The sequence below is a fragment of the Clostridium sp. C2-6-12 genome (genome assembly GCF_009928485.1).
Classification (GTDB): domain Bacteria; phylum Bacillota; class Clostridia; order Clostridiales; family Clostridiaceae; genus Clostridium.
On sequence record NZ_JAABNP010000006.1, the window covers coordinates 115344 to 173014 of the forward strand.

Here is a 57671-nt window from a genome sequence, read left to right on the forward strand (position 1 = left end):
CATATATAGGGATACAAGCAGCAGAAAAAACTCCAGAATTATTTTATGCATACATTGGAATTGGACAAATAACAAATCAAATTGAATCGGAAAAAGCTGCATATGACTATATGATTAATTACTATAAGGATGCAGGTAATGAAAAAGTTGTAAATAAACTTCAAGGATTATCATTTAAAAACATGGATTATATGCCTAAAGAGTATGATAAGATTAGAGACGATGTAATGCATAAGGCAGGTATTGGGACAATGAATGAAATGAAGTCTGTAATTAGTGGCATATTTATGACTGTCATGGAGAATACAGAATATACTTTAGGGGAAAAGATAAATATATGGAAAGGCAAAGCATTTTCAAAGTCTACTAATTTGAATGAGGAACTTTACAATTCTGATTTGAGAAATAAGATAACAAAACTAAAAGTTCCTGTGTATTTCTTTTCTGGAATTTATGATTATACTGTGAATCATTCTATGACAGAAGATTATTTGAAAAAAATTGATGCACCAATAAAAGGTTTTTATCTTTTTAAAGAATCAGCTCACAGTCCAATATTTGAAGAACCTAAAAAAATGATGCAAATTATGCAGGAAGATGTTATAAATAGAAAGAATAATCTAGTTGACACATATTAATGCAAAAGGAGGTATTTATTATTGGAAAAAGAAGAAATTGAATTATTGCCGTCTGGACTTGTAACTTGTCTATTAGATGGCAGAGAAGTACGCATATTAAAGATATCTCCTAAAAAGTTAACTGTTCGTGTCGCTGAAGAGATAAACGAGATAAAGAGTGTAAGAGTAGCATTTTATATATTTGAGGAAAATAGATATGAAGAAGTGTTCATAAAAGATTATGAGATTGTTGATAAAAATAAAAATGATTTTTATTTTGTTTATGCTTTTTCTATTGATTCCCAAGAATATCTTCATAGTGTAAGAAGGATTTTTAAAGATTATTCAAAATATGTTACGTTAAAAGCTTTTGGAGAGGACAATGAATTTTCAAAGGAAATGGTAGGTTACCCAGCAGAAGCAGATTATGAGTTTTATAATTATTATTTAGAGCAGAAAAAAGACTGGATGGAAGAGTTAGATTATTCAGAAGAGAAGGTTAATGCTTTAGAAGCAGTAGAATTAGCTATTACTTTAGATAATGACATTTTATATAAAAAGTATATAGAGAAAGACATTAATGCTTTTAAAAAGGAGTATTTAAAAGCAAATTTTGCAGAGAACCATAACTTGTTTCAAAAAGATATTAACAGGCTTTACATCGGAAATGAATTTTGCCATAATTTATTTCCAGAAGTGAAATTATTAATGAGTATGCTAGAAAAAGCAAAAAGAGAAAAACTTCAAATAACGCTCGCGTTTACATATATGAGAGATTTATACATAAAAAAGACAAAAGATATTATAGATAAAGTTTATAGTTGGTGTGAGAAAAATAATACTGTAATAGAGATTATAATAAATGATTTTGGAATGCTTAAATTAGTTGAAGATAAAAATGATTATTTTAATTTATCCTTAGGTGTATTATTAAATAAAAGAAAAAAGGATCCAAGATATATTTATAAAAAAGGGTACAACGAGAATAAGAAACTTATAGCAGAAAACAGTCTTAATAGTGCTATATTTAATAAGTTTTTAAAAGAGAATAAAATAACTCGATTTGAATATGAAAATTGCGGTTATAAAATGACTATTGCAGAAGGAAAACATAGCTTGCATATTCCCTTTTATCAAACTAACACATCACAATACTGTCCGTTATATGCAATGTGTACTAACTTAGATAGAGGGAAGCAGAAGCTTGTTAATGGCTGTCACAAGCATTGCGAAGAATATGTGTTTTTATATCCTAAGCATTTGAAAATGGTAGGAAAGTATAATTCTTTATTTGCATTTGATGATACTTTACTTAAAGATCAAAGAGAGTTAGGTGAGTATATAAGTAATGGGATAGATAGAATAGTTTTAAATTTTATATAGTGTGAGCTATATTTTATAGAAATTTAATCTATTTTGAATCATACTATGTGTGACAAGTCCTAAAAATTGTTTATGTGAGCATAACTGTACCTTTATATATTTAAATAATAATATGAATTTTAGATTTATTATTTACTGCACTTAGGAGGAAATATAATGAAGATAGTAGCAGGCTTAGGATGTATTGATGATTATATATCATTGGTAGAAGCAGGAGCAGATGAGGTGTTTTGCGGATATGTTCCTTATGAATGGAATAAAAAATATGGGAGTTTATTTCCCTTAAATAGAAGAGAAGTGCTTTATTATAATATTCAAATAAATTCTTTTGAAGATATGAAGATATTAAGTAAAATGGTTGAAGTACATAAGGTACCTGTAAATATAACCTTTAATTATTTATATTATGTTGAAGAACAATATGAAATGATAGATCATATGATAAAAGATTTAATTAGCATTGGCTTTAAGGATTTTATTATAGCAGACCTTGCATTATTGTTATATTTGAAAGAAAAAGATATAAATTGTTCTATACATTTAAGTGGAGAATGTGCTGAATTGAATCGTTTGTCTATTGAGTTTTTTAATAAATTTAATATTTCACGTTACATATTTCACAGAAAAAATACAATTGAAGATATGGAAGCTTGCATAAACAATAATAAAGTTAAAAATCTTGAATATGAAGCCTTTATTTTAAATGAGAAATGCCATTATACAGGTGCTTTTTGCAGTTCTCTTCATTGTGATGAAATGATACACTTGTGCAAAATGCCATATGAGATAGCAAAAATAAGTGAACAGGCAAATAGCTTTGAAGAAGTTAATAAGAGAATTGAACAATACTATAATCAATTTGATGAAGATGAAGAAACTTGTGAAGAAAACCAATATGATATACAAAATGAACGTGATAAAGAAAGTGAATGGGAAACAGGAAGTTCATATATTCTTGGTGAGACAGGCTGTGGATTATGTGCTTTAAAAAAGCTGAAAATGGCTGGGGTCACCCATTTAAAAGTAGTTGGAAGAGGAAATTCTGTTGATAATATGAAAAGAGATGTGGAAAATTTAAGAAAAGCTATAGGTATGTTAGAAGATATTGGAGATAGCAATACTTATGAGATAAGCGTAAAGAATAGATTGTTTAATGGGAAATGTAGTGGACAATGCTATTATTAAATATTGTTTTCATAGTAGTTTCGTTAAATATAAAATAAATGCCAATAAATTCACAATATAAAATGCTAATATCAACATTTAATATGAATAATGATATTAGCATTTAAATTTTTACTACTATTAAAATTTATAAAGAAACAAGCTTCAATAGGTTTAAAGTAAAGCGTTAACACCATTTACATTAGCTTGTTCGTTTTCTTCTAAAGGAATAACAATACATTTCTTTCCATCAATTATTTGTGATTTTATTTGAGGAACTTTTTGAGGTTTTACATGAAGAACAATATCATAGTTTGGTTTAGTATGTTCTTCAGCTTCAGCTTCTGCTTCAGTTTCAGAAGTAGTATCTAAATTAGCTTCTGATTCTGTTTCTGAATCAATATCAGTTTTAATTTCTAATATTGGATCTGCATTTGTTTCTAAAGCTACTTCTTTTTCGTGATCAAAAGTTGAAGCAGTTTCTGGTTCAAAAGCAGCTTCGGCTTCAGAATCTAATTCAGAATTTTGTTTAGTCCTTTCAAGCCTTTCTTCAAGTATTTGAACTTTTTTTTCAAGTCTTTCTTCCTTTTTTCTTTGTTCATTTGCCGCCAGGACTTTTTTATCTATTAAATTTTCTACTACAGGAGGAGTATCACCAAATTCTCTCTCATAGGATTTTTCAATCTTTGTAGTAATTTCTTCAGGAATCCCACTTTGAATTAAAACATCTTGAATATTATCATTAGATAAAATTATAGGATCAGCATTTTTACCATTAACAGTTGTATGCTCATCTACCATGTTATTAAGAGTTTCTTGAATTTCCATTAATAAATGCTCAGATTTTTCTTCATCATTTCCAACAGCTTTGCGTATAATAGTTTGGAATGCCTCCTTTTGTATAGTTGCAGTTGTTTTTGAACTACAGCCTAAAACTTCTTCCATAAATTCAGGATGAGGATCTTTTGCATCTTTTGTATAATAAATAATAGAATGAATATCAGTGCTACGGTCTATAAATGCTGGAAATACAAAGCCTAAATCAGGTTGACCAACAACCCAATCTCTTATACGAGCGCCAATTCTATTTTCATCTTCAATATATCCAAGACCTGGTTTTGAAAGTGATACTGGGCAGATTGCACATAATAGGTATTCATATACTTCTTCAGATTCATCTAATTTATTATTATCACTCGTTCTTGTCATAATATCATAAGCATCGTGAAAAAGGAGGATTAGAAAATTACCTGTGTAGTCATAACTATCTATAATCAGTTTATATAAGCCATCAAGCAAAGTATCGTTTTTTAACCTGCTCTTTTTTAGTTCCATCAAAGAAAGCTGCCTGCTTCCTATACCTTCTTCCTCAAGCGGAAAATTAAGTTCTAGAAGATTGTTTCCTACAGTTCCAGATAAGGTCTTTTTTGCAATTTCTAAATATTTAAAAAATTCTTCTTCTTTTAAATTTAAAAAAGTTTCATTAAGTTTTAATACAATATTTTTTTGACCATCTACATAACAGCCACACATTCTGGTGAATGTACAATCGTCCTTTTTTAAACGTCTTTTTAATTCCAATATATCTTTCTTTTTCATATATCGCCCTCTCATTCCATGAGTTTTACTCGGCACATGAATGATATTAACATGTCCTAATTTGCTATAAAAATATGATTGCAAACTGGATTTGTTATTTTAAATGTGCCTTAGTACATAATAAAGAATATGCTACTTAATATAGTATAAAGTTCATTTAAAAGCTCTGCAAGTGACAAAAAATAAATTTTATAAATACATTATTGAAGATGTGGGGTTACTCACAATTGACACAAGATGTTAATACAGTATAATATAGAATAAAAGGAAGTGAATTTATTATGTTTTTAGCAATAGTAATCAGCTCCATGCAAAGATTGTAATATATGAAAAACTTTTGCTTGGAGCATAAATCTAAATTTAGGTTTTTCATATTTTAATCAAACTTTGCATCTTCATTTATTAAATAAATGTTGATTGGAGCGAGAAAAAATGAAATATGAGAAAGCGGAAAATATATTACCTAATAGTATAATTGAAATTATTCAAAATTATACGGATGGTGGATATATCTATATTCCTAGAAAAAATGAAAATAAAAAATCTTGGGGAGAAAATACTGAAACTAAAGTATATCTTAGTAAAAGAGATAAAGAAATTTTTAATAAATATTCATCAGGAGTATCAGTTAAAATATTATCAGAACAGTATTTTTTAACAGAGGGAAGTATTAGAAGAATACTTAGAAATCAAAAAAATTATGATTAATTATAAAAGGCATATTTTTCACAGCTACTGCTATGAGAAATATGCCTTGAATTTTTTGAAATGGTGAATTGAAAATTTAAATTTAGTGGTAGTAACCATTTATTTATGAAATAATTTTTTTATTAAACAACAGTTTATTAATTTATACGTATGGTGATTATAAATATTACAGAATTATCTATGAACTTGGTCTTTACTATATAGGATGATATTATTTGTGGTGAAGGTACAAGGAGGTGGATATATTATGAGTATTTTATCTATTGAAAACATGAGTCATTCATTTGGTGATAGAATAATATTTAACAACGTATCTTTCAGATTATTAAAGGGAGAGCATATTGGGCTTATTGGAGCCAATGGTGAGGGAAAATCAACCTTTATGAAAATTATTACAAATAAGATATTACCTGATGCTGGTAATATTGAGTGGAATAGCAAGTTTACTATTGGATATATGGATCAATTAGTTGACTTACAAGAAGGAATTACTACACTGAATTTTTTAAAGGAAGCATTTTCGAATTTATTTAATATAGAAAATAAAATAAATGATTTATATATTAAACTGGGAAATATGAATGAGAAGGAAATGGATAAGGCATTAAAGAAGGTTGCAGTTATGCAGGAAACTTTAGAAAAAAATGATTTTTATAGTATCAATTCAAAGATACAAGCAGCTGCAGCAGGCCTTGGAATTAGTGACTTTTTAGATAAAGAGGTTTCAGCCTTAAGCGGAGGGCAAAGAACTAAAGTCTTACTAGCAAAGCTACTTTTAGAAAAGCCAGATATTTTATTGTTAGATGAACCAACGAATCATTTAGATGAAGAGCATATAGAATGGCTGAAAAATTATTTAATAAACTATGAAAATGCATTTATATTAATATCTCATGATAATAGTTTCTTAAATAGTGTAGTAAATGTGGTTTACCATCTTGAGCATAAAGAACTAGCTAGATATGATGGAAATTATGATTATTTTGTTAAGCTTTATGAAATACGCAAACAACAAAGATTGATTGAATATAAAGAACAGCAAAATGAAATCGCAAAGCTTGAAGATTATATTAGGAAAAACAAAGTGAGAACTGCAACCGCAAAGCAAGCTAAATCAAGAGAAAAAAAGCTTAATAAGATTGAAAAAATAGAAATAAAAAAAGACATAATAAAACCGTATTTTAATTTTAAAAGTGTAAAAATGATTGAAAATATAATTTTTAGTACAAGTAATTTAATAATTGGATACAACAAACCCTTAAGCAGGCCTTTGAATTTAAAAATGAAAAGAGGCCAGAAAATCGCATTAATTGGAGCTAACGGATTAGGTAAGACAACTCTTTTAAAAAGCTTGCTTGGGCAACTAAAACCCATAGATGGTGGAATAATTTTAAGTGATTATAGGAAAGTAGGATATTTTGAGCAGGAAGTTGCAGAAGATAATAAAGATTCAGTGTTGTATGATGTTTGGGGCTCTTTTCCAGATATGACTCAAACAGAAGTAAGAAGCTGTCTTGCTAAATGTGGATTAAAAAGGCAGCATATAGACAGTCCAATTAATATATTAAGTGGAGGTGAGCAAGCTAAGGTAAAGTTATGTAAGCTAATAAATAAACAAACAAATATATTAGTTTTGGATGAACCAACAAATCACTTAGATATATATGCTAAAGAGGAATTAAAGCGTGCTTTGATAGAATATGATGGCAGTATAATTTTAGTATGTCATGAACCAGAATTTTATTGTGATATTGCGACAGATATCTGGAATTGTGAAGAGTGGACGTGCTCCAACAGTTAAAAAATAATTTATTGGATATAAAACTTTATAAGTTATTTTTATTTTAATAAAATTAGTTTCTATAAAATGGATAAATAAAAAATTGATTATAATAGAAAACCATGAATATATAGGATAAAGATATTTCTATATGCTCATGGTTTTATTATTTATGTTTTATAAAATATTTAACGGTTAGATATAATATTTATATAAACTTAAACCAGCTAAGCTTAAAGTTTCCAGAGAATTTAAGGTAAATATCATGAATACCAGATAGAGAAACAATCGGTACTGTTTGAGAAATCCATTTTTGATTATCTCTAGTATTTGTAACAGAAAACTTAGCAAGGCGTGACTTATTCAAGTCATCAAGGAAAATTTCTATTTCGCTATTATCATTTACACAAGCAGTATTAAATTCAAAAGCTGTAGATTGTTTCAAGTTAACATCTCTAAAGCAAATCCAACTATTTTCAGCAGTAGGACAAACACAAGTACCTCCAGCCTTACATTCATGAAGTATTACATTATTGTAATCATCATAATCTTCAGCTCTTGTTATTTTAGTTAAATCTCTTGGAGGAATGACCTCTCCATCTATAAATAAAGTATCTTTTACCCTTATATCTTCTGATGAAGAACCAATCATAATATTATAACTACCTTTTTCTAAAGTAAATTTATTTTGAGTTACATCCCAAAAAGATAATTCATTTACATTTAGAGTTAAGGAGATTTCTTTAACTTCATTTGGATTTAAATTGATTCTTTTAAAGCCTTTTAATTCTTTAAGAGGTCTGATAACTCTAGAATTTTCACTGTGAACATATAGTTGTACTACTTCATCACTAACCATATTTCCTATATTTTTTACGGTAAAGGTTATTTCCACTTTATCATTAGGTGTGGCTGTTTTTGCACTTAATTTTAGATTATCATAATGAAAATTAGTGTAGGATAATCCATGTCCAAAAGGGTAAAGGGGTTCTTTATCAAAGTACATGTAAGTTCTTTTACCTTTGATAATATCGTAATCTTTAATTGGAGGAAGATCATTAACGGATTTATACCAAGTCATGCTTAACCTGCCTGCAGGGCTGTAATTACCAAATAATGCTGCAGAAATAGCTGAACCAATTTCTTGGCAGCCATGGGCAGAATAAAGTATAGCAGGGATATTTTCATCTTCCCAATTAACTGCAAAGGGATAACTTCCTATAATCACAACTACAGTATTAGGATTAACTTCATAAACCGCCTTTATAAGCTCTTGTTGTGAAGGTGGAAGAATTAAATCTTTTCTGTCTATTTCTTCTTTAGCATTTATTAAAGGATTATTGACAACAAAAACTATAGCAATGTCTGATTCTTGTGCAGCTTTAACTGCAGCTTCAATCCCTGAAGAGACAGTATTAACCACGAATTTAGAATTATCATTATCATCAGCTTTCTCAACTACCTCTAAAGAATTTGATCCATCTTCAGAAGGAATAACATGCTTTCCATTCCAAGTTTTTAAATTAATACTTCCATCAGAATAGGGATCTAAGTCAAATATTTCTCTAACAAACCAACCAAAGACTTCTGGAGAAGAGCAATATATCTTTTCGTCATCAGTTGTAAGATATTTGCCATTTTTCTTTGATCTTAAGGTATAGCTTCCAAACCCCCAGTCTGTAAGTTCAAATATATTATCTTTGTTAGAGCAGGAATCATTAATACTAACGATGTTTACAGCATCATTGCTTACTTGTAAGGTGTTGTTATTATCCTTTGAAGAAATGATAACCTCATCATAAGCAGGTATATGAATAACCTCTTTATCTTTTAGTATTTCAATAATACCATCTAAAGGAGTTATTTTGTATGGAGCATTACCAGTATACCAATCTTTATAAACGACGTCTGATAATGGTCCTATTACAGCAGCTTTCTTAATTTTATCTTTATTTAAAGGAAGAAAATTATTTTCATTTTTTAGAAGAACGAGGGCTTCTTTAGCAGCTTTAAGTGCAAGAGCGTTATGTTCCTTAGAGAATAGTTTAGCTTTGGGAATATTCGCATAAGGGTTTGATTCTTTTGGGTCAAATTGACCTAATCTAAAACGAACTTTAAATATGTTTCTTAAAGCGTTATCTATATCATTTTCTGTTAGAAGTCCTCTTCCAAGTGCTTCTATTGCAGAATTTATCACAAGTTTAGCATCGTCAGTAAAGCAGTCAACACCACTTTTCAATCCTTCAGCAATAGTTTCGACATGAGTTTTATAGTACTTATGGAATTCAACAGTTTGACTCATATCACCACCATCGCATACAACAAAGCCATCACAGCCCCATTGACCTTTTACAATATCATTAACTTCCTTATTCAATATACATGGAGTACCATTTATTTCATTATATGCAGTCATCATAGAATAGGCTTTTCCTTCTGTAAAAGCCGGTTTGAAAGCTTTTAAGTAATATTCATTTTTATTTCGCGGATCTACACTAGAGGAATCCATTACACGTCCATCTTCATGATTATTAGCATAAAAATGTTTTGGTGCAGGAACAAGTTTTAAATAAAAAGGATCATTTCCTTGCATTCCTTTTACTAAGTTAGAAGATAGTTTTCCAGTGAGATAAGGATCTTCTCCATAAGCTTCTTCTGTTCGTCCCCATCTAGGATCTCTTTCCATGTCAATGGTTGGCGCCCATAAAGTAAGACCGCCTTTCTCATTTGCAATTTCATAATATATTCTTGCTTCATCACCTATAACGTTTCCAATTTCTTTTAACAAATCTTCATTCCAAGTTGAAGAGAGACCAATAGGCTGTGGAAAGACTGTAGCATTGCCTAGTTTTGTTACTACTCCATGAGCAGCTTCACCGCCAACATTATATTCAGGAATATTAAGCCTAGGAACAGCTTCTTGATGAGTTGGTAAAAGCAATAGTTTTTCTTCAAGAGTCATTCTTGAAATTAAATCATTAATTCTTTCTTTAAGAGGAATATTAGTATTTAAGTATGGGTAAACTGAGTTTTGATATAAATTTGTCATATAGTTAAACTCCTTTAGCTTTAAAATTAAAATATATTCACATATGAAAATGAAAATTATAAGGATATTTTTATTAGATATTATTGAATAATTATAAAAAATCAATTATTTAATGCTTTTAGATGATTATATAAAAAAGTAACATTTTATAATACATAAAAATTTTTAGTATTTTTACATAAGTAATTAGGTAAAGTTATGAAGAATATAAGTATGACTAAATTTAAGAATGATGAGTATAAAATATATAATGTGTTAATTATATTTCAAATTCATATTGCTTTTTTGATACAAATGCTTTTGATAAGTATGATAAAAATAACTATAAATTATAGTAAAAATGAAAAAAATATTGCAACTTTATTGAAAATATATTACTATTAAACAGTAAAAATTAATATTCTATATATAAAATTAAAAAAAATTCAGAGGAAGATAGCGGGAGAGTAATGGCTATGCTGTTCACCGAAGAAGTAAATCTTTCAGGTACCTATTAAATTAGAGATGACCGCTATTGGATGAAGCCTTGGAGAGACTCGAAATGAGCACCGAAGGAGAAAGCCCCACAAGGCGAAACTCTCAGGTAAAAGGACAGGGAGCAGGTAACACATCTTACAAAAGTAATATATTTTTAATTACTTCATTTAGATCTTATCTATTCCCATTTGTATCTCCAGTCACAAATACTTATATGGAAAAAGACATTTTTAAATGTGTCTTTTAACTAAGATGGAGGGATAAAAATGGAAAAATCAACAGAAAAAAATCAAAATTTATCAAGAGGACTAAAGAATCGTCATGTTCAGCTCCTTGCAATTGGAGGAGCAATTGGTACTGGTTTATTCCTTGGATCAGGTAGATCAATTCACTTAGCTGGGCCGTCTATTTTATTTGCGTATATGATAACAGGAATAATTTGCTTTTTTATTATGCGTGCCCTAGGGGAATTACTGCTTTCTAATTTAAATTACCATTCATTTGTAGACTTTGTGTATGATTATTTAGGAGAAAGAGCAGCATTTATTACGGGTTGGACTTATTGGTTCTGCTGGATTTCACTTGCTATGGCAGATGTAACAGCTGCAGGACTTTATATTCAATATTGGTTCCCGAATGTGGCTCAATGGGTTCCAAGTCTTATAATTCTCGTTGTTTTATTAATTATGAATCTTACTGCAGTAAAACATTTTGGTGAAATGGAATTCTGGTTTGCATTAATCAAAGTTGTAGCAATTCTAGCTTTAATTGTAATTGGGACATTTATGATAATCAAAGGTTTTTCTACAGATGCAGGGGCATCTACATTTGCTAATCTGTGGAATCATGGTGGCTGGTTTCCAAATGGAATTAGTGGTTTTATTCTTTCATTCCAAATGGTTGTGTTTGCATTTACTGGAATTGAATTAGTTGGATTAACAGCTGGTGAAACTGAAGATCCTGAACGTGTTATTCCAAAAGCTATTAATAATATTCCAATAAGAATAATTATTTTCTATATTGGAGCACTTTTAGTTATAATGAGTATATATCCATGGACTTCAATCAGTCCAGATAAAAGCCCATTTGTACAAGTTTTTGCAGCAGTAGGTATTGCAGCAGCAGCAAGTATTGTAAATTTTGTTGTACTAACATCAGCAGCATCAGCATGTAACAGTGGTATTTTCAGTACAAGTCGTATGGTATTTTCTCTTGCTAAAGAAGATAATGCACCTGCATCAATGAAAAAATTAACTTCTAACCAGGTACCAGCTAATGCAAGTTTATTTTCAGCAGGAGTAATTTTGATTGCAGTAATTTTAAATTATGTTATGCCAGAAGGCGTATTCGTACTTATTACAAGTATATCAACATTTTGCTTTATTTTCATTTGGGCGATTATAGTAATCTGTCACTTAAAATATCGTAAAACAAATCCTAAACTTGCAGAAAAGAACAAATTTAAAATGCCGCTTTATCCAATTGCTAATTATATAATTTTAGCATTTATGGCTTTTGTTATAATTACATTAGCATTTAATAGTGAAACGCGTGTGGCACTATTTGTAACACCTGTTTGGTTTATAATGTTAGCAGTTATATATAAAATAGCTAAATCAAAAAGAAAAAGTGAAGAAGATAAAGAAATGAATATAGCTTAATTTTAAATAAAAGAGATTTATCAATAAAGAGTTAGAAAGTTTTTTCTAGCATTTGTTGGTGAATCTCTTTATATTTAATTTACGTAAATTTTATTATTAATGGAAAAACATGAAATGGACCCATCTACTAGAAATATAAATCTAATAACTGGATCCATTTAATTTTATGATTTAGGTCCATTTTTACAAAAATCAAGACATAATTTTAACCATTTTATTGATGATTCTTCACGTATAATAGCACCATTTAAAACAAGATAATCACCAAAAGCATCACTATCAACAGGTGGAATCCCATCATAAGGTTCAAGTTGAGAGTGCAAGAAAGTAAGTCTATCTTGATGTTGTTCTAGTTGTTGGTTTAATAAATGAATTCTAGTATCTAAATCTAAATTATTTGAAAAATACATTCTAAGTCTGAAAATATTCTTAGGGGTTTGCTCCATAGGTTCATCTTTTTTTAACCATTTCAAAAAATCTTTTTTACCTTTTTCAGTAATTTTATAAACTTTTTTTTCTAAAACATCTCCACTTATCTCAATATCAAATACAATAAGTTGTTCATCTACTAATTTTTTTAATTCTGGATATATCTGACTATGCTTTGCACTCCAAAATTCAGCTAATTGGAAATTGAATTCTTTTCCTATATCATAACCAGTCATAGGCCTTCTATTTAACAAGCCTAAAATTGCATATTTAAGTGTTCTCATGATCACACCTCTTTCTTAACTTTATTAATTATAACAGCTTTTATAAAAATTACAATTATAAGGAACACTAGAAATTCCATGGATTTAAGATAGATTAAACAATAATTCTGCTTATTAGAAATTAGGGCAACGAATTATATTAATAATTATATAGCAAAGAATATATTTTTTAAATTATATTTCGACAAACATATAAATATTTATATATTTATATTTACATGATTGTTTGGTTGTGATATTATTAACATGAAATTGTGATAATATTAACGAAATAAGGGGGATTTTTATGGAACTAACAAAAAAAAGATGGATTATTTTAATTGCAAGCTGCTTTATTAACTTATGTATTGGTTCAATGTATGCTTGGAGTGTTTTTGCAGCTCCTATGGCAAAGTACTTGAGCCAAGTTACAGGTGCAACGTTGACTGCTGGTACGCTAGCAATCGTTTTCACTGTTACTAATTCAGTTGGACCTATTACTATGATTACTGGTGGAAGAATAAATGATACTTTTGGGCCTAAAAAAGTAATCTTCGTTGGAGGAATACTTTTTGGTGGAGGGATGATTCTATCAGGATTTGCAAATGGCTTGGGTATGTTAGTACTTGCATATGGTATTGTAACTGGTCTTGGAATCGGAATGGTTTATGGATGTACAATAAGTAATTCAATTAAATTTTTCCCAGATAAACGTGGATTTGTTGGGGGGATTACAACTGCATGCTATGGTTTCAGTTCAGTAATAGTGCCACCAGTTGCCAATATACTAATTAGCAATTTGGGAGTAACCGCGGCGTTTAAGATAATAGGAGTTACTTTCTTAATTATTGTATGCGTATGCTCATTCTTTATTGATAAATGTCCAGTAGGATTTATTCCAGAAGGTTGGACACCACCAGCTTCTCAAGGAAATAAGTTAAATCAAAATGATAAAGATTGGAAGGGAATGTTATCAAGTCCTATTTTCTACCCAATGATTTTAGTCCTATTATGTGGAGCATTCTATGGATTAATGTGTTCTGCATTAGCATCACCTATAGCACAAGGTATGATTGGAATGTCAGTTGCTGCTGCAACTACTGTAGTATCTGTCTTAGCATTATTTAATACTGGTGGACGTATTATTGCAGGTTATGTTTCAGATAAAATTGGTAGAAATAATACTCTTTCTGGCGCGTTTGTTATTGCCATTTTTGGTCTTATGTGTTTATATTTTTCAGGCCAAGGAGATGTTACTAAATTTTATGTTGGAATTATAAGTGTTGGTGTATCTTTTGGAGCATTCATGGGCGTTTTCCCAGGGTTTACTGCTGATCAATTTGGTACTACAAATAACAGTGTTAACTACGGAATTATGTTTATTGGTTTTGCAATATCAGGTTATTTTGGGCCAACAGTAATGAAAAATGTATATGCTGCAGATCAAAGCTATCAAAGAGCATTTTTAATAGCAGCAGTTCTTTGTGTTATAGGATTTGGATTTACTTTTGTTTATCGTCATATGCACAAAAAGGAAATTGCAGTCAATAAGTCAATATAGGTGAATATGTAAACAGTTGCCTGTTAATTGTTAAACAATAAATTCTAATCTAATGAGTTAATTGAATAACAAAAGATATAATTTCATAATTATAAGGAGAAAAGAAATATGGAAAGAAAATATCCAAACTTAAGCAAACCAATTAAAATTGGTAATGTAACTTTCAGAAACAGAATGTTTTCTGCTCCTATGGGAGGAACAGATATTACAGCTGACTGTACAATTGGACCAGCATCTACAGCTTTTTATGAATTAAGAGCTAAAGGAGGAGCTGCTTCAGTTACTGTAAGTGAAGTTGTTGTTCATCCAAAGACTGAAGCTTCACATATGTATCATTTAGATTTACAAACAGTTGGTTCATTATCAAGCTTCACATACACAGCTGATGCTATACGTCGTCACGGCGCTATTGCTAGTGTAGAATTATCACATTCAGGACAATATGCTGGAACTTATTTAACTGATAAGGATAAAAAAGAAGGAATGGCTCAATGGGGACCAAGTGCTGGAGTTCGTCCAGATGGTCGTGAAGTAAAAGAACTTACTCAAGAAGTGATTGATGATATAGTAAAAGCTTATGGAGATACTGCTGCACTTGCTAAAAGGGCAGGTTTTGAAATGGTTATGATTCATGGTGGACATGGATGGTTAATTAATCAATTCTTATCACCTTATTTTAATAAAAGAACAGATAAATACGGTGGATCTTTAGAAAATAGAGTACGTTTTGCACAAGAAGTTCTTGATAGTGTTAGAACTGCTGTTGGACCTGGATTCCCAATAGAATTTAGATTTAGTGGTTCTGAATTATTTGATGGTGGATATGATCTTGCAGAAGGGGTTGAAATTGCTAAATTAATTGAATCAAGAGTGGACTTGCTTCATGTATCTGCAGGAACTTACCAAAGGGGATTTGGATTAACACATCCTTCTATGTTCTTACCTCATGGATCAAATGTTTATCTTGCAGCAGAAATTAAGAAACATGTTAGTGTTCCAGTTGCAACTCTTGGTGGTTTAAATGATCCAGAAATGATGGAAGAAATTATAGCTAGCGGTAAAGCTGATGTTGTTGAAATGGCTCGTGCTCTTTTAGCTGACCATGAGCTGCCTCAAAAGGTTATGAGTAACAGAGATAAAGACATTGTAAAATGTTTAAGATGTTTCACTTGTATGGCCGAACGTGCTATGACTTCTACAAGACGTTGTACAGTTAACCCATTAATTGGACGAGAACTAGGTGGAATGGAAGTTATACCTGCAGCAACTTCTCGTAAAGTTTTAGTTGCTGGTGGTGGTCCAGGAGGACTTGAAGCTGCTATTACTGCTGCAAAACGTGGACACAAAGTAGTACTTTGTGAAAAATCTAATGAATTAGGTGGAATACTTAAGGGAGAACAAGCACTTCCTTTTAAATATGAAATGTATGAACTAGGAGTGACTCTTGGAAAATTAGCAGAAGATGCTGGTGTTGAAATAAGATTAAATACAACTGTTACTAAGGAATATGTTGAAAAAGAAAATGTTGATGCATTAATTATAGCAGTTGGTTCAGAACCACTAGTTCCACCAATCCCAGGATTAGATGGAGATAACGTAGTAGTTGTTAATGATTACTATTTAGAAAAGGACAAGGTTAGTAATGAAGTTGTAGTTCTTGGCGGAGGTCTTGCTGGTTGTGAAGCAGCAATACATCTTGCACAAGAAGGAAAAACTGTACATTTAGTAGAAATGAGACCTGAACTTGCTCCAGATGCAAATATCAGACATCGCCCAATTCTGTTAGCTGAAATTGAAAAGAATGGAATTCAAGTTCACACTGAATACAAAGGATTGAAGGTAACAGGAGAAGGCGTTTTATGTGCTGATGTTTCTGGAACTGAACATCTTGTACCAGGGACTTCTGTAATTTGTGCACTTGGACAAAGAGCTAGAAGAAATGAAGTAGATGAATTAGTTGATAGTGCACTTTGGGTTAGAGAAATTGGAGACTGTGTACGTCCATCTACTATAACAACAGCTGTATATCAAGGATATCATGCTGGGCTTGATATATAGTAATTCTATATTAGAGTTAAATAAATTAATAAAATTTTCATATATTTTCAAATAATTTAAAGTCTCAAATTGATTTTTTCTTTAAGATTAGAAAAAGAAGTTTGAGGCTTTATTTTTCATAGTACTACAAACTTAGTTTTTCTAAGTACAATAACAATTATTTTACCTATAAATCTACAAGTTGATAAGTTGTGTTGCTTAAATAACATTTTTTGATTATTTGGAATATTGTCAGTTTATAAATATAGGAATACAATTCATATGAATAAAGAAGAAATATCATTTGAATTAAAGATGTATATAAGTTAAAGGAGAATATAAGCAATATGATAAAAAATGAAATGTCTAGCATAAATTTTAAGTTGCTTTTTAATAAAGAAGAAGTTTGGGATTTTCAAAAGCTTATAAATGATTTTGGACCTCGTTTAACTGGAAGTGCTTCTCATAAAAAATATAATGATTTAATTAAAGCTGAATTGGATAGTTATGGCTTGAAGGTTTTTGAGGATAAATATACCTTTAATAAGTGGGAGGCAAAAAGTTGGAGATTAACTATAGAAAATAATACAGGAGAAATAGAAGAAATTCCTACCACCTTTTATTATCCTTATTCAGGTGAAACAGATAAAAAAGGAGTAAGTGGTGAGCTTATATACTGTGGTAGTGGAAGAGGCTTTAAAAAGGCAAAAGGAAAAATTGCAATTGTAGAGGTTAGTATTCCATTACTTCCTAGTTCTTTGATTTTAAAAAAGAGGAGTTCTATTCCAAAGACTGCTAATTTACCAAGGATAATTACTAACTCTGTTGTAGGTTCTGTATTAAAAGGTCCAAATTTAGAAAAGGCAGTAAAGGAAGGCGTATTAGGTGTTATTTGTATTTGGAAGAAGTTATCTTATGAAAATTCCCTAAATCAATATTTGCCATTTACAAGTGGATACAAAGGGTGTCCAAGTCTTTGGGTAGATGAAAAAACTGGAGATAAATTAAAGAAATTAGCTAAGAAAAAGGTAAAGGCTAATATGATATTAGAAGCAGTTATAGAAAAGGAAGCGGAAACTAATACAATTTATTCAGTATTGCCAGGAAAAAATTCAAAGGAAACTATAATTATAAATACACATACAGATGGACCTAATGCTTGTGAAGAAAACGGGGGAATAGCTTTACTTGCTTTAGCTAAATATTTCTCTAAAATTCCATTAAGTGAGAGAAATCGTACAATAGTATTTGTATTTGTTACAGGTCATTTTCAGTTGCCTCAATTTGGAGTAAAAAATCGTCAAGCAACATCTAGATGGTTAGAGGAGCATACTGAGCTTTGGGATGGAAGAAATTCTAATAAAAAAGCAGTAGCAGCTGTTACAATTGAGCATTTGGGATGCATGGAGTGGAAGGACGATGAAAAATATTCGGCTTATAATCAAACAAATTCAATAGATCTTGAGTTGGTATATACAGGTAATAAGATTATGGACCAAATATATTTGAAGGCCTTAGAAGGAAGGAAGAAAATACGAACTGTTACATTAAGACCAAGGAATAATATTTATTTTGGTGAAGGACAACCTCTTTTTCAAGTTGGAATACCAACAATTTCACTAGTCACTGCACCAGACTATTTATGTAAATGTTCGAAAACAGGAGAAATTGAAAAGCTTGATATTGATCTTATGTATGAACAAATAATAACTTTTTTAAAAGCAATTTTAGAAATTGATAAAACACCAGTAGAAGTTTTAGGGAAAGTAGAAAAACAATCATATGGTGTTTTTTAGAAAAGAGAAATTAAAATAGAAGGCTTAAATTTATAGAATACAGCCGTCTATTTTAATTCCTAAGTTTTTGGAAGTATTTTATATTGAAAGCGTCTAGACAATTCAACCATTTCTTCAGGAGATTCTTTCATTCCATTTAATAACCAAACCTTTATGGTTGAAATATAACCGTCTATAATAAATGCACTATAATATTCAAGTTCTCTAGTACTCAGATATTTTAAGTGAGAAGACCAGAGTAAATTGTATTGAGTCTTTATAGAATGGCTCAACTTGTCCCATAAGGTGCTTCCTGTATTTGAATTTAAAAGTACTACTAATAATTCATTATATTGAATAACACATCTATAAAGGTTAAGTAAAAAGTCGCATTGATTTAAAATATCATGATCTTTATAGGAACTTATAATTTCATCAAAAACTTCATTTTCTAAATGAAAAAGCAAGTCATTAACCGTTTTATAATGAAGATAAAAAGTTGCTCTATTAATATCAGCAAGTTCCGAAATTTCACGAACTGAAATCTGATTTATATTTTTTGATTTTAATAATTCAATTAATGCATTTATTAGTTGTTTTTGAGTGCGTCGGAAACGTCTATCTTTTTTTTCATGGATCATTTTTGATTCCCTCCCTATTTAATTTGCAAATAAGTCAAAACTGTTGAATAAATAACGCTTCAGCTATATTTGGCACATTGTCAAACAGATATTAGGATAATATAATCAATGTTAGTAAATTAATATAAAGTTGTCAATTATATTTGCAATAAATGAAGTGGTGTTTTTATAAAAAATAACAATTCAAAACAGACATGTATGCGGACACAAAATTTTAAATAATAGATACCAAGCCAGAAAGAGATTTAATTCATTACGTTTGGGTGGCAATTGTGATTTTAGCTGGTAAGGTTAATTTAGAAGGGGAGTTATATCTCTGAAAAAATATTCCATATACATTAGAAACTTTGGCAATAGAATTTAATAGAGATGTAAATCTAGTTAAGTTAGCTTTAGATGTATTAATTGAATTACAAATGATTGAAATTACTGAACATAATATTTATAGAGTAAAAAATTTTGCTAAGCATCAAAATATTAAAACCAAAAACAAAAATGAAGAATCAGAAGAAGGGATGAGTACAAATAAGCAAGAAATTAATGTGATTGAAAGCTTAGAAAAGCAAATATGTGATAATAAAGAAAATCAAGCTGGAGGTATAAAAATTGAGAATAAAAAAGATAACATTAAATTCATAATGGATTATTTTGTTTTAAAACTTTAATTAAAAATTATTTCTATAATTAAAGATTATTTATCTAACATTTTGAAATTAAGAGTATACGAAAGCAGAAGAACTCTATTATAATAATATTTATGTAACTTGATATTATAGAAAATTGGAGATATTTTTATGGATAAATCAATAGAGGTTTTAAAGATTACAAATTATGATAAATTTAAATGTATAGCAGATAAATGTAAATTTACCTGTTGTGATGGATGGGATGTAAGCATAGATGCTGATACCTATAACAAATGGAAAAAAGACAATTGCACTCAAATTCTAAGTAAGATAAAAATGGAGAAATCAGAAAGTGTTGCGGGTTATTTTATTAATAAGGAAAATCATGAACCATGCCCATTTTTAGATACACAAGGATTATGCCAGATAGTAAAAAATCATGGAGAAGAATATATATCATCAACATGTCATAAGTTTCCTAGAATAGAAAATAAATTTGAAGTTAGAAGTGAATTTTCATTATCCTGTGCATGTCCAGAAGTAGTAGAAATAATAAGCAGTATATCAGGAAAAATAAGTATGCTTCCAGAAAATCATAAGGAGATAAAAAATACTTTATTAGAACTTAAAATTAGAGAAAATGTGATTAATATTATGCAGCAGGAGGATTTTTTATTAGAAGAGAAATTACTTGTTAGTTTTCAAATGTTATCAAATATTTTAGAAGAAGACTTTGATGAAAATGTGGTATTAGAAGAACTAGGAAAATTTAAGAACAGAGAGTTTATACAAAAACATATAGAAGTTTACAAGGAAATAGATTCAAACATAAATGAGTCAGTTGAAGAAATTAACTATCTATTGTTAGATATTATAAAGAATTATAAAGAAGTATCTAGTTTTGAGCTTCTTTTAAAAGATATTTCTGATTTTGGAGAAACTGCAAAAATTGAAAAGCTTTCAGCTAAGTGGCAAGATTATAAAAATCTATTTAAACAATATGATGAGTTTGTTGAAAATTGGCTTGTATCTGATATTTTAAGCAGTTGCATAAGTAGTGATGCTGAAGAACTTATAATTTCCTTTCAAATGATTATGTTAGAGTATTTACTAGTAAGGTATGCTGTATTTTTAAAATATTGTATAAATAAAAATAAGGAAATAGAGCTTCAGGATATAAAAGATTATATAGTAGTTTTTTCTAGAATTATAGGTAATAATACTGACGCTGTTATAGAGTTTTTAAGAGATGGTTTTGAAGACCCAGTTTTAGAAATTGGATATTTGTGTTTCATAAGTTTGTTTTAAGCAGATCATCATAATGGAGCAACATTTAAATATAAATAATAGTTTTATTGAAGTTAATTACAATTTAAAGTAAAATTTTTATAAGGAAATAATATAAGAAGCATATTTAATATAAATTGAGATAGAGGTGTGCTTATGATTAATGTTGCTATTTGTGATGAGATGGAGAAACATAGAAAGTATCTTGAAGGTTTAATCAGAGAATATTTTGTAACATTAACTTATGACATTCATATTATTAATTTTACATCTGGGGAGCAGTTAATTAATTATTATATTTGTGAAAAGTCAGAAATAGATATTATATTTCTTGATGTTTATTTAGGACAAGATAATGGAATAGAAGTAGCAAAAAAGATAAGAGAATTTGATGAAGTGGTGAAGTTTGTTTTTACAACTACTAGTACAGAATATGCATTAGAAAGTTTTTGTGTCTTTCCATTCAACTACTTAATAAAACCTATTGATAAAGATAGGTTGTTTAAAGTGCTTAAACATGCAATTTTATTAATTGATAAAGAAAAGCAAAAAAGTATAGTGATCAAGTTTGATAATGAAATGCACACTATATTTTTTAAAGATATTAAATATATTGAAAGCTTTGGGAAGAAAATCAATATATATACTAAAAAGGGCATACTTAGCTTTAATTCTAAGCTAGATCAAGTGGAAGCAAAAATAAATGATAAAAGATTTCTGCGTTGTCACAAGAGTTTTCTTGTTAATATGGATTATATTTCAGGTATTGAGGATTATTCATTTAGGTTGTTAGATAATAGTGAAGTGCCTATTAAGCAGAGAGAATTTTCAAATATTAAAGAAAGTTATTATTCTTATTGTTATAAATAGATTTATGCATATATATATTGAAAGAAAATTTATCAAATATAAGGACATTTTATATATAAGTACAAAAATAATTAGCAGAGTGGGGGAACACTCTGCTTTATAATTAGGAAAGGTTATCTATTAATTTAGTCATATTTCTAAATTAAGAAGGTTAAATTTAAGCATAAGCATCTAAAAAATTCGATTTAATCATGGAAGCTTGAGGTGCACTTTTTTGTGCATTTGACCTAGATGCTTGAAGCTTTTGATTCTGGCTTTGTATTATTGAATCTTGTTTTTGTATTTGTTGCTGTTGATCTTGAACTTTTGTTTGATATTTTTGTATTTGTTGTTGTTGGTTTTGTAATTCTGATTCTTGATCTTGAATTTTGGATTGTTGACTTTGAATTTTCATTTGCTGTGAAGATAACTTAGCTTGTAAATTATTCACATTATATTGATTTGAAGTTCCGCTTAGAGCTATAGACATAGTCGCCTGCACCTCCCTTTACAAAAATATTAAAATTAATATAAAGATAAATAACATTAAAATACTCTATTATATTTAAAGTTTAACATAATTTTTTGGGGATTTGCTTATTGTAGCAAAAATGACAGTTTTTAAAGCAAAAATAGCATTGATATTTTGAAAGAGAAAGTGTATTAATGCAGACTTTACTGGAGTTAAGTTAGGAGAGTTAAGATTTATTATACCGTATTGACAAAAGAATTTAATTGAGTTAAAATTAGTTCGTACTCGAACGAATGAGGTGAGGAAATGAAAAAAGGATGTATATTGGGTAAAATAAATGAAATTAATTCTATTTCAAATAAATTTATTGCAAAAAAAATAAAAGAAGAGAATTTACCCATATTACTAAATCATATACCATTATTTTATATACTTCCTGAAGATGGCAGCGCGATGATTTTTAACGAAATATCAAGCACATGGGAAATATCCAAATCTTCTTTATCAGACATTATTAATAAATATGAAAGTCAAGGATTAATAAAAAAATGTGATTGTTCTGAAGATAAAAGAAGTGTATATATAAGCTTAAAACCAGAAGCTTTATATATAGTAAAAATACTTAGAAATATAGAAGCTGAATTTTTAAACTTTTTGCTGAATAATTTTAATAATGATGAAAAGCAAACCTTTGAAGAAAACATTGATAAAGCTTTAAAAAGTATAAAAAAAATACTATGAGTATTTTTTTAAAGAATTAGTTCGTTCACGTACGAAAAAGATATGAGGAGAAATTAAAATGAATGAAATATTAAAGGTTATAAAAGAAAGAAGAACTACAAGGAAATTCAAAGCAGAGCAAATAAAGGAAGAAGAATTACAAGCTATAATTGAAGCAGGAATATATGCACCAAGTGCTCATAACATGCAATCTTGGAATTTTACAGTTATACAAAATTCAGAGTTAATTAAAGAGTTAAATATTGAAGCAAAAGAAGCAGCTAAGGATTTTTCAGATGAATTACTTAGGAAAATGGCTAATAATGATAAGTTTGATAGTTTTTATGGAGCACCCACAGTTATTATAGTTTCAGGGAATGATAATGGAATGATGCCTCAAGTGGATTGTGCAGCGGCAACAGAAAATATGCTTATTGCAGCAGAATCTTTAGATATAGGGTCTTGTTGGAATGGTTTTGTAAGCATATTATTTAATAGTGAAAAAGGAGCACAATATAAAAGTAAATTAAGTATTCCAGAAGGATATACACCATATTATGCAGTGTTGCTTGGATATAAAGATGTAAAAATAAGCAAAGCTCCAGAAAGAAAAGCCAATACAGTACAATACATGAGATGAGATTATAAAAATGAGGAGGAATTAACATGAAAATAGAGGTATGGTCAGATTTTGTATGCCCATTTTGTTATATAGGAAAAAGAAGATTAGAGATGGCTTTAAATGACTTTGAACATAAAGAAGAAGTCGAATTGGTAGTTAAAAGCTTTGAACTTGATCCAAAATCAAAAAAGAAATTTGATGAAAGTATACATGAAATTATAGCTAAAAAATATGGAATATCAGTAGAACAAGCTAAAGCTTCTAACGATCAAATATCAGCACAAGCTAAGGAAATTGGTCTTAACTATAATTTTGATGATATAAAACCAACAAATACTTTTGATGCTCATAGATTATCTCATTATGCTAAAACAGAAGGAAAGATGAATGAGCTATCAGAAAGAATTTTAAAAGCTTATTTTGTTGAGGCAATGGATATATCCGATTATGGGGTGTTAACTAAGCTTGCTGATGAAGTAGGGCTTGATAGAGTTAAAGCTTTAGAGGTTTTGGAAACAGGAAAATATGCAGCAGAAGTAAGAAAAGATGAAGAAGAAGCTTCAAAGCTTAATATAACTGGAGTACCTTACTTTGTATTTAATAGCAAATATGCTATTTCAGGAGCACAACCTATAGAGTTGTTTTTAAGGACTCTTAAAAAAGTAAAAAATGAAGAAATATCAGCTTCAATAAAGCCTTTAGAAAATGTTCAAGATGAAAAAGAGCCTAATTCAGGAAAATGTGTTGATGGAAAATGTGAAATTTAAAATGTAGGATTACTAAGAACATGAATCAAATATATAATTATATATTTTTTTAATTAAATGCTTGCTATATGAAAGGTTTAAGCAAAACTTTTTATATAGCAAGTAATTTTTTTCCTAAAATCAAACATATACAGCTTATAGATATTAAAAACTTACAGTGGGGAAAGTCGGCTTTTTTGAAATTTACAAATTAAAATGGAAAACTATAAGGCAAATATTATGGTAGAATTATTAAAGAGACATTATTGGAATATTTCATTTGATATTAGAATAATAGGAGAAAAAAGTGAAAGAAAATATTAAAATGCGTTATCCTTCATATCTTAATGAATTTAAGTGTATTGGGGGAAGCTGTGAAGATAACTGTTGTGGATATTGGCATATATATATTGATAAGGAGACTTTTGAAAAATATAAAAATATTCAAGATGAGGAAACGAAAAAATTTGTTAATGATAATATCTTTGTGAGAGAGAAATGTAATACTCTCAAAACCGATTATGGACAAATTAAATTAGACAGTGATAAAATATGTCCTTTTTTGAATAATGAGAACTACTGCAGCCTTCAAACAAAGCTTGGAGAAGAATATCTATCAAATGTATGTACTGTTTTCCCAAGAGTTATAAATAAAATTGATGATTTTTATGAAATGTCTTTAGATGTATCTTGTATTGAAGCAGCAAGATTAATACTTTTAAAGGCCGAAGGAATAAATTTTAGTGAAGAGGAAATTAGTATTGGAAAGCACTTTGTAACTTTAGAGATAGACACTTATTCTAAAGAGGTTAAGGATACTAATTATAAATATATGCGAGAAATAAGGGGAAAAAGCATTGAAATCATAAAAAATAAAAATTATAGTTTAAGTGAAAGATTATATGTGCTTGGCTCTTTTTTAGAAAATTTACGTAGGGAATTATGCTATGGCTATTATAATGTAAAAGAATTTATACATAAATATGATATGAATTCTTTTAGCAATGATTTTAAAAGGAATAAAGAAAATTATATGCTTCAATTATCGTTTTATAGACAAGTATTAGAAAAATTTAATGAATATGGTGAATATTATAGCGATTATTTTAAAACGAAAATGAAAGAAGTTTTTTCTGGGTTTAGATTTTATAAAGGAGAAAGTTTAATAGAAAACTCAGAATTATTTATCAAAGCTTGGGATTATTGTGAAGAGAATATTTTTGAAAAATACAGTTATATTTTTGAGAACTATTTAGTTAACCATATGTTTAAAGAATTTTTTCCATTTTCAGAAAACGATATAGTTTTTGATGGGTATATTATGATGCTAATAAGATTCTCGTATATAAAATTCATTTTAGTTGGACAATATATTTATAATGGAGAAATTTCTATAGAAAAGATAGTGAGATTAATTCAAGCTTTATCAAAAGAAATTGAACATAATGATGAGTATTTGAAAAATATTTTATTATATATAAAAGAATATGAATTGGATAATAAGAGATTTGCTGAAATACTTTTATAGTTCGTATAAATTTATGTTTTTAGAAACGCTAAATTTTATGAAGGGAATTATAATTAATATATTTTTAATGGTATTTTTATATATGATATTTGGTCAAGCTGTTGCTTTTTGCAACAGCTTATTTTAGTTTTATATAGTTTTTCAGATTTTGATGAAAATCTTTATACAATCTTTATACCAATATAAATAGTTTAACCCAATCTTTATACAAGAAAGAGTAATATCAAGATAGAAAATAAATATTGAAGGGAGAAGAATAATGCTAGATGCCGTATTTTTTTCATTATTAATTTTAGGATTTGGCTCTATTATATTTTTTGCCAATTGGTGTGAGAAACAGCTAAACAAATAGAAAGAATACATGGAGGAACTTATATGTGGATTTTGGTTGGAATAATAATTTTACTCTTTGGATATTTAAGTTATGCCTTATTTAATCCAGAAAAATTTTAGAATATGTGCTAGGAAATTAAGGAGGAAATATCTATGGAATGGTTACAAATAATAATAACTTTACTGCTTTTTATGGTAATCGTAGTGCCGCTTGGGAAATATATATTCAAAGTTAGTGCTAACCAAAAAGCATTTGGAGATAAGTTTTTTAATATTATTGATAACTTCATCTATAAAATTTGCAAGATAAATAAAGATGAAGAAATGAATTGGAAAGAATATGTTATTTCTATTATAGCTGTAAATGCTGTCATGGTATTTATAGGATATATAATTCTAAGGATTCAAGGATTTTTATTTATAAATCCAAATAAAATAGAAGGAATGGAGCAGAGCTTATCATTTAATACAATAATAAGCTTTATGACAAACACAAATCTTCAAGATTATAGTGGAGAATCTGGACTATCTCATTTAAGTCAAATGATTGTAATTATATTCATGATGTTCACTTCGGCAGCAACAGGTTTTGCAGCGGCTTTGGCTTTTATGAGAGGAATATCTTCAAAAAAATCAATGGGAAACTTTTTTGTTGATATAACAAGAATAACAACAAGAGTGTTATTACCATTTTCAATAATAATAGGACTTCTTTTAGTATCTCAAGGAGTGCCTCAAACTCTAGCAGGAATTAAAACTGTTACTACAATAGAAGGAAAAGTGCAAGATATAGCAATGGGACCTGTAGCAGCGCTTGAATCAATAAAGCATATAGGGACAAACGGTGGTGGATTCTTTGGAGCAAATTCAGCACATCCATTTGAGAATCCTAATCCAATAACAAATTTAATAGAGCTATTATCTATGATGATGCTTCCAGGAGCTTTAGTTTATACCTTTGGTTTAATGATTAAAAATAAAAAACAAGGCTGGGCAATTTTTGCTGCAATGGCAGGGCTATTTATTATAGCACTTCCTATATGTTACTTAGCAGAAAAAGCAGGAAACCCAGTGTTAGCACATATAGGTTTAAGCCAAGCCATGGGAAATATGGAAGGTAAAGAAGTGAGATTTGGAATAGCTGAATCATCGTTATTTACTACAGTAACTACAGCTTTTACCACAGGAACTGTAAATAACATGCATGACTCTTTGACGCCTCTAGGAGGAGCAGTGGCTCTTATGAATATGATGCTTAACGTCATATTTGGTGGAAAAGGTGTAGGGTTTATGAACATGATAATGTATGCAATTCTTACTGTTTTCTTATGTGGACTAATGGTAGGAAGAACACCAGAATTTTTATCAAAGAAACTTGAAGGCAGAGAAATAAAATTAGTAGCTTTAGCTATAATAATTCATCCATTTTTAATTTTGATGTTTTCAGCTTTGGCTTTAGTTATTCCACAGGGACTTGCAGGAATATCAAATTCTGGCTTTCATGGATTAACTCAAGTAGTTTATCAATTTACAAGTTCTGCAGCAAATAATGGATCTGGCTTTGAGGGCTTAGGAGATAATACTATGTTTTGGAATAGTGTAGCTGGGATAGTTATGTTTTATGGAAGATATTTATCTATGATAATTCTTCTTTCAGTTGCAGGATCCTTAGCAGCTAAAAGAAGTATACCAACTACATCAGGAACTTTTAGAACTGATAATGCAATGTTTGCAGTAACATTAATGGCTATTGTTTTAATAATCGGAGCTTTAACCTTTTTGCCAGCTATAGCTCTTGGTCCTGTAGCAGAGCATTTAACATTATGGAAGTAATTAAATTAGTTATAGTTTAAGGTTGGTATTAAATTAAAGATTAAGGAGAAATATTAATATGAGTAATAAAAAAAGAGAATCTAAATTTATTACAAAAGAAATATTAAAGGAATCTATTATAGAATCTTTTAAGAAGTTAAATCCCAAATATATGATTAAGAATCCAGTTATGTTTGTTGTTGAGGTAGGTTTTGTTATAACTTTCTTGCTTATATTTATACCAAGCTTATTTGGAGATAAGGGTAACAATTTGAGAATATATAATTTAATTGTATCAATAATACTCTTTATAACAGTATTATTTGCCAATTTTGCAGAGGCCGTTGCGGAAGGAAGAGGAAAAGCTCAAGCTGAAAATTTAAAGAAGATGCGTAAAGATACAGTTGCAAAAATTTTAAATCAAGATGGAACAACTAAAATTATTAATGCTAATGAATTAAAAAGAGGAGATATAGTTTTAGTTGAAAATGGAGATATAATTCCAAATGACGGCGAAGTTATAGATGGGATTGCGTCTGTAGATGAATCAGCAATAACAGGTGAATCAGCACCAGTTATGAAGGAGAGAGGGGGAGATTTTGCATCAGTTACTGGGGGAACAAAGGTGGTAAGTGACTGGTTAAAAATAGAGATAACTGCAACTCCAGGCGAATCTTTCTTGGATAAAATGATTTCTCTTGTTGAAGGTGCATCTAGGCAAAAGACTCCCAATGAAATTGCTCTTAATACAATACTTGTAAGTTTAACGATTATATTTCTTATAGTAATAGTTGCACTTTACCCAATGGCCAATTATTCAGGAGTTTCGATTTATATTTCTACTTTAATTGCGCTTCTTGTATGCTTAATACCAACAACCATTGGAGGATTATTATCTGCAATAGGGATTGCAGGAATGGATAGAGTTACAAAATTTAACGTTATTGCAATGTCAGGAAAGGCAGTTGAAGCTTGTGGGGATGTTGATACTATGCTTCTTGATAAGACTGGAACTATAACTTTTGGAAATAGACTTGCTGCTGAATTTCTTCCAGTTGGTAATACAGATAAAGCAGAGCTTATAAATTACTCAGTAATTTGTTCCTTAAAGGATGATACTCCAGAAGGAAAATCAATAGTGGATCTTGGAAGAAAATTGGGATCAGATATTAAGGAAGAAGAATATATAAATTTAGAATTTATTGAATTTACAGCTCAAACAAGAATGAGTGGAATAGATTTACCAAATGGTTTAAAAGCAAGAAAAGGGGCTTCGGATTCTATAAAAAATAGAATAAAGGAGCTTGGAGGGAATATTCCCAAGGACCTAGATGAGGCTGTAAATAGTGTATCTAAATTAGGAGGAACACCACTTGTAGTTTGTGTTAATGAAAAAGTATATGGTGTCATATACCTAAAAGATACTGTTAAGCCTGGTCTTGTAGAAAGATTTGAGAGGCTTAGAGAAATTGGAATCAAAACCGTTATGTGTACTGGAGATAATCCTTTAACGGCTGCAACAATTGCAAAAGAAGCTGGTGTTGATGAATTTATAGCTGAATGTAAGCCGGAAGATAAAATTAATGCAATTAAAAGAGAGCAGGAACAAGGAAAAATAGTAGCAATGACAGGTGACGGAACTAATGATGCTCCAGCTCTTGCACAAGCAGATGTTGGACTTGCTATGAATAGTGGTACAACAGCAGCTAAAGAAGCAGCTAACATGGTTGATTTGGATTCAGACCCAACCAAAATTCTTGAAGTTGTAGAAATAGGAAAACAGCTGTTAATAACAAGAGGAGCTTTGACAACTTTTAGTATAGCCAATGATGTAGCTAAATATTTTGCTATTATTCCTGCTATTTTTACAGTGGCTATACCTGAGATGCAGCTTATGAATATAATGGGCCTTTCAACACCTTATAGTGCAATACTCTCAGCCCTTATATTTAATGCAATAATAATACCATTACTTATACCAATAGCAATGAAGGGGGTAAAGTACAAGCCTATGAAAGCAGAAATGATGCTCCTTAGAAACATGTTTGTTTTTGGAGGTGGAGGAATACTTGCACCGTTTATAGGAATCAAGGTTATAGATGTTATTATTACTCCTCTTGTTAGGATTCTTAATATAGGATAAAAAGAAGTTATGAATTATGAGTTAAGAGTTAAGGAAGGAACCTAATGGCTTTCTTCCGAATATATATTTTTTGTTTAAAGCCTTATGGCTTGCAAAAGCTATATTAGTTGGATTGATTATATAGTTTAGAATAATTAAAAGAATGTAGTAAATTAAAAGGAGATTTTTATATGAAGATAATTAAAAAATCTATTTATATAAGTATTACTTTAATGATACTTTGTGGGCTTATATATCCTCTTTTCATGACAGGGATAAGCCAATTAATCTTTAGCAAAAAAGCTAATGGAAGTATGATTACAGTGGACGGCAGAGAAGTTGGATCCGAGCTAATAGGTCAAAAATTTACAGATAGCAGATTTTTTAAAGGAAGAATTTCATCTATAAATTACAACACATATACAGAAGAGGATTTAAGAGCTGATGAAAGTGGAAAGACGGCTTACAGTGGAGTTAGCTCAGGTTCTCAAAATTTAGCACCATCAAATGAAGCTCTAAAAGAAAGAGTTCAAAAGGATATTGACGTTTTTCTAGCGGCTAATCCTAGCGTTAAGAAAGAGGATATACCAACAGACTTACTTACAAGTTCAGGTTCTGGGCTTGATCCAGACATAAGTCTAAAGGCAGCGGAAATTCAAATACCAGCAGTTTCAAAAGCGTCAGGAATAAGTGAAACTGAGTTAAAGAAAATTGTAGACCAATACACAGAAGGAAGAAGCTTTGGAATTTTTGGAGAACAAAGAGTTAATGTTTTAAAGGTTAATATTGAAATAGCATCCAAATTAAATAAAAAGTAAAATGGGCTTTGATCTCATTTTACTTTTCTGAAATAAGGGGGTATTATGAAAAGACAAAGAATTCATTTAAGCAACTGTAAACTGCTAACTACGAATTGTAAACTGAACTGCGGAGGTGAGTAAAATAGATATACAAGAAAGACCAAATCCAGAGTATCTTTTAAATCAGATAAAAAGAGAAGAAAATGAGTCTTCTAGAGGGAAGTTAAAAATATTTTTTGGATATGCAGCAGGGGTAGGAAAGAGTTATGCAATGCTTATGGAGGCCCATGACATGAAAAAAATGGGTAAGGATGTTGTGGTTGGATATATTGAACCTCATGTTAGGCCAGAAACTATGGGACTTTTATATGGACTTGAAAGTATTCCAATTAAGATAATAGATTATAAGGGGATAATTCTAAGAGAGTTTGATTTGGATAAAGCTCTTATTAGAAAACCTGAGATTATTTTAGTTGATGAATTTGCTCATACTAATGTTAATACCCAAAGGAATAAAAAAAGGTGGCAGGATATAGAAGAACTTTTAGAGGCTGGAATAGATGTTTATACCACTTTAAATGTTCAACATATTGAGAGCTTAAATGATATAGTTGAAAGTATAACCCATATTTCAGTAAGAGAAACGATTCCTGATAGAGTATTTGATGAAGCAGATAAGGTAGAGTTAATAGATATTGAGCCAGATGAGCTTTTAAATAGATTCAGTGAAGGAAAAGTATATAACAAAGAACAAACAAGAAAAGCTTTTAATAATTTTTTTACTAAAAATAATTTATTTGCTCTTAGGGAAATTGCACTAAGAAGAACAGCAGATAGAGTAAATTACGAGGTAGAAAGTGTAAGATTATCAAGAGGCCAGATAACTGTAATGCCAACTTCAGATGTAGTTCTTGCTTGCATTTCACCATCTCCATCTTCTTCAAGAGTTATAAGAACCGCAACAAGAATGGCTGAAGCCCATCATTCTAAATGGATTGCATTATATGTTGAAACTACAAAAATGCAGAAACTCAATAAAGAAGATAAAGAAAGATTAAATTCTCATTTTAGTTTAGTTGAGCAATTAGGGGGAGAGGTTGTTACAGTATATGGAGATAATATTACTGAACAAATAATTCAATATGCAAAGTTTAGAAATGTAACAAAAATTATAATAGGTAAAAATCATAAAAAACCTAATAATTTATTTCATTTCTATGCAAAAGATGTAGTGGATAAACTTATGGAGTCTAACTCATATATAGATGTATATGTAATCCCTAATTCAACTTTTGATATAGGAAAAGAAAATAGTATTAGTATAAATAAATTCAAATTGAACATATCTTTTAAAGAAGTTTTAGTTTCAACTATTATAATGATAATAGCTACAATAGTATCATTATTTATTGATTTGGCAGGATTTAGAGAAGCTAACATTATTATGGTTTTTATTTTAGGAGTAATTATTGTAAATATTAAAACTAGAGGATATGTTTTAGGTTTTATTTGTTCAATAGTTAGTATATTTTTGTTTAATTTTTTGTTTACAGAACCAAGATATTCTCTTGAAGTTTACGATAAAACTTATTTAGCAACTTTTCCTATAATGCTAATTGTAACTTTTGTAATAGGAACTCTTACAAATAAAATTCAAAGAGAAGCCATTAATTCTTCTAAAAGAGAAAAAAGGACTCAAATTTTATATAGAATAAGCAAGAAATTATTAAGTGCAACTGGAACAGCAGATGTTGTTAGTATAGGAATAAAATATTTATCTAGATTGTTAGAAAGAACTGTTATTTGTTATATAGTTCAGGATAATAAACTTTCAACACCTTTTATATATACTGCAACTATAGGAGAAAAAGATAGGGCTTTATTAAATAAAGATGAAGAAGCTGTTGCACAGTGGACATTTATTAATGAGAAAGAATGTGGAACTGGAACTAATACCTTTCATGGTGCAAAAGGTTATTATATGCCATTAAAAAGTAATGGAAAAGTACTAGGAGTGTTAGGAATTTCATGTATAAACGGTCCTCTAAAACCAGAGCAAAAATTTATTTTTGAAACAGTTGCAAGTCAAATTTATATTGCTTTAGATAGAGAAATCTTAGCAGAAACTCAAAAGAAATCTAATCTGGAGATTGAAAGTGAAAGGCTTAGAAGTAATCTTTTAAGGTCAATATCTCATGATTTAAGAAGCCCACTCGCAAGTATTAAAGGCTCAGTGAGTACTATTATTGAAACAGGCAATCTGATCTCAGAAGAAACCAGAGGAGAGTTACTTCAAAGTGTTTACGATGACACTGAATGGCTTATAAGACTGGTTGAAAACCTGCTTAGTATAACGAGATTTGAGGGCGGTAACATGAAAATAAAGAAGGAAATGGAGCTTATTGAAGAAGTAGTATATGAGGCGATTCAAAGAATTTCAAAAAGGTTTATGGAGCATGAGATAAAAGTAACAGTTCCAGAAGAAGTAATAATGGCAGCAATGGATGGTAGTTTAATTGAACAGGTAATTATAAATTTAATTGATAATGCTATTAAATTTACACCTAAAGACTCTATAATTGAAGTTAAAGTATATGAAGATGAAAAAAATGTTTATTTTGAAGTAATTGATAGGGGTATGGGAATTTCAGAAGATATAATAGAGCATATATTTGATAGATTTTTTACTAATGGAGATAAAATATCTGATTCAAGAAGAGGGGTAGGATTAGGACTTGCAATTTGCAAGTCAATAGTAGAGGCACATGGAGGAAGGATTGCTGCCTATAATAGAGAGAATGGAAAAGGAGCAATATTTAGATTTAATATTCCAAAGGAGGATGGTAGTGATGGACAATAAGCCATATATTCTTGTGGTTGAAGATGATAAGCCAATAAGAAGCTTCATAACAGCATCCTTAAAGGCACAAGGATTTAATTATATTGAAACGGAAAAAGGTGGAGAGGCAATTGCACTTTCAATATCCAATAAGCCAGATTTAATAATATTGGATTTAGGACTTCCGGACATGGATGGAATTGAAGTGGTTGAAAGAGTAAGAGAATTATCTAATATTCCGATAATAATTGTTTCAGCTAGAGAAAATGAAAGACAGAAAATAGAAGCTTTAGATAAAGGAGCTGATGATTATCTAACAAAACCTTTTGGAATTGGAGAACTACTAGCAAGAATAAGAGTATCCTTAAGGCATAGTATATCAAACGATAATGAGTCTGATAATATAGGAAGTTTTAACGTAAAAGACTTAAATGTAGATTTTGATAAAAGAAAAGTAATCATTGATAATGAGGAAATACATTTGACTCCTATAGAATATAAAATAATGGCACTTCTTTGTAGATATCCAGGAAAGGTATTAACTCATAATTTTATAATTAAAGAAATTTGGGGTTCACCTATAGGTAATGAAACTAAGTCACTTAGAGTGTTTATGGCAAGTCTTAGAAGAAAAATAGAAAAAAATCCAGCACAGCCACAGTACATATATACAGAAGTTGGTGTGGGATATAGATTAGCAGATGATTAGTTTTAATACAAAAATAATTTGGACACATGAATTGTTTCGCATCATGTGTCTATTATTATGTATTTAATTTTTATTCATAGCAAGATAAAAGTAACACTAGTTAAATGTTTTTAAAATCAATGGTCTACAATTTCTTTCCCAATATAGCTAGTATAATTAATATATGATATTCTAATATTAGTTTAAATATTTAAACCATTATTATGTAAGTAGGTAATAAGAAGATGTGTGAATCTAATGAATTAGCAATTATAAAAGAACAATTTAAAAAATGCACTGATGTCTTAACGGCTATAGGAGATGAAACAAGACAACATATAATTGTTGCTTTAATTGATGCAGGCTGTTCTGGAATTCGTGTAGGAGAAATTAAAGAAAAAACACACCTTTCAAGGCCAGCAGTATCTCATCACTTAAAAATACTTAAAGAATCAGGGATAGTTAATGTTAATAGAATTGGGACAAAAAATTATTATTATTTAGATCTTCAAAGTAAATTGATGTTAATTAATAAGCTCATGAGTGATATAGAAAAATTGTTAATATCAGAAAAAGAAAAATAATATAAAAAATTTTGGAGGAGTAGTAATGGAGTTAAATGATGCGATTGAAATGAGATGTTCTAGAAGAACATATATTGATAAGCCTATAGATGATGAAAAGATAAGAAAATTAGAAAAAATGATAAAAGAAGTGAATAAAGAAGGAAATTTGCATTTACAACTTGTCTTAAATGATGGGAAAGCATTTCAAGGAATAAGAAAAAGTTACGGACTTTTCAAAGGCGTGCGAAATTATATAGCATTAGTTGGGAAAGAGGATAAGAGTTTAAGAGAAAAAATTGGTTATTATGGTGAAAGAGTAGTTTTAGAAGCAACTAGATTAGGTCTTGGAACTTGTTGGGTGGGTGGAAGTTTTGATAAAAAATCTTGTAACTGCATTGTTGAAGATGGAGAAGTTCTTATTGCAGTTATTGCCATAGGAAATATACCAGGGGAACATACCTTAAAAGAAAAAATTATATTAAAAGCAGTCCGTGGGAAATCAAAGAAAGTTACAGAAATGTATGAAGCTGATGAAGAGGTTCCTAGCTGGTTTGAAGACGGAATGAAAGCTGTACAGAAAGCACCATCAGCTATGAATAAACAACCTGTAAAATTTTATTATAAAAATTCAATTGTAACAGCCGTAGTACATGGTGGTAAAGATTATCAGGAAATAGATCTTGGTATTGCAAAATTACATTTTGAAATAGGGGCTAGAGGTGGAAAGTGGCAATGGGGAAATGGTACTGCTTTTATTAAAGTGTAGAAGGTAGATGGTAAAGAATAGGTAAGAAAAAAAGACGGCATTGTTTGCTGTCTTTTTTATATAAAATTAGATTATAGAAAACAGCTGTTAATTCTAAATATTTAGTTTATAAGGAGAAAGTCATGAGTAGTATAGTTAAAGAATTAATATTTATCTTTAGAAACAATTAGAAAGATTGTATATCGAAAATAGAAAATGAGTTTAATGCATAATTATAGAAGGGTATTTATCTTTATGATATTTCATATAATTGTATTAATTCATAATAATAAAATTCATAGGAAATTATATTTTTTTGATAGAGTAAATTAAAAAAATATTGAAAGTTATCTAAATTAATCTATAATAAAAAAGGAAATAATTTGCACTAAAAATAATGGGGGAAATAATAATGCGGCAAAATGCTAAAGTTGCAATAATTAATTCATTTAAGGAATTATTAAACAAGCAATGTATACACAAAATTACAATTAAACAGATTTGTGAACACTGTGGTGTAAACAGACAAACTTTTTATTACTACTTTACAGATATTATGGATATTTTTAAATCTATAATATACGAAGAATTGACTGGAGAAATTGCACAAGACAGAAACTTTGAAAATTGGACTAGTGGTTTTTTGGCAACTATGAATTATATGAAAAGAAATTCTAAAATGATTCTTCATGTATATAGCTCTTCATACTGGTCAGAGGCTAATATGTACTTTACCAATTTTTCAAATAAATTGTTAGATGATGTGGTTATGGAATGTGAAGAAAAATTAGGAGTAAAGTTATCTGATACAGATCAGATGTTTATAGTTAATTTTTATAGACATGTTTTTAATGGATTAATAATAGATTGGATAAGTCAAGGAATGCTTACAGATCCAGAAGTAATTCTAAAAAAATTATTAATAATGGTAAGGGGGAGTATTTCTCGTTCAGTTTCAGCCTTTGCAGAAGAAGCAATAAAATAGAAAAATAAATATTGAACTTATAGTCCTGACACATTCAGATATCTGTCTATTGAAGAAAAATCTGTAAACGATATATACTAAATATGTGATAATTATAAATTGTTAATATTTAGGGGGAATTAAAAATGTTTACTTTCAATTATGCTGAAGGAGCATCAATATTAAGTGTGTGGGGAATATGGATATTGGTTTTCATTGCACTTTTTGGATTAAATGAAATAACACGTAGATTTAAATATATTGGTTTATTCTGCTTTGTTGTTTTACCAATAATACTTTCAGGAATATGGTTTACTGTATTAAAAGATACAACTTATACTGATTGGTTCCATCTTGCTAAAGTATATTCTTCTACAGCTGGATGCATTGGTTTCTGGTGCATAAAATATGTTAAAGGAATCGACAAAAAAACTGGTAAGGAATGGAGACTGGCTGATAAGAAATGGATACTATGCTTTCCGCCTTTAATTTTAGCTATTAATATAGCTGAAGCAGTAAGTCGTGATTTCGAAGTTGGTTTGAATTACTTCGGAGGAGGAAATTTAGCTGATGAAGCTATGTTTGTTCTTGGAGGTCCTTGGAATTTCTTAAATGGTATTGCTGGTATTTTAAATATCATAACAATTACTGGATGGTTTGGAATCTGTTTAAGGAAAAAGACCGCTAAAGATGGAAGTATGGATATGCTATGGCCAGATATGTTATGGTTCTGGATAATTGCATATGATTTATGGAACTTTGATTATACTTATAACTGTCTTCCAGGTCATGCATGGTATTGTGGATTTGCTTTATTGTTAGCTCCAACTGTATGTGCATTTACTATAGGAAAAGGAGCGTGGTTACAGCATCGTGCTCAAACCTTAGCATTATGGTGTATGTTTGCACAAACTTTCCCAGCTTTCATAGATAAGGGAGCTTTTGCAGTAGCATCTACTTATAGCACAACTCCACTTTGGATATTTAGTTTAGCATCAATACTTTCAAATATAGCAGTATTTGCATATATGATTTGGAAAACACTTAAAACCAAGAGAAATCCTTATCTTGGAGAACTTTATACAGATTTAAATAAGTATAAAGAAATAAAAGTTTTATCAGAATAAAAGATATTTATATGATTAGTTAAAAGACTATACACTTAATAAATTCAAATTATAGAAATATTAATTGTAAGTTTTGATTTGCCCTATGATAATATTCCCTTAATATTATCATAGGGCATTTTAAATTACTTTGAATTTGGAAACATAGAATGAGGGAAGGTGTAAAAGGTCAATGAGTGGTGGAAGGTATTGGGAATATAATATTGTATGATATAATTATGATATTCTAATAGTGAAAAGAGGGGGATGCGTTGTGAATAATCCATTTCTTCAAGAGGGTTTTTTAACTCCTAATGCATCAATAAATAAATTGACAATAGATATAATGCCAACCGATAAAGTGAAACAAGATTTACGAGGAAAGGCCGCATTGGATATATTTTCAACTGGACTATTTATAGAAGAAATTAAGAAAAATAGCCAAGCTTTGAATATAGAATTAGAAAGTATAGAAGAGAAGATGCTGCCACAGTATTTGAATGAATGCTTACAAGATAATAATTTTCAAGTTAAGTCAAAAGCAGAAGAGATTGTTAAATTGTTTGGTGAAAGATTAGCTGTTATTTTATTAACTCTAAAGAAAGGTGAAAAGATTAACAGATTAAAAAGAAAAGATTGGGAGGATAATCATTGGGATTATTGGAGAAACATAAGAAATATAATCCTAGTAGGTGGGCTTTCAAGTTCAAAAATAGGAGAAAACTTAAAATTTTATGTGGAAAAGGTTTTTAAAGATTCAAATGAAGAGGGATATAAAATTATATTAGCCGAAGACTCTTCCAATTGTGGAATAAAGGGCTGTGCTTCCTATATTCAAGGGGAGAAAGAACAACAGTTATATTTAATCTTTGACTGTGGACATACTTTTATCAAAAGAAGCTTAGTGAGGATACAGGAAAAAGAGGTTAAGGAAATTATAAAATTAGATAAGGTTTTAGCTAAGTATATAGAGTGTGAGTTTGAAAATTTTGAAAAAGAAAAAATTAAGGCAGAAGAATTACATGAGTATTTAGCAGATTTAATTATAAATACTATAAAATATGCTAGCGATCAACCTTTAAATATTGGTAATCATATAGTAATCAGCGTTGCTAATTATGTAAAAAAGGGATTATTTACTGATAGAGGGGGATATGGTAAATTAAGATTAATAGCAAATAATTATGAAGAATATCTATCTAATGTGTTATATGAAAAACTGGGTATAAGATTTAAAATATCATTAATTCATGATGGTACTGCTATGGCAGCAGCTTTTTCTAAATACGAAAAAGCAGTTTGTATATCTTTGGGAACTTCTTTTGGGGTAGGTTTTCTATAGAGATAAATTAATATTTAATAAAAATATTGACACAGGATTTTGAATAGGTTAGAATGATAGCATTGATATAGTATGTTACTGGGAAGCAGGCATTAACTAGTCATAGATATTTGAGGATGTTTATGTTAGTTGATGTTTTTTTTTGCGCGCAAAAGCGTTTAAAAACTCCTCAAATGTATAATAATAAATACAAATACACAAAAAAGGAGAAAAGTTATGAAAGACGAAATTTTTGGCGTTTTACAACGTGTAGGAAGATCCTTTATGCTTCCAATTGCTATTTTACCAGTAGCAGGTTTGTTTTTAGGAATTGGTGGATCATTCACTAATGAAACAATGCTTGCAACTTATGGGCTTACTGGTTTACTTGGACCAGGGACATTTGCTTACTCAATTTTATCTGTAATGAGTGCAGCAGGAAATGTAGTATTCGGTAACTTACCACTAATATTTGCAATGGGTGTTGCAATAGGTATGGCTAGAAAAGAAAAGGAAGTTGCAGCATTAGCAGCAGCAATTGCTTTCTTTATTATGCATGCATCAATAGGTGCTATGATTAACATTCATGGTGGAACTGATGCACTTTTAAGCGGAGCGGCTACGTCAGTATTAGGTATTACTTCATTACAAATGGGTGTTTTCGGTGGTATTATTGTAGGTCTTGGAGTAGCAGCACTTCACAACAGATTCTATAAAATAGAATTACCACAAGTATTATCATTCTTTGGCGGAACTAGATTTGTTCCGATTATAAGTGCGATAACATATTTAATTGTTGGAATTTTAATGTTTTATGTTTGGCCTCCAGTTCAAATTGGTATTTATAAAGTTGGAGATATAGTTTTAAAATCAGGTTATGCAGGAACATGGGTTTATGGTTTAATGGAACGTTTATTAATACCATTTGGTCTTCACCATGTATTCTACTTACCATTCTGGCAAACAGCAGTTGGTGGTACAGCAGAAGTAGGTGGAAAGCTTATTGAAGGAGCTCAAAACATCTTCTTCGCTGAACTTGGAACTAAGGGAATAGAACACTTCAGTGTTTCTGCTACAAGATTTATGTCTGGTAAATTCCCACTTATGATATTTGGTTTACCAGGAGCAGCACTTGCAATGTATCAATGTGCTAAGCCGGAAAAGAGAAAAGTTGTAGGTGGATTATTAATATCAGCAGCATTAACTTCAATGCTTACAGGTATTACTGAACCAATAGAATTTACATTCTTATTTGTTGCACCAGCATTATATGGTATACACTGTATATTTGCAGGAGCTGCATATATGTTAATGCATATGCTAGGCGTTGGTGTAGGCATGACATTTTCAGGTGGATTAATAGATTTATTCTTATTTGGTATTTTACAAGGAAATGCTAAAACAAGTTGGACGTGGATAGTTATTGTTGGTATAGGATATTTTGTGGTATACTATTTATTATTTACATTCTTAATTAAGAAATTTGATTTAAAGACTCCAGGTCGTGATGATTCTGAAGAAGTTAAGTTATATCGTAGAAGTGATTTAGAAGCAAAGAAAAATGCTCAAAATGGAGAAATTGATGAACTTTCAGCTATGATATGTCAAGGGCTTGGTGGAAAGAAAAATATTTCAGATATTGACTGTTGCGCAACAAGATTACGTTGTACAGTTCATAAAGCTGATTTAGTTAGTGAAGCTTTATTAAAGAAAACAGGAGCATCAGGAGTTGTTAAAAAAGGTGTTGGAGTTCAAATTATATATGGACCAAGAGTTACTGTTATAAAATCAAACTTAGAAGATTATTTACTTACAGCACCAAATGAAGAAGTTGCAATGTCTTCAGTAGAAGAAAATGTTAGTGAAGAAAAAGCAGCTTCAAACGAAGTTCAAGGTAATGTTGTGAATACTATAGTTTTAGACAGTCCATTGACTGGTAAAGCTGAAGATTTATCAAAAGCACCAGATGAAGCATTTGCAAGTAAGATGATGGGTGATGGAGCAGTAGTTACTCCAATAGATGGAACTGTTGTTGCACCAGCAGATGGTTTCATAAGCTTTGTATTCCCATCAAAACATGCAGTAGGATTAACAACAAATGATGGACTTGAATTACTTATTCACATTGGAATAGATACAGTAAAGCTTGACGGAAAAGGATTTGAAACATTTGTAAAGGATGGAGATAAAGTAAAGAAGGGTGATAAATTATTAAGTTTTGATTTAAACTTTGTAAAAGAAAATGCACCATCTCTCACATCACCATGTATTTGCACATCATTAAATGATAAGCAAAAGGTACGTTTATTAAAGACAGGAGATATAAAAGCTGGAGAAGCATTTATAGCGATTGATGTTTTAGAATAACATGTAAAGAGGAGGCATAAAATGTTCAGAGTGATAAAGGCACTAAATCATAATGGTGTACTCGCTGTAGATATGGATACTTATAAAGAATATATTCTGCTTGGAAAAGGTATTGGTTTTGGAAAAAAAGTAAATGAACGTATGGAAGCCCCAGAAAATGCACACATATATCTTTTACAAAAGGAAACAGAAAGAGGTCCATCTAGAGAGTTAATAAATGAGATAGAACCAGAGATTTTAGAAATTACCAATTACATCATTGTTGAAGCAGAAAAGATATTTAAAAAAGTTGATCAGAACATTTTATGCCCTCTTGCAGATCATATAGCATATGCTATTAAAAGAATAAAAAATAATGAACAAATAAGTAATCCCCTTACACAAGATATTAAAGCTCTATTTCCTGAAGAATACGAAGTTGCCAGAAAGGGTAAGGATATTATAAAGGAAATAGAAGGTGTTGAAATAAATGAAGATGAAATTGGATATATAGCACTTCATATTCATTCAAGCTTGGGAGATGAAAAGGTATCACAGGCGATGGAAATAGCAATGCTTGTAAGAAATTGTATTACTTCTATTGAAGACAGTATTGGAAAGCAAATTGATATTGAATCATTGTCATATAATCGTCTTATGAGTCATATTAAATATATGGCGGCAAGAATATTAAAGGGTGAAACTATAAAGCTTGATATGAATGATTATATTAGTGAAAGATTTCCTAAGTCTTTTGAAATTGCAGAAGGAATATGCAGAAAACTAGGCCGAGAGTTAAAAAAAGGTATCAAAGATGTGGAAATTGGTTATCTTGCTATGCATATTGAAAGAGTAATTTCAGATGAGTTAGAAGATTAGAAATAAGAGAAAAGATTAACGCATATGTATTTATACCCCTATGAAAATCTAAATGTGAGTGGATTTTCATAGGGATTTTTTGTTTTATGGAATATTTATTCATATTGAATAAATTAAATTTAACGTTCAACCATTACAAGAAGTTTTTCTAACCTTATCATGCTTTTCTTTTGATTAATATTTATTAATATTTCATCATCTGACAGCTTTTCAACCAGTGCATCGAAATATCCCTGGGGATGAGATAAAAGCGATTTGCAAACAAGGTGTAGTTGACAATGCTTACCTTCGAAATATTTCAATGATTGCTGAACTGATTTATCATTTAAAGTTATTGGTGGAATTTTTTTATTTGCTTTATCATATATATATGAATCAGAAATGGAAGCTATCTTATCTATACGTACAATTCCAATCTTACCTTTTGTATCCTCAAAAATAATAAAGTCTTTCTTAACAGCATGTATTGCTACTTGATAAAGTCCTCCATATGCTCTATCATCTAATAATATTTTAACCCATCGTCCGATAAAATCTTTGTAAGTATTATAAGTAATATTATCAATAGAAGAAGTATAATCTATATTTTGAGTTGTCAAAGTAGAATTAGAATTAGTAATTTCATCATTGAGAATATAATCTGTTGAGACATTAAAAAGCTTACTTATTTCTAAGATTTTATCCGTATCAGGAATTGATTGATCTAATTCCCATTTTGAAACTGCTTGTCTTGAAACAGAAAGTTTTTCTGCCAATTGTTCTTGAGATAAATTCATTTGTTTTCTTAAGGTTTGTATTTTTTTCCCTATATTCACATTAAGACCTCCCTTTGTTTTGTAATCTTATTATAGTAATAGGTGTAATATTATTCTACCAAACTAACCTTGAATTTTCGCTACTATTAGTTGCAAGGGCTAATATATGGTAAGAATCGTATGAAAAACAATATGTTTTGTACTCACTATAGTGGCCGAATGATATTACAGCATCCAAGAGTTATTGATGGCTGTTTGTATGTTTATTATTTATGACTTGTTTTATAATAGATTCTGAGCTGGTATATTACTCCAAAAACATTAAAGCATTAAAAAACTTATTGACTTAGAGTTAACTTGAAGTCTTATAATAAAATTAGATTAATTATATATAGTTTGGAGGAATTATAATATGGAAAGATCAAAAGTTTATTTTACCAATATGAAGGTAAGCGGAAATGAAAATTTGCTTGAAAAATTAAAACGTTTAATTAAATCTGCTGGTATTGGAGAAATTGATTTTGAAAAGAAATATGCTGCAATTAAAATTCATTTTGGTGAACCGGGCAATATGGCATTTTTGCGCCCTAATTATGCAAAAGTAGTAGCAGATGTAGTTAAAGAATTAGGCGGAAAGCCATTTTTAACAGATTGCAATACTTTATATGTAGGTGGAAGAAAGAATGCTTTAGATCATATTGATTCAGCTTATGGAAATGGCTTTACTCCTTTTACAACAGGCTGTCATGTATTAATAGGAGATGGATTAAAAGGTACTGATGAAGCTCTAGTTCCTGTTACCTGTGGGGAATATGTAAAAGAAGCTAAAATAGGACATGCAATTATGGATGCTGATATATTTATTTCTTTAAGTCATTTTAAAGGGCATGAGATGACAGGATTTGGTGGTGCTTTAAAGAATATTGGTATGGGTTGTGGATCACGTGCAGGTAAAATGGAAATGCACAGCAGTGGAAAACCTAATGTTCATAAAGATAACTGTGTTGGGTGTAGCTTATGTGCTAAAAATTGTGCTCATAATGCAATTACAATAACTGATAAAAAGGCATTCATAGATCATAATATATGTACAGGCTGTGGAAGATGTATAGGTATATGTCCGATGGATGCAGTTATGCCTGGTTCAGGTGAATCTAATGAAATATTAAATAAGAAGATAGCAGAATACTCATGGGCGGTGTTAAATGGACGTCCAAACTTCCACATTAGTTTAGTAATAGATGTATCTCCATTCTGTGACTGTCATAATAAAAATGATGTGCCTATAGTACCTGATGTTGGTATGTTTGCATCTTTTGATCCAGTTGCATTAGATGTAGCATGTGCGGATGCAGTAAATAATCAACCAGTTATGAAAGGAAGTCTCCTTGAAGAAAGTGGATGTAAGCATCATGATCACTTCACTAATGTAAGTCCTGAAACAGATTGGAAAACTGCAATTGATCATGCTGTGAAATTAGGCCTTGGAAATAAGGAATATGAATTAATAACTATTTAGAATAAAATAGACAAGCGATGGATTAATTTTGAAATTAGCACTTAACAGTCAAAAAATGTTAAGTGCTAAACTTGTTTTATTTAATTATAATTTTCATAGTTTTATTATTTGAGTTATAATAAGAAGCATGAAATTTTAATTTAGGAAAATATATTTTTTATGAGGTGTAATTTATGTTTGAAATATCATTCCAAGTAAAACATTCTGAAATCGAAACAGTATTAGATAAATTAATTAGTGTAGGTATCTCTTGTACTTATTATGATGCTCCTTATGAGGTTACTGTTGATTCGAATGGTTATGGATTTTTTGAAAAAGAAAATGAATTTGTAAATTTAAAGGTTTATCCTGAAAGTAGCAACGCAGAAGTGTGTAATGAATATATAGATAAAATTAAAGAGATTTTGGAGTTAAAGGAGGAAGTGAAATTATCAGAAATTAAAGATGAGAATTGGCAGCAGCCTTTTGAACCTGTAGATTTAAATAATGGATGGATAATTGCAGAACCTAGTGCTACTTTTGAAAATCTTAAAAAAATAAATTTTGAATCTCAAGGTTCCTTTGGGACTGGATTACATGAAACTACTCAGGATTTTCTTAGATATATATTAGATGAAGATTTTTCAGGTTTAACTATTTTGGATTTAGGAACGGGTTCAGGAATATTGAGTATAGCGGCAGCACTAAAGAATGCTAAATCTATAGTAGCTCTTGATATAAGAGATGTTACGAGTGAAGTTCTTTATAATTCTAAACTTAATAACATTAATAATATAGAAGTTGTTGTCGCAGATGTCACGTCTAAGGAGTTAGGGGTGAATAAAGAATTTGATGTAGTTTTTATTAACATAGGAGGAGAGGAAACTTTATCTTCAATGGAATTCATTAATAAAGTTTTAAAAGATAATGGAAGATTATTTGTTTCAGGATTAGTTGAATGGAGCAGCGATAAAATCTATGAAGAGCTAAAATCTCAAGGCTATAATTTAGTAAAAAAGACAAAAACTAATGAATGGGTAACTATGGTTCTTACAGTTAATAGATAAGAGTTACACCTATAAAAAGAGCAGTCATGCACTTCTGAAAGGAGTGGCTATGCCACAATGGGGAACTTAAAATTAGTTATGTTAAGGCTTTTCTTAAATAATATATTAATGCTAGAATTCTTTTGGAATTCTAGCATTAATCATCAGAAATTGATTAATTTATAGTATTTCTAATACTTCTACATTATATTTTTCACCAGGTGCATCAACTTCTACTATATCATGAACTTTTTTGCCTGATAGAGCTTTTCCTAAATCTGATTCTATGCTTATTAGCATATTTTCAGGGTCTAAGTCCATAGTTGTTACAAGTGTTATAACTACTTCGTCATCATCTTCAACAAATCTAATTCTAGCTTTACTATTAATTCCTAAAACGGATTTATCTAAATCTTCATCAGCTATTACAGTTGCAGTTGAAATCATGGTTAATAAGTATTGAATTCTATTATCGTTTTCCCTGTAATTTCTGCAGGCTTCTTTATATTCAGCATTTTCAGATCTATCTCCATGAGCAGCAGCTACTAATTTTTCTTTTGCAATTTCAGCTCTTTTAACAGTCATCCTATAATCTAATTCTTCTCTGAGCTTTCTTATATTTTCTTCTGTTAGCACATTATTCATATAAATATAACCTCCAAGTAAAGTGTATTATATTAACATTATATATTATATTGTAAAAATTTAAAGCTAGTTTAATCAGATATAATAAATTTTTAAATTATACAGGGTATTATAATTGTTTTAAATATATATAAAATTAAAAAAGTGCTAAAATATATAGCTGGATTGATGGTTTTTACTATTTATATTGATAAGATACAGTTAAATAGTGGTTTGTAGATAAAAGTCGGATATAATCGCATAGTATATATTAATTTTATATATTATGGATAATATAATTTATATTATAAAATATTAAAACGTTTTAATAAATATTAAAATAATGAATTCGAATTTATAAAAGCAAATTTAAAAGAAAAGAGGACAGGTCTTTATGATTAAAAGAAACTTTAAAAGGCTCATATCAATTTTTGTAGCTGGAATAGTAGCAGGTACATTGATTACTCCGAAGTATGCAGTATTAGCGGCTGAAGAGGCAGGCAAAGCATCCCAAGCTACAACAGCAAGTGATGAAAATGGGACAAGAAACTCTATACAACGTGTGTCAGTTCATGATCCATCTATTGTAAAAGATAAGGATACATATTATGTATTTGGCTCTCACATAGAAGCAGCAAAATCTAAAGATTTAAAAAATTGGACTAGATTCACAAATGGTTATACTACTCCTAATAATACTTTGTTTGGAGATTTATCAAAGAATTTATCGGGTTCTTTTGCTTGGGCTGGTGAAAACGATTCAGATTGCAAAGGTGGATATTCTGTATGGGCTCCTTGTGTTATTTGGAATAGTGATTATGTAAACAGTGATGGAACAAAAGGTGCTTATACTATGTATTACTGCACATCCTCTACTTATAAGCGTTCAGCAATAGGACTTGCTGTTTCTCAAAATATTGAAGGGCCATATACTTATGTTGATACTATTGTTTATTCAGGGTTTACCAAAGGAGATGCAAAGGATGCTAACAGTATCAAAAACACAAATTATGTAAATACAAATATTAAGAAGCTTCTTGAAAACGGTACCTTATCATCAGTAAATTCGAAATGGTTTTCAAATGATGGAAATTATAATACAAGCTATGCACCAAATGCTATAGATCCAGAATTGTTCTATGATAAAGATGGAACGCTTTGGATGAGTTATGGTTCTTGGTCTGGTGGAATATATATGCTTAAAATTGATAAAGCAACAGGTAAAGCAATATATCCTGGAAAAGATGAAAATACAAATGATTTAAATCCTACAGACAGATATTTTGGTACTAGAATAGCTGGTGGATATACTAAATCAGGTGAAGGCGGAGAAATTGTATATGATAAGGACACAGGATACTATTACTTATATATGTCTTATGCTGGATTAGCTGCAAACGGCGGATATAATATCAGATTATTTAGAGCAACAAATCCAACAGGTCCATATACAGATGCATCAGGTAAAAATGCAGCATTGCCAGGAAATGTTGATAACAATGCTTATGGAATTAAACTAATTGGCAACTATAAATTTGACTGCTTAGATGTAGGTTATAAGGCAGCAGGACATAATTCATCCTTTATTGATTCTGATGGACAAATGTACCTTGTTTATCATACTAGATTTAATAGTGGTACAGAAGAACATCAAGTTAGAGTTCATCAAATGTTCTTAAATGAAGAAGGATGGCCAGTAGTTGCACCATATGAAGATAATGGAGATAAAATTTCAAATAATGGCTATTCAAAAAATGAAATTGTAGGTGATTATCAATTTATTAATCATGGTAACAATAGCAGTTCTGCTATGATAAATACATTAAATATTAAATTAAATGCTGACAATACAATAACAGGAGATATAACTGGAACTTGGACTATGAAGGATGGTTCATATTATATGAATGCAACAATTGATGGGGTAACGTATAAGGGAGTATTCTTTAGACAACAAGATGAATCTAAAAAGACATCAAAAGTTATGACCTTCACTGCAGTTGGAAATAATAATGAATGTATTTGGGGAAGTAAGCTTGAATTAAAAGATGGTGAGGCTGTTAACTATGCTTCTGAAGTTTTAGAAAGCAAGATTCCAGCTAGTACAACTTCAAATATAACATTACCTATAACAGGAGCTTATAATACAGCAATAACTTGGTCTTCAAGTAATCCTAGTGTTTTAAGTAGCCAAGGAGTAGTAAACCGTACTAAAGAGGATGTTAATGTGAAACTTACAGCTCAAATAATGAAGGGTAAGGAAATCATTAATAAAACTTTTAATATATTAGTTAAAGGAAAGTTAGAAAATGTAGGTGCTACACCTATTTACAAATATGATTTTAATACATCGTCTGATATTGTAAATAGGGGAAGCAAAGGCGGAAAAGCAACTTTAGTAGGAACTGCATCTGTTTCAGAGGACCCAACTAGAGGTAAAGTTTTAAATATTAATAATGATAAAGGAGCAGTAAAGGTTAATTATTTAGCATTGCCAAGTGATACTTTTAATGGAATTACTGATAAAGGCTATACAGTAAGCATGTGGGTAAATGTAGATAACACAAATCCTAACTACTTCGAGCATAGTGCATTATTTGAAGCTAATGGCGGAGTTAAGTATCCTGTTACAAGAATAAGTGCTAACTTATTTTCAAGAATTAATGCAAATGGAGCATGGGCGGATGCAACAGAAATTTCAAAGCCATTATCAGCAAATACATGGGAATATGTAACTTATACAGTTGATGCAAAAGGAATTCACGTATATGTTAATGGAACAGAAGTGGGCAGAGCTGAAAAAGATATAGCAGCATGTTTTGAAAATAATTTCCTTGCAAATATGACAGACGTAAGAATAGGAAGTGGTAATATTTGGGGAGATGCAGATATAGCATCAGCAAAATTTGATAATGTGGCTATATATGATACTGCATTAACAGATCAACAAGTAGAAGCACTTTATAATGAAGAAACTTCAGCTAAAAATGATAAACCAACAAATCCAACTGAAAATAAAGATGTTTCAGTTGATTATAAATTAAATGAAAAATGGGGCAATAAAGTTAAATCAACAGTTGAATTGACTAATATAAGTGGAAAGCTGATTAATAATTGGGCATTAAAATTTAATTTTAATGGAGAAATAGATCAAATTTGGAATGCTTCAATAGAATCTCATGAAGGTAATACTTATGTAGTTAAAAATTCAGGATGGCCACAAGATATTACAACAGGAGCAGCAGTGAAATTTGGATTTATTGCTTCATATAAAGATGAAAATCCACCTACAATTACAGATTATAGTATTTCATCATCTTTAGAAGAAGTCAAAGAAGATCAATACAAGATAGATTTTTCAAAGGCTAATGACTGGGGCAATGGATTTAATGGCATATTTGTAATTAATAATACAGGAAGTAAATCAATAGAAGATTGGACTTTAGAATTCGATTATAAAGATACAATTAAATCTATATGGAATGCTGAAATAGTAAGTCATGAAGGCAATCATTATGTAATTAAATACAAAGATTATACTAGTATTATTAAAGCAGGAAATAAAGTATCCTTTGGATTTGAAGGTACTACTATTAATGGTACTAAATCAAAAGAAGTCCCTAGAAATTACAAATTAACTAAAGTAACAAATAACTAAAATATAATTAAACTATATTATATAGAATTTTAAATAGTTAGCAATAGTAATTTGAGTTTAAGCTAAAAATTACTAATCTAACAATATTTTATTAAAGTGTAAAACCATGTATTTAAAGTGAAAGGATATTTACTTTGTACATGGTTTTACTTGTCGTTATAAGTTAATAATTCATATTTGAGATTTCAGAAATAATTAAGATGTTACAAATTGTAATTTATGCAATAATGAGATATAATAAAGCGAAAATATTATTACAAATTTATAGGCAATATACTTTAATATTCCTAAGCTTAAAGTGAATTATACAAAAATAATTTGGAGGCATTAGCATGGGCAAGAAGGATTTTTCAGATTTAGAGGATCAAATTAGAGATACAGTAAAAAATGCATTTAATGCTATAGATTTTGCAGGTATAAAAGAAGAATTTAATAATAGGGCGGATGATACTTTAAATGAAGTAAAATCAAAAATGAAATATAAATCAGACGATGTAGTAGAAAAGATGAAAAATAAGTCGCAAAAATTTAGCGAAAAGATGGAATCTAAGCTTCAAAAGCAAAATGAAAAATTATTGAATATCACTAAAAGAGAAAAAAATAAATACTCTCCATATATTACTAAAAGGCCTGTAGGAAGTGTAGCAGGAGTATTTTACAAGATATTTGGTTATAGTGGAAGTGCAGTATTTGCTCTTTTACTAGGGATTAGTTCCATATCTACTCTTATTCCCAATCCAGTAACATCTAATTTTACAGGGTATATATATCCTACATTAGGGATTTTTGGTTCATTTTTTCTATTTAATTTAGGATTATCATTTAGAGGAGTGTATTTAAGAAATAGAATAAAGCGTTTCAAAGAATATGTAAAAACTCTCGATGGGCAAAATTATGTTTTAATAGAAAGTTTAGCCGAAGCAGTACAAAAGAAGGATAAATATGTTATAAAAGATTTAAAAAAAATGATTGAATTAAATATGTTTAAAGAAGCTCATATAGATGAAGAAAAAACATATTTTATGTTAAGTAATGAAGTTTACAACAATTATTTAGAATCGCAGGAAGCATTAAAAAAACGAACTGAAGAAGAACTAAGAAAGCAAGAGAAATCAAATGCTGAAATGAATGATCCTCAAAAGAGAGAATTGAGATTTACAATAGATATGGGGCAAAATTATATTAAACAAATAAGAGATATAAATGATGCGCTCCCAGAAGAAGAAATTTCAAATAAATTATATAGGCTTGAAAATATAGTAAGTCAAATATTAGAACATATAGAAAACAACCCTAAGAAATTGCCAGAGGTCAATAAATTTACTAATCACTATCTTCCTATTACTTTAAAACTGGTTACATCTTATAAAGAGTTAAACGATCAACCAGTACAGGGAGAAAATATAACAAATGCTAAAAATGAAATTGAAAAGAGTATTGATTTTATAAACACTGCTTTTGAAAAATTATTAGATGATTTATTTGAAGAGGTAGCATTAGATATCTCAACAGATATTTCTGTTCTTGAAACACTTTTTACACAAGAAGGATTAACTAAAAAGGATTTTGAAAAATAAGTTGGGATAAAAGAGGAGGATTTTAAAGTGGATAATGAATTTAAGGATGTTATTGATGTAACACCAAGCTTGAGCTTTGAACCAATGGAGGAAGAAGTTTCTCTTACTAAAGCAGCCGAAGAAAAAAAAGAACCAGAAGTAATTGATGACAGTAGCTTAACAGAAGAAGAAAAAAAGATGGTAGATCAATTTGTAGAAAAAATTGATATAACTAATACAAATTCAATTTTACAATATGGCGTGGGTGCCCAAAAGAAAATTGCAGATTTCTCAGAAACAGCTTTAAATAACGTAAAGACAAAAGATTTAGGTGAAGTAGGAGATATGCTTACCAGCGTGGTATGCGAATTAAAGAGCTTTGATGCTCAAGAAGAAAAAAAGGGGATCTTAGGTTTATTTAAAAAGACTTCAGAAAAGATATCAACTTTAAGAGTAAAATATGATAAGGTTGAAGGAAATATAAACAAAATCACTAATATGCTTCAAACTCATCAAATTCAGCTTTTAAAAGATATAGCAATGCTTGATAAAATGTACGAAATAAATAAGGTTTATTTCAAAGAACTTTCAATGTACATATTAGCAGGAAAGAAGAAGCTTGCAAAATTAGAAAAGGAAGAACTTCCTGCTTTAGTTGAAAGAGCAAAAATAAGTGGACTTCCAGAAGATGCTCAAGCAACAAATGATTTTATGGCACTTTGCAATCGCTTTGAAAAGAAGATTCATGATTTAGAATTAACTAGAATGATTTCTCTTCAAATGGCACCACAAATTCGTTTGGTTCAAAATAATGATTCTTTAATGTCAGAAAAAATACAATCAACAATTGTAAATACTATTCCACTTTGGAAAAGTCAAATTGTATTAGCTCTTGGAGTGGCACATTCTACAAATGCAGCAAAGGTTCAAAATGAAGTGACAGATATGACTAATCAGCTTTTACGTAAAAATGCTGAAACCTTAAAAATGTCAACTATTGAAACAGCTAAGGTATCTGAACGTGGAATTGTAGATATAGATACTCTTCGTAATACAAATGAATCATTGATTTCAACTCTTGATGAGGTTCTTAGAATACAAACAGAAGGACGTCAAAAGCGTAGAGAAGCTGAAGTTGAGTTACAAAGTATAGAAGAAAAATTAAAGAATAGACTTTTACAAATGAGCACACAAAATCAATAATAAGTGAAATAATTCTAGATAATATTTTATAGTAAGTATTATCTAGTTTTTTTATATAGATAAGCTTGTTGGAATACTTAGAATTGGTTATTATGATTAAAGATTGATTTCATTATAGAAAATAAAATATGAGATAGGAGATTATATGAAAAAATCACAAGAATTAAAGAAAGATTTAGATAGAATTGATGGAAAAAGTTATAGATTATACAAAGATTTAGAAGGAACATATGATTTTGAAAATTATGTTCTTAGTATAGATCATGTTCAAGGTGATCCTTTTGCAGCTCCTTCAAGAATTAGGGTAATAGTAAATCAGAAAACAGCAAAGTTTCCAAAGGAACTTTTTAATAATAAAAACAGAAATATTGCAGTAGCAGATTATTTGACGAGAGAATTTTATTTTAATATAAATAGATGTAGCGAAAGAGTTTTTGGCTCAGGGAAAAGTGGTCTTATAGCTATAAGTAAATGTCCACAGGAAATATTAGAAAGAACATCAATAATTATAGATGAAGATAAAATTGAAGCAAGGTTTTATGTTGGATTTCCAGCTAGAGGTAGAAGTGTTTTATCAAAGGAGTTAGAAAAGATTTTATATAGTGTTATACCAAACATTGTTGAGAAAACTTTAATATATGAAAATATCAATAAGGAAAAGCTAAAATCTAGAGTAAAGCTTGTTGAAGATCAAGAGTATATAAGAAGTGAATTAGGGAAAAGAGGATTAGTTGCATTTATAGCTAATGGTTCCATGCTTCCAAGAGAAAGCGGTATATCAATAAGACCATTAAAAGAAGGTAAGACTTTTGTTGCACCAAAAGAGTTAGAAGTGGAATTTAATACACAAACAAGAGGAACAATTAAAGGGATGGGTATTAAAAAAGGTATAACTCTAATAGTTGGTGGGGGATATCACGGAAAATCAACTTTATTAAAAGCCTTAGAACTTGGTGTTTACAACCATATTGAAGGTGATGGTAGAGAGTTTGTAATTACAGATCAATCAGCTTTAAAGGTTAGAGCAGAAGATGGTAGGAATGTAACTAAGACTGATATATCACTATTTATAGATAATCTGCCTAATGGTAAGAATACTGTAGAATTTAAGACTGAAAATGCAAGTGGCAGTACATCACAGGCAGCTAATATCATTGAAGGAATAGAAAGTAACACAAAGGTATTTTTAATTGATGAAGATACTTCGGCTACTAACTTTATGATGAGAGATGATTTAATGCAAAAACTTGTTTCTAAAGATAAGGAACCAATAACTCCGTTTATTGAAGTTGTAAGACCTTTATATGAACAAAAAGGGATTTCTACAATAATCGTAGTTGGAAGCTGTGGAGACTTTTTTGATGTAGCAGATTGTGTAATTCAAATGGATAATTATAATACTAAGGATGTTACAAAACAAGCTGTAGATTTAAGAAAAGGTAATATTATTAAAAGAGTTAGAGAAAATAATTTAAAGATAAGTATATCCTTTAACAGAGTGGTTAAAGCCGGAAATATTAAGGAAGGAGAAAAAGGAATAAAAATAAAAACTATAGGATTGGATACAATAATAATAAATAAGGAAGAGATAAACTTAAGCTCAGTAGAACAAATAGTAGATAATGAGCAGCTAAATACCATAGGTGCCATTATGAAATGGGCAGAAGCTAATATTATGGATAAAGGTTTAAGTTTAAAAGAAATGGTAGATTATATTGTTTGCGAAATAGAGAAAAATGGATTAATATCTATAGAAAGAATAAAAGGCGGAAGTGGAAGCTTAGCGATACCTAGAAAACAAGAAATAATGGCGGCATATAATAGATATAGAAAACTAAAAATATGATTTAAATTAAGAATAGGAGATGTATATGGAGGAAATTATATATGAATACATAGATTATAAAAGTGAAATTTTTAAGAAAGTAATTGAACTGAGATATAAAATATTATTTGAGCCATATGGAAAAATTGAAAAATATGATTATGATGATTTAGATCCTATAAGTGAGCATTTAATAGCTTTAGATAATGGAGAAGTTGCGGGGTACTCAAGATTGACCAATTTCAATGGAAAAGGGGAAATTACCAATGTAGCAGTTAGTCCCAAATACATTAATAAAGGAATTGGATCTAAAATGCTAAAAAGACACATAGAAAGAGCTCAAGAACGTAATATTAAGAGTTTGTGCCTTCATGCAAGAATAGATACTATTGATTTCTATAAAAAAGCTGGATTTAAATGTATAGGAGAACCCTTCACATCAGAAAAAAGTGGGTTGCTGTTGCAAAATATGCACTTATGAAAAGAGCAGCCTTCCTTCAGTTAAGAGTTCAGAGTTAAGAGTTGAGGACAAAATCTCCAATGGGAGATTTTCATATGTATATTTAAATAAATATATGAAACAAACAAAAAAGCATGAAAGCCTATAGAAGTTACCTATAGGCTTTCGCTAAGGAATTTATTGTTCATTAGCTAATTTATTTAGTTCCATAGTAAAAGTTGTTACTTCTTCAACGCTAGCATTTGTTTCTTCGATTGCAGCTGATTGCTGTTCAGTTATGTTTAAAGTATTATTTGAAGCTTCTAAGGTTCTTTCTACGGAAGAGTGTATTTTATCTAGTAAACTAGCAATGCTTGCAGTTGTTTCTTTTGAACTTTCAGATAATTTTCTTATTTCTAAAGCAACTACTCCAAACCCCTTACCAAGGTCGCCGACCCTAGCTGCTTCTATTGATGCATTAAGCCCAAGCATTTTTGTTTGATTTGATATATCTTTTATATATCCTAAAATAACATTTATTTCATTAGAAAGTTGTTGTACATTTATGATTTCATTGTTTAATAAGGTTTGAGTTTCAGTAACTTCCATTGTGAAGAGGCAAGCTGCTGAGTTGCAGAAGATATTTGTTCAAAACTTTCTGAAAGAGTTGAAGTTAATTGTTTGATTTTCAAACGTTGATAGCCTTCATTAGATAATGTGTTTGCAACTGAAAACAATACTTCAGCTGCAGCTTTAATATTATTTTCGTCCACTACTTTTACCTGCTTAGCTGCATCATAATATTTTTCTTCATCTAAGCCTAAGTCATTGGCAGTATTTTTAAACTGAATTTCATTAGGTTCATCAAATAAGATTTGTCCACCAAGTATTGTTCCTATAAGTTGCCCGCGAACAATTATAGGAGCAGCAAAGTCTATAAGACCAGAGTGACATTTATATATGTAAGGTCTCCCGGTTTTAAAAGCTTCTTCACCTGCTTTGCTATGACATTCAGCACAACGACTCTCACCAAGTTTTGTAGATTGAGTAAGATTAGAGCAAATGTGAGTATAACTACTTGGTTTTGTGAACGGAGTTCCGTTTTTATCAACTGTAACGCTAGCAATGTTCATACTTTTTGCAAAATCATCTTGGAACTTTTGCAGAAATTGCAAGTCTATGATATCTTTCAATTCTAAATTAGTTAATTCGACATTATAATCTTTCATAAGCCCTCCTAAAGTTGGTTATATTTTAATAATAGTTTGATTATAACATGAAATATTACTTCGAGAATATATTCTTAAAGTAGTAATTAATGGTAATATAAATACTTTGTTTAATTTTAGATTATGCAGAAAAATTTTTAGAAAAATAAGAAAATGGTATTGACAAATAAAATAAAAGAATATATTATTGTTATATAAGTTAAACGCTTACAAGTAAATATACGGGATTGTTACTGATTCGATCAGGCGAGACCTTAATTAATGAGAAGAGAATAAGTATGTCTCTTTTGATTAATTAAGGTTTTTATATTCTTAATTAGCATAGCAATATCGATAGGGGGATAGGCATGATAATAAAAAAGATATTTAATAATAATGCTATATTAGCTAATGATTCAGAAAAGCATGAATTTGTTGTTATGGGAAGCGGTGTAGGCTTTAAAAAAAGTGTAGGGGAAAAAGTAGATGAAGCTTTAGTCGAAAAAACCTTTATTCTTAAGCAAAAGGATGCATCAGAAAAATTCAAACTACTATTAGAAGATATTCCTTCCCAATATGTGTCATTATGCTACGATATTATTGAATATGCTAAAAATATATTAGGTGTTGAACTGAGTGACTATATATATGTTACTTTAACAGATCATATAAGCTATGCATTAAAATTATTTGATGAAGATCTTAATCGCCCAAATCCTTTAATTTGGGAAATTAAAAGGTTTTATGCTAAAGAATTTGAAATAGGTTTAAAAGCATTAGAATTTATTGAAGATGAAACAGGTAAGAAATTACCTGAAGATGAAGCTGGTAATATTGCTCTTCACTTAATAAATGCACAAGTAAATAATAAAGGTGGAAAAGTCGAAGATATTGCCAAGCAGACTAAAATGATACAAGATATTTTAAATATAGTAAAATATACATATAATATTCCCCTTGATGAGAAATCATTAAATTATGAAAGATTTGTTACTCATTTAAGATTTTTCTTTCAAAGGTTAAGTAAGAATTTACAAACAGAAGAAGAGGATGATTTTTTATTAAAGCAAGTAAAAACAAAGTACAAAAAAGCTTATGATTGCATGCTGAAAATAGAATCATATTTAGAAAAAGAGTTATCAGATGAAGAAAAGTTATATTTAACTATTCATATTCAAAGGGTTACTCAAAGATGATAATTACATATTAATGGATTGTTACTGGTAAAGCAGGCGAGACCAACATTAGATAGAATAAAATTTATTTTATAGGGTAAATTTTATTCGTATCAAAGTGTTTGGCCTCGCTTTTTTTATAAATATAAAATATAAAAATAATATATGA

42 protein-coding genes, 2 pseudogenes and 1 riboswitch (1 of these 45 only partly in view) are annotated in these 57671 nt (G+C 29.6%); of the genes and pseudogenes, 36 read left to right on the plus strand and 8 right to left on the minus strand.

What is annotated here, in order from left to right:
- From GXK56_RS07055 to GXK56_RS07065, 3 genes are all read left to right on the plus strand, one after another.
- A protein-coding gene (locus tag GXK56_RS07055; protein ID WP_243156041.1) for an alpha/beta hydrolase crosses the window boundary here: on the plus strand, positions 1-638 show its 3' portion. 520 nt of this gene lie to the left of the window's left edge; only the last 638 of its 1158 coding nucleotides appear in the window; its start codon lies off the left edge, out of view; it ends in the stop codon at positions 636-638.
- A gap of 21 nt (positions 639-659) precedes the next feature.
- Positions 660-2000, plus strand: a complete 1341-nt coding sequence (locus tag GXK56_RS07060; RefSeq protein WP_160686597.1) for a hypothetical protein — start codon at positions 660-662, stop codon at positions 1998-2000.
- Between the two features lie 156 nt (positions 2001-2156).
- A complete protein-coding gene (locus GXK56_RS07065; RefSeq protein ID WP_160686599.1) occupies positions 2157-3185 on the plus strand; it encodes a U32 family peptidase in 1029 nt (342 codons plus the stop codon).
- 153 nt (positions 3186-3338) lie between these two features.
- Here the strand turns inward: GXK56_RS07065 and GXK56_RS07070 are convergent, their stop codons facing one another.
- Positions 3339-4763 (minus strand): DUF4317 domain-containing protein, encoded by a 1425-nt coding sequence (locus GXK56_RS07070; RefSeq protein ID WP_160686601.1) that lies wholly within the window; start codon positions 4761-4763, stop codon positions 3339-3341.
- Between the two features lie 432 nt (positions 4764-5195).
- On the opposite strand from GXK56_RS07070, the gene GXK56_RS07075 reads away from it, so the two are divergent.
- Positions 5196-5471: a CD3324 family protein gene (locus GXK56_RS07075; protein WP_160686603.1), complete on the plus strand. Its 276-nt coding sequence runs from the start codon at positions 5196-5198 to the stop codon at positions 5469-5471.
- Positions 5472-5718: 247 nt separating this feature from the next.
- Complete coding sequence (locus GXK56_RS07080; RefSeq protein ID WP_160686605.1) at positions 5719-7272, plus strand: ABC-F family ATP-binding cassette domain-containing protein; 1554 nt, start codon at positions 5719-5721, stop codon at positions 7270-7272.
- 187 nt (positions 7273-7459) lie between these two features.
- Here GXK56_RS07080 and GXK56_RS07085 read toward each other — a convergent pair whose 3' ends face one another.
- Positions 7460-10300, minus strand: coding sequence for a glycoside hydrolase family 3 protein (locus GXK56_RS07085; RefSeq protein WP_160686607.1), 2841 nt, complete (start codon positions 10298-10300; stop codon positions 7460-7462).
- A gap of 516 nt (positions 10301-10816) precedes the next feature.
- Positions 10817-10905: riboswitch (glycine riboswitch) on the plus strand.
- Between the two features lie 138 nt (positions 10906-11043).
- Between GXK56_RS07085 and GXK56_RS07090 the strand changes: the two genes are divergently transcribed.
- Positions 11044-12438 carry an amino acid permease gene (locus GXK56_RS07090; protein ID WP_160686609.1) on the plus strand — a complete coding sequence of 465 codons (1395 nt, stop codon included), beginning with the start codon at positions 11044-11046 and terminating at the stop codon, positions 12436-12438.
- A 164-nt stretch (positions 12439-12602) separates the two neighbouring features.
- Here the strand turns inward: GXK56_RS07090 and GXK56_RS07095 are convergent, their stop codons facing one another.
- Entirely contained in the window at positions 12603-13151 is a 549-nt protein-coding gene (locus tag GXK56_RS07095; protein WP_160686611.1) for a PadR family transcriptional regulator, read from the minus strand.
- A gap of 286 nt (positions 13152-13437) precedes the next feature.
- On the opposite strand from GXK56_RS07095, the gene GXK56_RS07100 reads away from it, so the two are divergent.
- The 3 genes from GXK56_RS07100 (at position 13438) to GXK56_RS07110 (ending at position 18524) form a co-directional block, all read left to right on the plus strand.
- A complete protein-coding gene (locus GXK56_RS07100; RefSeq protein WP_160686613.1) occupies positions 13438-14691 on the plus strand; it encodes an OFA family MFS transporter in 1254 nt (417 codons plus the stop codon).
- A 108-nt stretch (positions 14692-14799) separates the two neighbouring features.
- Positions 14800-16749, plus strand: a complete 1950-nt coding sequence (locus GXK56_RS07105) for an FAD-dependent oxidoreductase (RefSeq protein ID WP_160686615.1) — start codon at positions 14800-14802, stop codon at positions 16747-16749.
- Positions 16750-17075: 326 nt separating this feature from the next.
- Positions 17076-18524 carry a hypothetical protein gene (locus tag GXK56_RS07110; protein ID WP_160686617.1) on the plus strand — a complete coding sequence of 483 codons (1449 nt, stop codon included), beginning with the start codon at positions 17076-17078 and terminating at the stop codon, positions 18522-18524.
- 59 nt (positions 18525-18583) lie between these two features.
- On the opposite strand, the gene GXK56_RS07115 is transcribed toward GXK56_RS07110, so the two are convergent.
- Complete coding sequence (locus GXK56_RS07115) at positions 18584-19144, minus strand: TetR/AcrR family transcriptional regulator (protein ID WP_160686619.1); 561 nt, start codon at positions 19142-19144, stop codon at positions 18584-18586.
- 194 nt (positions 19145-19338) lie between these two features.
- Between GXK56_RS07115 and GXK56_RS28075 the strand changes: the two are divergent.
- From GXK56_RS28075 to GXK56_RS07130, 3 genes and pseudogenes are all read left to right on the plus strand, one after another.
- Positions 19339-19659 (plus strand): annotated as a pseudogene (locus tag GXK56_RS28075) (phage replisome organizer N-terminal domain-containing protein); the annotation flags it as partial.
- 279 nt (positions 19660-19938) lie between these two features.
- Positions 19939-21078, plus strand: a complete 1140-nt coding sequence (fliB, locus tag GXK56_RS07125) for a flagellin lysine-N-methylase (protein WP_160686621.1) — start codon at positions 19939-19941, stop codon at positions 21076-21078.
- Between the two features lie 135 nt (positions 21079-21213).
- Complete coding sequence (locus tag GXK56_RS07130) at positions 21214-21927, plus strand: LytTR family DNA-binding domain-containing protein (protein WP_160686623.1); 714 nt, start codon at positions 21214-21216, stop codon at positions 21925-21927.
- 157 nt (positions 21928-22084) lie between these two features.
- On the opposite strand, the gene GXK56_RS07135 is transcribed toward GXK56_RS07130, so the two are convergent.
- Positions 22085-22396, minus strand: a complete 312-nt coding sequence (locus tag GXK56_RS07135) for a hypothetical protein (RefSeq protein WP_160686625.1) — start codon at positions 22394-22396, stop codon at positions 22085-22087.
- Positions 22397-22684: 288 nt separating this feature from the next.
- On the opposite strand from GXK56_RS07135, the gene GXK56_RS07140 reads away from it, so the two are divergent.
- From GXK56_RS07140 to GXK56_RS07220, 16 genes are all read left to right on the plus strand, one after another.
- Positions 22685-23119 carry a MarR family transcriptional regulator gene (locus GXK56_RS07140; protein WP_160686627.1) on the plus strand — a complete coding sequence of 145 codons (435 nt, stop codon included), beginning with the start codon at positions 22685-22687 and terminating at the stop codon, positions 23117-23119.
- Between the two features lie 58 nt (positions 23120-23177).
- Complete coding sequence (locus GXK56_RS07145; protein WP_160686629.1) at positions 23178-23738, plus strand: nitroreductase family protein; 561 nt, start codon at positions 23178-23180, stop codon at positions 23736-23738.
- 26 nt (positions 23739-23764) lie between these two features.
- Positions 23765-24487: a DsbA family oxidoreductase gene (locus tag GXK56_RS07150; protein WP_160686631.1), complete on the plus strand. Its 723-nt coding sequence runs from the start codon at positions 23765-23767 to the stop codon at positions 24485-24487.
- A gap of 286 nt (positions 24488-24773) precedes the next feature.
- Positions 24774-25994 (plus strand): flagellin lysine-N-methylase, encoded by a 1221-nt coding sequence (gene fliB, locus GXK56_RS07155; RefSeq protein WP_160686633.1) that lies wholly within the window; start codon positions 24774-24776, stop codon positions 25992-25994.
- Between the two features lie 486 nt (positions 25995-26480).
- Positions 26481-28160 carry a potassium-transporting ATPase subunit KdpA gene (gene kdpA / locus GXK56_RS07165; RefSeq protein ID WP_160686635.1) on the plus strand — a complete coding sequence of 560 codons (1680 nt, stop codon included), beginning with the start codon at positions 26481-26483 and terminating at the stop codon, positions 28158-28160.
- Positions 28161-28218: 58 nt separating this feature from the next.
- On the plus strand, positions 28219-30282 hold the full coding sequence (gene kdpB / locus GXK56_RS07170; protein WP_160686637.1) for a potassium-transporting ATPase subunit KdpB: 2064 nt from the start codon (positions 28219-28221) through the stop codon (positions 30280-30282).
- A 170-nt stretch (positions 30283-30452) separates the two neighbouring features.
- A complete protein-coding gene (locus GXK56_RS07175) occupies positions 30453-31079 on the plus strand; it encodes a K(+)-transporting ATPase subunit C (protein WP_160686639.1) in 627 nt (208 codons plus the stop codon).
- Between the two features lie 124 nt (positions 31080-31203).
- A complete protein-coding gene (locus tag GXK56_RS07180; RefSeq protein WP_160686731.1) occupies positions 31204-33921 on the plus strand; it encodes a sensor histidine kinase KdpD in 2718 nt (905 codons plus the stop codon).
- On the plus strand, positions 33911-34609 hold the full coding sequence (locus GXK56_RS07185; RefSeq protein WP_160686729.1) for a response regulator transcription factor: 699 nt from the start codon (positions 33911-33913) through the stop codon (positions 34607-34609). Before GXK56_RS07180 ends, GXK56_RS07185 begins: the two co-directional genes overlap by 11 nt.
- Positions 34610-34833: 224 nt before the next feature.
- Positions 34834-35172, plus strand: coding sequence for a metalloregulator ArsR/SmtB family transcription factor (locus tag GXK56_RS07190; RefSeq protein ID WP_160686641.1), 339 nt, complete (start codon positions 34834-34836; stop codon positions 35170-35172).
- 25 nt (positions 35173-35197) lie between these two features.
- Positions 35198-35920 (plus strand): nitroreductase family protein, encoded by a 723-nt coding sequence (locus GXK56_RS07195; protein ID WP_160686643.1) that lies wholly within the window; start codon positions 35198-35200, stop codon positions 35918-35920.
- A gap of 391 nt (positions 35921-36311) precedes the next feature.
- Positions 36312-36884: a TetR/AcrR family transcriptional regulator C-terminal domain-containing protein gene (locus GXK56_RS07200; RefSeq protein ID WP_160686645.1), complete on the plus strand. Its 573-nt coding sequence runs from the start codon at positions 36312-36314 to the stop codon at positions 36882-36884.
- Positions 36885-37009: 125 nt separating this feature from the next.
- Positions 37010-37990, plus strand: a complete 981-nt coding sequence (locus GXK56_RS07205) for a DUF5692 family protein (protein WP_160686647.1) — start codon at positions 37010-37012, stop codon at positions 37988-37990.
- 253 nt (positions 37991-38243) lie between these two features.
- Positions 38244-39311, plus strand: a complete 1068-nt coding sequence (locus tag GXK56_RS07210) for a hypothetical protein (protein ID WP_160686649.1) — start codon at positions 38244-38246, stop codon at positions 39309-39311.
- A 216-nt stretch (positions 39312-39527) separates the two neighbouring features.
- Positions 39528-41657 (plus strand): PTS transporter subunit IIABC, encoded by a 2130-nt coding sequence (locus GXK56_RS07215; RefSeq protein WP_160686651.1) that lies wholly within the window; start codon positions 39528-39530, stop codon positions 41655-41657.
- A 21-nt stretch (positions 41658-41678) separates the two neighbouring features.
- On the plus strand, positions 41679-42515 hold the full coding sequence (locus GXK56_RS07220) for a PRD domain-containing protein (RefSeq protein WP_160686653.1): 837 nt from the start codon (positions 41679-41681) through the stop codon (positions 42513-42515).
- Between the two features lie 119 nt (positions 42516-42634).
- Here the strand turns inward: GXK56_RS07220 and GXK56_RS07225 are convergent, their stop codons facing one another.
- Positions 42635-43330 (minus strand): helix-turn-helix transcriptional regulator, encoded by a 696-nt coding sequence (locus GXK56_RS07225; protein ID WP_160686655.1) that lies wholly within the window; start codon positions 43328-43330, stop codon positions 42635-42637.
- A gap of 352 nt (positions 43331-43682) precedes the next feature.
- Between GXK56_RS07225 and GXK56_RS07230 the strand changes: the two genes are divergently transcribed.
- Both GXK56_RS07230 and GXK56_RS07235 read left to right on the plus strand, forming a co-directional pair.
- Positions 43683-44789 carry a DUF362 domain-containing protein gene (locus GXK56_RS07230; RefSeq protein WP_160686657.1) on the plus strand — a complete coding sequence of 369 codons (1107 nt, stop codon included), beginning with the start codon at positions 43683-43685 and terminating at the stop codon, positions 44787-44789.
- 173 nt (positions 44790-44962) lie between these two features.
- Entirely contained in the window at positions 44963-45835 is an 873-nt protein-coding gene (locus GXK56_RS07235) for a 50S ribosomal protein L11 methyltransferase (protein WP_160686659.1), read from the plus strand.
- Between the two features lie 159 nt (positions 45836-45994).
- On the opposite strand, the gene GXK56_RS07240 is transcribed toward GXK56_RS07235, so the two are convergent.
- Entirely contained in the window at positions 45995-46459 is a 465-nt protein-coding gene (locus tag GXK56_RS07240) for a GreA/GreB family elongation factor (RefSeq protein ID WP_160686661.1), read from the minus strand.
- A 373-nt stretch (positions 46460-46832) separates the two neighbouring features.
- On the opposite strand from GXK56_RS07240, the gene GXK56_RS07245 reads away from it, so the two are divergent.
- The 5 genes from GXK56_RS07245 (at position 46833) to GXK56_RS07265 (ending at position 55161) form a co-directional block, all read left to right on the plus strand.
- Entirely contained in the window at positions 46833-50096 is a 3264-nt protein-coding gene (locus GXK56_RS07245) for a cellulose binding domain-containing protein (RefSeq protein WP_160686663.1), read from the plus strand.
- A 332-nt stretch (positions 50097-50428) separates the two neighbouring features.
- On the plus strand, positions 50429-51673 hold the full coding sequence (locus GXK56_RS07250) for a 5-bromo-4-chloroindolyl phosphate hydrolysis family protein (RefSeq protein ID WP_160686665.1): 1245 nt from the start codon (positions 50429-50431) through the stop codon (positions 51671-51673).
- A 27-nt stretch (positions 51674-51700) separates the two neighbouring features.
- Positions 51701-52855: a toxic anion resistance protein gene (locus GXK56_RS07255; protein ID WP_160686667.1), complete on the plus strand. Its 1155-nt coding sequence runs from the start codon at positions 51701-51703 to the stop codon at positions 52853-52855.
- Between the two features lie 145 nt (positions 52856-53000).
- Positions 53001-54701: an ABC-ATPase domain-containing protein gene (locus tag GXK56_RS07260; RefSeq protein WP_160686669.1), complete on the plus strand. Its 1701-nt coding sequence runs from the start codon at positions 53001-53003 to the stop codon at positions 54699-54701.
- A gap of 25 nt (positions 54702-54726) precedes the next feature.
- Positions 54727-55161 (plus strand): GNAT family N-acetyltransferase, encoded by a 435-nt coding sequence (locus GXK56_RS07265; protein WP_160686671.1) that lies wholly within the window; start codon positions 54727-54729, stop codon positions 55159-55161.
- Between the two features lie 156 nt (positions 55162-55317).
- On the opposite strand, the pseudogene GXK56_RS07270 reads toward GXK56_RS07265, so the two are convergent.
- Positions 55318-56348: pseudogene (locus tag GXK56_RS07270) on the minus strand (PocR ligand-binding domain-containing protein).
- Between the two features lie 347 nt (positions 56349-56695).
- Here GXK56_RS07270 and GXK56_RS07275 point away from each other — a divergent pair.
- A complete protein-coding gene (locus GXK56_RS07275; protein ID WP_160686673.1) occupies positions 56696-57523 on the plus strand; it encodes a PRD domain-containing protein in 828 nt (275 codons plus the stop codon).
- The last annotated feature ends 148 nt before the right edge of the window (positions 57524-57671 follow it).

Bases quoted from the DNA above. Each gene is read 5' to 3' on its own strand.
- GXK56_RS07220 (WP_160686653.1), top strand. From the start codon at position 41,679: ATGTTCAGAGTGATAAAGGCACTAAATCATAATGGTGTACTCGCTGTA.
- GXK56_RS07250 (WP_160686665.1), top strand. From the start codon at position 50,429: ATGGGCAAGAAGGATTTTTCAGATTTAGAGGATCAAATTAGAGATACA.
- GXK56_RS07085 (WP_160686607.1), bottom strand. From the start codon at position 10,300: ATGACAAATTTATATCAAAACTCAGTTTACCCATACTTAAATACTAAT.
- GXK56_RS07130 (WP_160686623.1), top strand. From the start codon at position 21,214: ATGATTAATGTTGCTATTTGTGATGAGATGGAGAAACATAGAAAGTAT.
- GXK56_RS07205 (WP_160686647.1), top strand. From the start codon at position 37,010: ATGTTTACTTTCAATTATGCTGAAGGAGCATCAATATTAAGTGTGTGG.
- GXK56_RS07260 (WP_160686669.1), top strand. From the start codon at position 53,001: ATGAAAAAATCACAAGAATTAAAGAAAGATTTAGATAGAATTGATGGA.
- kdpB (WP_160686637.1), top strand. From the start codon at position 28,219: ATGAGTAATAAAAAAAGAGAATCTAAATTTATTACAAAAGAAATATTA.
- fliB (WP_160686621.1), top strand. From the start codon at position 19,939: ATGGATAAATCAATAGAGGTTTTAAAGATTACAAATTATGATAAATTT.
- GXK56_RS07145 (WP_160686629.1), top strand. From the start codon at position 23,178: ATGAATGAAATATTAAAGGTTATAAAAGAAAGAAGAACTACAAGGAAA.
- GXK56_RS07175 (WP_160686639.1), top strand. From the start codon at position 30,453: ATGAAGATAATTAAAAAATCTATTTATATAAGTATTACTTTAATGATA.
- GXK56_RS07275 (WP_160686673.1), top strand. From the start codon at position 56,696: ATGATAATAAAAAAGATATTTAATAATAATGCTATATTAGCTAATGAT.
- GXK56_RS07100 (WP_160686613.1), top strand. From the start codon at position 13,438: ATGGAACTAACAAAAAAAAGATGGATTATTTTAATTGCAAGCTGCTTT.
- GXK56_RS07230 (WP_160686657.1), top strand. From the start codon at position 43,683: ATGGAAAGATCAAAAGTTTATTTTACCAATATGAAGGTAAGCGGAAAT.
- GXK56_RS07245 (WP_160686663.1), top strand. From the start codon at position 46,833: ATGATTAAAAGAAACTTTAAAAGGCTCATATCAATTTTTGTAGCTGGA.
- GXK56_RS07185 (WP_160686729.1), top strand. From the start codon at position 33,911: ATGGACAATAAGCCATATATTCTTGTGGTTGAAGATGATAAGCCAATA.
- GXK56_RS07070 (WP_160686601.1), bottom strand. From the start codon at position 4,763: ATGAAAAAGAAAGATATATTGGAATTAAAAAGACGTTTAAAAAAGGAC.
- GXK56_RS07110 (WP_160686617.1), top strand. From the start codon at position 17,076: ATGATAAAAAATGAAATGTCTAGCATAAATTTTAAGTTGCTTTTTAAT.
- GXK56_RS07090 (WP_160686609.1), top strand. From the start codon at position 11,044: ATGGAAAAATCAACAGAAAAAAATCAAAATTTATCAAGAGGACTAAAG.
- GXK56_RS07265 (WP_160686671.1), top strand. From the start codon at position 54,727: ATGGAGGAAATTATATATGAATACATAGATTATAAAAGTGAAATTTTT.
- GXK56_RS07080 (WP_160686605.1), top strand. From the start codon at position 5,719: ATGAGTATTTTATCTATTGAAAACATGAGTCATTCATTTGGTGATAGA.
- GXK56_RS07150 (WP_160686631.1), top strand. From the start codon at position 23,765: ATGAAAATAGAGGTATGGTCAGATTTTGTATGCCCATTTTGTTATATA.
- GXK56_RS07200 (WP_160686645.1), top strand. From the start codon at position 36,312: ATGCGGCAAAATGCTAAAGTTGCAATAATTAATTCATTTAAGGAATTA.
- kdpA (WP_160686635.1), top strand. From the start codon at position 26,481: ATGGAATGGTTACAAATAATAATAACTTTACTGCTTTTTATGGTAATC.
- GXK56_RS07195 (WP_160686643.1), top strand. From the start codon at position 35,198: ATGGAGTTAAATGATGCGATTGAAATGAGATGTTCTAGAAGAACATAT.
- GXK56_RS07240 (WP_160686661.1), bottom strand. From the start codon at position 46,459: ATGAATAATGTGCTAACAGAAGAAAATATAAGAAAGCTCAGAGAAGAA.
- GXK56_RS07235 (WP_160686659.1), top strand. From the start codon at position 44,963: ATGTTTGAAATATCATTCCAAGTAAAACATTCTGAAATCGAAACAGTA.
- GXK56_RS07215 (WP_160686651.1), top strand. From the start codon at position 39,528: ATGAAAGACGAAATTTTTGGCGTTTTACAACGTGTAGGAAGATCCTTT.
- GXK56_RS07075 (WP_160686603.1), top strand. From the start codon at position 5,196: ATGAAATATGAGAAAGCGGAAAATATATTACCTAATAGTATAATTGAA.
- GXK56_RS07095 (WP_160686611.1), bottom strand. From the start codon at position 13,151: ATGAGAACACTTAAATATGCAATTTTAGGCTTGTTAAATAGAAGGCCT.
- GXK56_RS07140 (WP_160686627.1), top strand. From the start codon at position 22,685: ATGAAAAAAGGATGTATATTGGGTAAAATAAATGAAATTAATTCTATT.
- GXK56_RS07065 (WP_160686599.1), top strand. From the start codon at position 2,157: ATGAAGATAGTAGCAGGCTTAGGATGTATTGATGATTATATATCATTG.
- GXK56_RS07105 (WP_160686615.1), top strand. From the start codon at position 14,800: ATGGAAAGAAAATATCCAAACTTAAGCAAACCAATTAAAATTGGTAAT.
- GXK56_RS07190 (WP_160686641.1), top strand. From the start codon at position 34,834: ATGTGTGAATCTAATGAATTAGCAATTATAAAAGAACAATTTAAAAAA.
- GXK56_RS07135 (WP_160686625.1), bottom strand. From the start codon at position 22,396: ATGTCTATAGCTCTAAGCGGAACTTCAAATCAATATAATGTGAATAAT.
- GXK56_RS07115 (WP_160686619.1), bottom strand. From the start codon at position 19,144: ATGATCCATGAAAAAAAAGATAGACGTTTCCGACGCACTCAAAAACAA.